Source organism: Streptomyces sp. NPDC001443 (assembly GCF_053597355.1).
Window position 1 is genome coordinate 1 of the sequence record NZ_JBSFIA010000027.1, and the last position, 52,875, is coordinate 52,875.

At 72.6% G+C, this 52,875-nt stretch carries 45 protein-coding genes and 1 pseudogene; 22 read left to right on the forward strand and 24 right to left on the reverse strand.

Going from position 1 to position 52,875, the window contains the following annotated elements; genetic code table 11:
• Positions 1-252: 252 nt before the first annotated feature.
• From ACWC24_RS25710 to ACWC24_RS25730, 5 genes are read right to left on the reverse strand one after another with little or no spacing between them, the layout of a single operon-like run.
• Positions 253-1,050 carry a type III pantothenate kinase gene (locus tag ACWC24_RS25710; protein WP_351622497.1) on the reverse strand — a complete coding sequence of 266 codons (798 nt, stop codon included), beginning with the start codon at positions 1,048-1,050 and terminating at the stop codon, positions 253-255.
• A 15-nt stretch (positions 1,051-1,065) separates the two neighbouring features.
• Entirely contained in the window at positions 1,066-2,043 is a 978-nt protein-coding gene (nadC, locus tag ACWC24_RS25715) for a carboxylating nicotinate-nucleotide diphosphorylase (RefSeq protein WP_450665232.1), read from the reverse strand.
• A gap of 5 nt (positions 2,044-2,048) precedes the next feature.
• Complete coding sequence (locus ACWC24_RS25720; protein WP_450665233.1) at positions 2,049-3,806, reverse strand: L-aspartate oxidase; 1,758 nt, start codon at positions 3,804-3,806, stop codon at positions 2,049-2,051.
• Positions 3,803-4,795, reverse strand: coding sequence for a pantoate--beta-alanine ligase (panC, locus tag ACWC24_RS25725; RefSeq protein WP_450665234.1), 993 nt, complete (start codon positions 4,793-4,795; stop codon positions 3,803-3,805). Before panC ends, ACWC24_RS25720 begins: the two co-directional genes overlap by 4 nt.
• Positions 4,792-5,739 carry a Rossmann-like and DUF2520 domain-containing protein gene (locus ACWC24_RS25730; RefSeq protein WP_450665235.1) on the reverse strand — a complete coding sequence of 316 codons (948 nt, stop codon included), beginning with the start codon at positions 5,737-5,739 and terminating at the stop codon, positions 4,792-4,794. Before ACWC24_RS25730 ends, panC begins: the two co-directional genes overlap by 4 nt.
• A 170-nt stretch (positions 5,740-5,909) precedes the next feature.
• Here ACWC24_RS25730 and ACWC24_RS25735 point away from each other — a divergent pair, with 170 nt between their 5' ends.
• Both ACWC24_RS25735 and ACWC24_RS25740 read left to right on the forward strand, forming a co-directional pair.
• Positions 5,910-7,139, forward strand: coding sequence for a threonine aldolase family protein (locus ACWC24_RS25735; protein ID WP_450665236.1), 1,230 nt, complete (start codon positions 5,910-5,912; stop codon positions 7,137-7,139).
• A 272-nt stretch (positions 7,140-7,411) separates the two neighbouring features.
• Complete coding sequence (locus tag ACWC24_RS25740; RefSeq protein WP_450665237.1) at positions 7,412-8,533, forward strand: DUF5937 family protein; 1,122 nt, start codon at positions 7,412-7,414, stop codon at positions 8,531-8,533.
• Between the two features lie 42 nt (positions 8,534-8,575).
• On the opposite strand, the gene ACWC24_RS25745 is transcribed toward ACWC24_RS25740, so the two are convergent.
• Positions 8,576-9,250, reverse strand: a complete 675-nt coding sequence (locus ACWC24_RS25745; RefSeq protein ID WP_450665238.1) for a response regulator — start codon at positions 9,248-9,250, stop codon at positions 8,576-8,578.
• Between the two features lie 147 nt (positions 9,251-9,397).
• On the reverse strand, positions 9,398-10,600 hold the full coding sequence (locus tag ACWC24_RS25750) for a sensor histidine kinase (protein WP_450665239.1): 1,203 nt from the start codon (positions 10,598-10,600) through the stop codon (positions 9,398-9,400).
• 289 nt (positions 10,601-10,889) lie between these two features.
• Here ACWC24_RS25750 and ACWC24_RS25755 point away from each other — a divergent pair, with 289 nt between their 5' ends.
• Positions 10,890-11,855 (forward strand): SAM-dependent methyltransferase, encoded by a 966-nt coding sequence (locus ACWC24_RS25755; RefSeq protein ID WP_450665322.1) that lies wholly within the window; start codon positions 10,890-10,892, stop codon positions 11,853-11,855.
• Here the strand turns inward: ACWC24_RS25755 and ACWC24_RS25760 are convergent.
• Complete coding sequence (locus tag ACWC24_RS25760; protein ID WP_450665240.1) at positions 11,820-12,971, reverse strand: NADH-quinone oxidoreductase subunit D; 1,152 nt, start codon at positions 12,969-12,971, stop codon at positions 11,820-11,822. The genes ACWC24_RS25755 and ACWC24_RS25760 overlap by 36 nt on opposite strands.
• A 31-nt stretch (positions 12,972-13,002) precedes the next feature.
• Here ACWC24_RS25760 and ACWC24_RS25765 point away from each other — a divergent pair, with 31 nt between their 5' ends.
• Positions 13,003-13,509: a PH domain-containing protein gene (locus ACWC24_RS25765; protein WP_450665241.1), complete on the forward strand. Its 507-nt coding sequence runs from the start codon at positions 13,003-13,005 to the stop codon at positions 13,507-13,509.
• On the forward strand, positions 13,506-14,852 hold the full coding sequence (locus ACWC24_RS25770) for a PH domain-containing protein (RefSeq protein ID WP_450665242.1): 1,347 nt from the start codon (positions 13,506-13,508) through the stop codon (positions 14,850-14,852). Before ACWC24_RS25765 ends, ACWC24_RS25770 begins: the two co-directional genes overlap by 4 nt.
• Before the next feature lie 33 nt (positions 14,853-14,885).
• Here ACWC24_RS25770 and ACWC24_RS25775 read toward each other — a convergent pair whose 3' ends face one another.
• Together ACWC24_RS25775 and ACWC24_RS25780 are read right to left on the reverse strand one after the other, a co-directional pair.
• Positions 14,886-16,517: a hypothetical protein gene (locus ACWC24_RS25775; RefSeq protein ID WP_450665243.1), complete on the reverse strand. Its 1,632-nt coding sequence runs from the start codon at positions 16,515-16,517 to the stop codon at positions 14,886-14,888.
• Between the two features lie 73 nt (positions 16,518-16,590).
• Positions 16,591-17,718 carry an alpha/beta hydrolase gene (locus ACWC24_RS25780; protein WP_450665244.1) on the reverse strand — a complete coding sequence of 376 codons (1,128 nt, stop codon included), beginning with the start codon at positions 17,716-17,718 and terminating at the stop codon, positions 16,591-16,593.
• 234 nt (positions 17,719-17,952) lie between these two features.
• Here ACWC24_RS25780 and ACWC24_RS25785 point away from each other — a divergent pair, with 234 nt between their 5' ends.
• The 6 genes from ACWC24_RS25785 (at position 17,953) to ACWC24_RS25810 (ending at position 23,120) form a co-directional block, all read left to right on the forward strand.
• Positions 17,953-19,764 carry a phosphatidylglycerol lysyltransferase domain-containing protein gene (locus ACWC24_RS25785; RefSeq protein ID WP_450665245.1) on the forward strand — a complete coding sequence of 604 codons (1,812 nt, stop codon included), beginning with the start codon at positions 17,953-17,955 and terminating at the stop codon, positions 19,762-19,764.
• A gap of 153 nt (positions 19,765-19,917) precedes the next feature.
• Positions 19,918-20,823 carry a dihydropteroate synthase gene (gene folP, locus ACWC24_RS25790; RefSeq protein ID WP_450665246.1) on the forward strand — a complete coding sequence of 302 codons (906 nt, stop codon included), beginning with the start codon at positions 19,918-19,920 and terminating at the stop codon, positions 20,821-20,823.
• On the forward strand, positions 20,820-21,332 hold the full coding sequence (locus ACWC24_RS25795) for a nuclear transport factor 2 family protein (RefSeq protein ID WP_450665247.1): 513 nt from the start codon (positions 20,820-20,822) through the stop codon (positions 21,330-21,332). The genes folP and ACWC24_RS25795 overlap by 4 nt, the downstream gene beginning before the upstream one ends.
• A 250-nt stretch (positions 21,333-21,582) precedes the next feature.
• Positions 21,583-21,942, forward strand: coding sequence for a dihydroneopterin aldolase (gene folB, locus ACWC24_RS25800; RefSeq protein WP_450665248.1), 360 nt, complete (start codon positions 21,583-21,585; stop codon positions 21,940-21,942).
• Complete coding sequence (gene folK, locus ACWC24_RS25805) at positions 21,939-22,550, forward strand: 2-amino-4-hydroxy-6-hydroxymethyldihydropteridine diphosphokinase (protein WP_450665249.1); 612 nt, start codon at positions 21,939-21,941, stop codon at positions 22,548-22,550. The genes folB and folK overlap by 4 nt, the downstream gene beginning before the upstream one ends.
• A gap of 84 nt (positions 22,551-22,634) precedes the next feature.
• Positions 22,635-23,120: a DUF3180 domain-containing protein gene (locus ACWC24_RS25810; RefSeq protein ID WP_450665250.1), complete on the forward strand. Its 486-nt coding sequence runs from the start codon at positions 22,635-22,637 to the stop codon at positions 23,118-23,120.
• A gap of 551 nt (positions 23,121-23,671) precedes the next feature.
• On the opposite strand, the gene folE is transcribed toward ACWC24_RS25810, so the two are convergent.
• The 6 genes from folE to dacB form a co-directional block, all read right to left on the reverse strand.
• Positions 23,672-24,277, reverse strand: a complete 606-nt coding sequence (gene folE, locus ACWC24_RS25815) for a GTP cyclohydrolase I FolE (protein WP_152887743.1) — start codon at positions 24,275-24,277, stop codon at positions 23,672-23,674.
• 158 nt (positions 24,278-24,435) lie between these two features.
• The gene (gene ftsH / locus ACWC24_RS25820) at positions 24,436-26,475 is read right to left on the reverse strand and encodes an ATP-dependent zinc metalloprotease FtsH (RefSeq protein WP_450665251.1); all 2,040 of its coding nucleotides are present in this window, start codon (positions 26,473-26,475) and stop codon (positions 24,436-24,438) included.
• Between the two features lie 183 nt (positions 26,476-26,658).
• The gene (gene hpt, locus ACWC24_RS25825) at positions 26,659-27,219 is read right to left on the reverse strand and encodes a hypoxanthine phosphoribosyltransferase (RefSeq protein ID WP_450665323.1); all 561 of its coding nucleotides are present in this window, start codon (positions 27,217-27,219) and stop codon (positions 26,659-26,661) included.
• Positions 27,220-27,297: 78 nt separating this feature from the next.
• Complete coding sequence (gene tilS, locus ACWC24_RS25830) at positions 27,298-28,479, reverse strand: tRNA lysidine(34) synthetase TilS (RefSeq protein ID WP_450665252.1); 1,182 nt, start codon at positions 28,477-28,479, stop codon at positions 27,298-27,300.
• A gap of 264 nt (positions 28,480-28,743) precedes the next feature.
• Entirely contained in the window at positions 28,744-29,877 is a 1,134-nt protein-coding gene (locus ACWC24_RS25835) for a zinc-dependent metalloprotease (RefSeq protein ID WP_450665253.1), read from the reverse strand.
• A 99-nt stretch (positions 29,878-29,976) separates the two neighbouring features.
• On the reverse strand, positions 29,977-31,560 hold the full coding sequence (dacB, locus tag ACWC24_RS25840) for a D-alanyl-D-alanine carboxypeptidase/D-alanyl-D-alanine endopeptidase (protein ID WP_450665324.1): 1,584 nt from the start codon (positions 31,558-31,560) through the stop codon (positions 29,977-29,979).
• Between the two features lie 127 nt (positions 31,561-31,687).
• Here dacB and ACWC24_RS25845 point away from each other — a divergent pair, with 127 nt between their 5' ends.
• On the forward strand, positions 31,688-32,179 hold the full coding sequence (locus tag ACWC24_RS25845; RefSeq protein WP_162468575.1) for an inorganic diphosphatase: 492 nt from the start codon (positions 31,688-31,690) through the stop codon (positions 32,177-32,179).
• Between the two features lie 103 nt (positions 32,180-32,282).
• Complete coding sequence (locus tag ACWC24_RS25850) at positions 32,283-33,959, forward strand: threonine/serine ThrE exporter family protein (RefSeq protein ID WP_450665254.1); 1,677 nt, start codon at positions 32,283-32,285, stop codon at positions 33,957-33,959.
• A gap of 75 nt (positions 33,960-34,034) precedes the next feature.
• Here ACWC24_RS25850 and ACWC24_RS25855 read toward each other — a convergent pair whose 3' ends face one another.
• Complete coding sequence (locus ACWC24_RS25855) at positions 34,035-35,114, reverse strand: DedA family protein (RefSeq protein WP_450665255.1); 1,080 nt, start codon at positions 35,112-35,114, stop codon at positions 34,035-34,037.
• Positions 35,115-35,255: 141 nt separating this feature from the next.
• Here ACWC24_RS25855 and ACWC24_RS25860 point away from each other — a divergent pair, with 141 nt between their 5' ends.
• Positions 35,256-35,621, forward strand: a complete 366-nt coding sequence (locus ACWC24_RS25860) for a YbjQ family protein (protein ID WP_450665256.1) — start codon at positions 35,256-35,258, stop codon at positions 35,619-35,621.
• Between the two features lie 55 nt (positions 35,622-35,676).
• Here ACWC24_RS25860 and ACWC24_RS25865 read toward each other — a convergent pair whose 3' ends face one another.
• Entirely contained in the window at positions 35,677-36,438 is a 762-nt protein-coding gene (locus ACWC24_RS25865) for a MerR family transcriptional regulator (RefSeq protein ID WP_450665257.1), read from the reverse strand.
• Positions 36,439-36,569: 131 nt separating this feature from the next.
• Between ACWC24_RS25865 and ACWC24_RS25870 the strand changes: the two are divergent.
• Positions 36,570-37,856 (forward strand): annotated as a pseudogene (locus ACWC24_RS25870) (ion channel protein).
• A 27-nt stretch (positions 37,857-37,883) separates the two neighbouring features.
• Positions 37,884-39,290 (forward strand): glutamate decarboxylase, encoded by a 1,407-nt coding sequence (locus ACWC24_RS25875; protein ID WP_450665258.1) that lies wholly within the window; start codon positions 37,884-37,886, stop codon positions 39,288-39,290.
• Between the two features lie 55 nt (positions 39,291-39,345).
• Here the strand turns inward: ACWC24_RS25875 and ACWC24_RS25880 are convergent, their stop codons facing one another.
• The 3 genes from ACWC24_RS25880 to ACWC24_RS25890 form a co-directional block, all read right to left on the reverse strand.
• Positions 39,346-39,894 (reverse strand): DinB family protein, encoded by a 549-nt coding sequence (locus ACWC24_RS25880; protein ID WP_450665259.1) that lies wholly within the window; start codon positions 39,892-39,894, stop codon positions 39,346-39,348.
• A gap of 160 nt (positions 39,895-40,054) precedes the next feature.
• A complete protein-coding gene (locus tag ACWC24_RS25885; protein WP_450665260.1) occupies positions 40,055-41,518 on the reverse strand; it encodes an aldehyde dehydrogenase family protein in 1,464 nt (487 codons plus the stop codon).
• Between the two features lie 188 nt (positions 41,519-41,706).
• Complete coding sequence (locus ACWC24_RS25890) at positions 41,707-42,531, reverse strand: helix-turn-helix domain-containing protein (RefSeq protein WP_450665325.1); 825 nt, start codon at positions 42,529-42,531, stop codon at positions 41,707-41,709.
• Positions 42,532-42,874: 343 nt separating this feature from the next.
• On the opposite strand from ACWC24_RS25890, the gene ACWC24_RS25895 reads away from it, so the two are divergent.
• Positions 42,875-43,375 carry an ATP-binding protein gene (locus ACWC24_RS25895; RefSeq protein WP_450665261.1) on the forward strand — a complete coding sequence of 167 codons (501 nt, stop codon included), beginning with the start codon at positions 42,875-42,877 and terminating at the stop codon, positions 43,373-43,375.
• A 132-nt stretch (positions 43,376-43,507) separates the two neighbouring features.
• Here ACWC24_RS25895 and ACWC24_RS25900 read toward each other — a convergent pair whose 3' ends face one another.
• The gene (locus tag ACWC24_RS25900) at positions 43,508-43,768 is read right to left on the reverse strand and encodes a DUF397 domain-containing protein (protein ID WP_351619530.1); all 261 of its coding nucleotides are present in this window, start codon (positions 43,766-43,768) and stop codon (positions 43,508-43,510) included.
• An 898-nt stretch (positions 43,769-44,666) separates the two neighbouring features.
• Here ACWC24_RS25900 and ACWC24_RS25905 point away from each other — a divergent pair.
• A complete protein-coding gene (locus ACWC24_RS25905) occupies positions 44,667-45,158 on the forward strand; it encodes a hypothetical protein (protein ID WP_450665262.1) in 492 nt (163 codons plus the stop codon).
• A gap of 78 nt (positions 45,159-45,236) precedes the next feature.
• The gene (locus tag ACWC24_RS25910; RefSeq protein WP_450665263.1) at positions 45,237-45,779 is read left to right on the forward strand and encodes a DUF4232 domain-containing protein; all 543 of its coding nucleotides are present in this window, start codon (positions 45,237-45,239) and stop codon (positions 45,777-45,779) included.
• Between the two features lie 69 nt (positions 45,780-45,848).
• Here ACWC24_RS25910 and ACWC24_RS25915 read toward each other — a convergent pair whose 3' ends face one another.
• Complete coding sequence (locus ACWC24_RS25915; RefSeq protein WP_450665264.1) at positions 45,849-46,964, reverse strand: DUF2786 domain-containing protein; 1,116 nt, start codon at positions 46,962-46,964, stop codon at positions 45,849-45,851.
• Positions 46,965-47,066: 102 nt separating this feature from the next.
• On the opposite strand from ACWC24_RS25915, the gene ACWC24_RS25920 reads away from it, so the two are divergent.
• From ACWC24_RS25920 to ACWC24_RS25930, 3 genes are all read left to right on the forward strand, one after another.
• The gene (locus ACWC24_RS25920; RefSeq protein WP_450665265.1) at positions 47,067-47,693 is read left to right on the forward strand and encodes a LysE family translocator; all 627 of its coding nucleotides are present in this window, start codon (positions 47,067-47,069) and stop codon (positions 47,691-47,693) included.
• A gap of 129 nt (positions 47,694-47,822) precedes the next feature.
• The gene (locus ACWC24_RS25925) at positions 47,823-48,605 is read left to right on the forward strand and encodes a Clp protease N-terminal domain-containing protein (protein ID WP_450665266.1); all 783 of its coding nucleotides are present in this window, start codon (positions 47,823-47,825) and stop codon (positions 48,603-48,605) included.
• Positions 48,606-48,683: 78 nt separating this feature from the next.
• The gene (locus ACWC24_RS25930) at positions 48,684-50,375 is read left to right on the forward strand and encodes a bifunctional 3'-5' exonuclease/DNA polymerase (RefSeq protein ID WP_450665267.1); all 1,692 of its coding nucleotides are present in this window, start codon (positions 48,684-48,686) and stop codon (positions 50,373-50,375) included.
• Between the two features lie 69 nt (positions 50,376-50,444).
• On the opposite strand, the gene ACWC24_RS25935 is transcribed toward ACWC24_RS25930, so the two are convergent.
• On the reverse strand, positions 50,445-52,875 hold a 2,431-nt coding region (locus ACWC24_RS25935; protein ID WP_450665268.1), incomplete at its 5' end, for a tetratricopeptide repeat protein.

Consider the following 52,875-nt stretch of genomic DNA (forward strand, 5'->3'; position numbering starts at 1 on the left):
CGCCACCTGGGCCGGCCCGGTGATCGGCCGGCCCGCCGGACCCGTCCGGCGCCGCCCCAAGGCACCGGCCGGACCGCCCGCACGACCGCCGGACGCCCGCGAGGCGAGCCGGACCCCTCACGGCCCTCGGCCCGTTCCTCGCCGCACCGGCCCGCCGGGCACACGCGCGTGTCGCCCGGCCCCGGACGCGCAGACGGGCGGGGCGTTCCACAGGTTGGAACGCCCCGCCCGTCGGTCACGTCGTGTGCCGCCTCAGAGGCGGGAGACGTTCCGTTCGTAGACCATGCGCAGACCGATGAGGGTCAGCCACGGCTCGTGCTCGTCGATCACGGACGCCTCGCCCAGCACCATCGGCGCCAGCCCGCCGGTGGCGATCACCGTCACCTCTTCCGGGTCGTCCGCCAGCTCCCGTGCCATCCGGCTGACGACGCCGTCGACCTGTCCGGCGAACCCGTACACGATCCCGGCCTGCATCGCCTCGACCGTGTTCTTGCCGATCACGCTGCGCGGCCGGGCGACCTCGATCTTGCGCAGCTGGGCGCCCTTGACGCCCAGCGCCTCGACCGAGATCTCGATGCCGGGCGCGATGACCCCGCCCACGTACTCCCCGCGCGCGCTCACCGCGTCGAACGTGGTCGCCGTGCCGAAGTCGACGACGATCGCCGGACCGCCGTACAGCTCGACGGCCGCCACCGCGTTGATGATGCGGTCGGCGCCGACCTCCTTGGGGTTGTCGGTGAGGATCGGCACGCCGGTCTTCACCCCGGGCTCCACCAGCACCGCGGGCACGTCGCCGTAGTACCGGCGGGTGACCTCGCGCAGCTCGTGCAGCACGGACGGCACGGTCGCGCAGATGGCGATCCCGTCGATGCCGTCGCCCAGCTCCTCCCCCAGGAGCGGGTGCATGCCCATCAGGCCCTGGAGGAGCACCGCGAGTTCGTCCGCGGTGCGCCGGGCGTCCGTGGAGATCCGCCAGTGCTCGACGATGTCCTCGCCGTCGAACAGGCCGAGCACCGTGTGCGTGTTGCCTACGTCGATCGTCAGCAGCATGGCCGGTCCCGCTCCCTACTCCGCCGCCCGCAGATCCAGACCGATGTCCAGGATCGGCGAGGAGTGGGTCAGCGCCCCGACCGCCAGGAAGTCCACACCGGTGTCGGCGTAGGTCTTGGCGTTCTCCAGGGTCAGCCGGCCCGACGCCTCGAGGAGTGCGCGCTCGCGGACGATCCCGGCCGCCTCCGCGCACTGCTCCGGCGTGAAGTTGTCCAGCAGGATCAGGTCGGCGCCCGCCTCCACCACCTCGCGCAGCTGGTGCAGGGTGTCGACCTCGACCTCGACCGGTACGTCCGGGAAGGCCTCGCGCACGGCCGCGAAGGCCTGGGCGACGCCGCCCGCGGCGACCACGTGGTTGTCCTTGACCAGGGCCGCGTCGGACAGCGACATCCGGTGGTTCACACCGCCGCCGCAGCGCACCGCGAACTTCTCCAGCGAACGCAGGCCCGGAGTCGTCTTGCGAGTGTCGCGGACCTTCGCCTTCGTGCCCTCCAGCGCGTCCGCCCACGCGCGCGTGGCGGTCGCGATGCCGGACAGCCGGCACAGCAGGTTGAGCGCGCTGCGCTCGGCGGTCAGCAGGTCGCGCGTGCGCGTGGTGACCGACAGGAGCTGCTGCCCGGCCTCGACCCGCTCGCCGTCCTCCACGTGCCGCTCGACCTCGAACTCGTCCGTGCAGACGACCGAGATCACCGCCTCGGCGACCCTGAGCCCGGCCACGACACCCGCCTCGCGCGCGGTGAAGTCGGCGGTGGCCACGGCGTCCTCGGGGATGGTCGCGACCGTCGTGACGTCCACGCCGTTGTCCAGGTCCTCCTGGATGGCGACGTTGGCGATGTCCTCGACCTCCAGCGGGTCGAGCCCCGCCTCGGTCAGGAGCTGCGCGAGCGCGGGGTCGAGCCCGCACTCCAGGTATTCCTCGCCGGTGTCCGCGCCGCAGGCACAGCCGTCGCCGCAGCCGTCGGACGAGGCGAGGGGAAGGTCGGAGGTACTCACTGCTGTCACTGCTCCTGGGGACGGTGCGTGGCGGTCCCCGCCGCCCCGGCGGGGCCGGCGGCGAAGGGGAGGGTCGGGGGGAAGTCTGCGGTGTCCGTGGTGTGCACGGCCAGCGAGCGGTCCGGATTCAGCCGTACGACGATGTGGCGCCGCCATGCGCTGTCGTCGCGGTCGGCGTGGTCCTCGCGCCAGTGGCAGCCGCGGGTCTCCTCGCGCTGCCCGGCGGCGGCCACCAGGACGCGGGCCACGCACAGGAGGTTGGTGGCCTCCCAGGTGTCGACGCCGGGCTCGGCGGTCTTGCCGTTCTCGTCGAGGGCGTCGCGGGCCTCGCTGTGCAGCCGCTGGAGCTGTCCGGCGGCCCGGGCGAGGGAGTCGGCGGAGCGCAGCACGCCGGCGCCCTCGGTCATGATCCGCTGGATCGCGAACCGGTCCTCGGGGGCGAGCAGCGGGTGGGCCGGCTTCTCGGGCTGCGCGACCGGTGCGGGCACGCGCGCGTGCAGCCCGTCGCGGGCCCGCCCGCTCGTGATGTCGGCGACGATGCGCTCGGCGTAGACCAGGCCCTCAAGGAGGGAGTTGGAGGCGAGCCGGTTGGCGCCGTGCACGCCGGTGCAGGCGACCTCGCCGCAGGCGTACAGGCCCGGCACCGTCGTACGGCCGTGGGAGTCGGTGCGCACCCCGCCGGAGGCGTAGTGGGCGGCCGGGGCGATCGGGATGGGCTCGTGCACCGGGTCGATGCCGTGGGCGCGGCAGGCGGCCAGGATCGTCGGGAAGCGGTGCTCCCACATCTCGGCGCCGAAGTGCCGGGCGTCGAGGAACATGTGCTCGGCGTCCTGCTCCAGCATCCGCCGCGTGATGCCCTTGGCGACGATGTCGCGCGGCGCCAGTTCGGCCAGCTCGTGCTGACCCACCATGAAGCGCACGCCGTCGGCGTCGACCAGGTGGGCGCCCTCGCCGCGCACGGCCTCGGAGACCAGCGGCTGCTGGCCCTCGGCGTCGGCGCCCAGGAACAGCACGGTCGGGTGGAACTGCACGAACTCCAGGTCGGAGACCTCCGCGCCGGCCCGCAGGGCGAGCGCCACGCCGTCGCCGGTGGACACGGACGGGTTGGTGGTCGCGGAGAACACCTGGCCCATGCCGCCGGTGGCGAGGACCACGGTGGGCGCGTGCACGGCGCCCACGCCGTCGTGCTGGCCCTCGCCCATCACGTGCAGGGTGACGCCCGCCGTGCGGCCGTCGGCGTCCGTCAGCAGGTCCAGCACGAGCGCGTTCTCGATCGCGCGCAGTCCGCGCGCGTGGAGCGCCTCGACCAGCGCCCGGGAGATCTCGGCGCCGGTCGCGTCGCCGCCCGCGTGCGCGATGCGGCGGCGGTGGTGGCCGCCCTCGCGGGTGAGTTCCAGCCTGCCCTCGGCGGACTCGTCGAAGTGGGCGCCGGTCTCGATCAGCCGCCGCACGGCGTCGGGGCCCTCGGTGACGAGGATCCGTACGGCCTCCTCGTCGCACAGGCCCGCGCCCGCGACCAGCGTGTCGTCCAGGTGCTGCTCGGGGGTGTCGCCCTCGCCGAGGGCCGCGGCGATACCGCCCTGCGCCCAGCGGGTGGAGCCGTCGTCGAGCCGCGCCTTGGTGACGACGACCGTCGTCAGGCCCGCGGCCTGGCAGCGCAGCGCGGCGGTCAGCCCGGCCACTCCGGAGCCGACGACCACCACGTCCGCGGAGATGGACCACCCGGGCGCGGGCGCGTGCAGTCGTATGCCTGTGCTGGTCACGAGGCGGCTCCGAAGGTGAGAGGAAGGTTGTCGATCAGCCTGGTGGTGCCGACCCGGGCGGCCACGGCGAGGACGGCCTCGCCGGTGAAGTCGTCGTCGATCTCGGTGAAGTCGGACGGGTCGACGAGCGCGAGGTAGTCCAGTTCGAGCGGCGGGTCCAGCCGGGCGGCGTCGTCGAGCACCAGCCGCGCGGCGGCGCGCACGGCGGCCGCGCAGCCGGGCACGGCCTTGGCGACGGCGTGGGTGTCGGCGGCCGCGCGGGACTCCCCGATGGCACTGAGCGCCTGGGCACGCGCGTGCGTGACGGGTGTCGCGCGGGCCCGGGCGCGCAGCGCCTCCTGGGCCGCGTGCCGGTCATGGCCCGCGAAGAGGGCCTGGGACAGGGCGAGGGCGGTGCGCCGCTGCTCGGGCGAGAGGTAGCGGTTGCGGCTGGACAGGGCCAGCCCGTCCTCCTCGCGCACGGTCGGCACGCCGACGATCTCGATGCCGAAGTTCAGGTCCCGCACCATGCGCCGGACCAGGGCGAGCTGCTGGGCGTCCTTCTGCCCGAACAGCGCCACGTCGGGCCGGGTGAGGTGCAGCAGCTTGCCGACCACGGTGAGCACGCCGTCGAAGTGGCCGGGGCGGGTGGCGCCCTCCAGCCGTTCGCCCATGGGGCCCGCGCCGATCCGGACCTGCGGTTCGCCGCCCGGGTAGACCTCGTCCACGGACGGGGCGAAGACGACGTCGGCGCCCGCCTGCTCGGCGAGCTCGAGGTCGGCCTCCAGGGTGCGCGGGTAGCGGTCGAGGTCCTCGCCCGCGCCGAACTGCAACGGGTTCACGAAGACCGTGACCACGACCTCGCCGTCCGGACCGGCGAGCTCGCGCGCGGTGCGGATCAGGGTGGCGTGCCCCTCGTGCAGGGCGCCCATGGTCATCGCGACGGCTCGGCGGCCCGCGGGCACGCGTGCGTGCAGCTCTTTCGCGGTGTGCAGCAGGGTGGTGGTCATCCGGCGGCTCCTTCGGTGCCGTGGGTCCCGTCGGTGCGGTCCGCCCCGTCGGCGAGTACCCCGAGCAGGTCCTCCGCGAGTTCCGGCTTCAGCAGTCCGTGGGCGAGCGCCCGGTCGGCGGTCGCGCGGGCCATCGCCAGATAGCCGGCGACGGTCCCCGGGGCGTGCTCGCGCAGCTGGCCGATGTGCGCGGCGACCGTGCCCGCGTCCCCGCGCGCGACGGGGCCGGTCAGCGCCGCGTCGCCGGAGCGCAGGGCGTTGTCGAGGGCGGCGCCGAGCAGCGGGCCGAGCATCCGGTCGGGCGCGTCGACGCCGGCCGTGCGCAGCAGTTCCATGGACTGGGCGACGAGGGTGACCAGGTGGTTGGCGCCGAGCGCGAGGGCCGCGTGGTAGAGCGGCCGGTTCTCCTCGGCGATCCACTCCGGCTCGCCGCCCATCTCGATGACGAGGGCCTCGGCGGCCAGCCGCAGCTCGCCGGGGGCGGTGACGCCGAACGAACAGCCGGCCAGCCGCTGCACGTCCACGGGGGTGCCGGTGAAGGTCATCGCGGGGTGCAGGGCCAGCGGCAGGGCGCCCGCGCGCAGGGCGGGGTCCAGCACCTTCGCGCCGTACCGCCCGGAGGTGTGCACGAGCAGCTGTCCGGGGCGCACGGCGCCGGTCTCGGCGAGTCCCGTCACCAGGCCGGGCAGGGTGTCGTCCGGGACGGTCAGCAGCACCAGCTCGGCGCGGCGCAGGACCTCGGCGGGCGGCACGACCGGCACGTCGGGCAGCAGCAGCGCGGCCCGCCTGCGGGAGGCGTCGGAGACCCCGGAGACGGCCACCGGGCGGTGGCCGGCGAGCTCCAGGGACGCGGCCAGCACGGGACCCACCCGGCCGGCGCCGACGACGCCGACGGTGAGCCGCGCGGGGCGGTCCCTGGGGTCTGGCTGTTGGACTGTACTCACGCGACCGTGACCTTCCCGTTCCAGTCCGCTCTGGGTACCGGACGATTTCTCGTCATGTTAACGCGATCGGTCCCACCCGGTCCGGTTGTCCACAGGCTGTGGGTTTCCGGGCCGGCCCGGATCCGCCGTGCGTGTGCCCGCGCGGACCCGCGCACGGCATGATCCAGGGCATGGACGAGACGACGGAACAGGGCACGCGGGACGCGCAGGACACCGGGGACGCGAAGGACGCGGGGGACGCGGGGACGTCGGCCCGGTCCCTGGGCGAGCGGCGCTCGGCCGTCCTGCGGGAGGCCCGGCGCACGCTGTCGCGCGCGGGTGCCCGGAGCACGCTGCGCGAACGGCTGACGTACCTGCACGAGACGGCACCCGAGGTGTACGACCTCGACGAACCGGCGGACATCTACGGCAACGGGGTCGTGGAGCGCCTGGAGGAGCGGGTCGCCGCCCTGCTGGGCACGGAGGCCGCCGCGTTCTTCCCGACCGGCACGATGGCCCAGCAGGTGGCCCTGCGCTGCTGGGCGGGCCGCACCGGGAACAGCGCGGTCGCGCTGCACGCACTGGCGCACCCCGAGGTGCACGAGCGGCACGCGCTCAGCCAGATCAGCGGGCTGCGTCCGGTACGGCTGACGAACGAACCGCGGCTGCCGACCGCCGACGAGGTGCGCGACTTCCCGGAGCCCTTCGGGACACTGATGCTGGAACTGCCGCTCATGGACGCCGGTTTCGTCCTGCCCGCCTGGGAGGAGCTCGGCGCGGTCGTGGAGGCGGCGCGCGAGCGGGACGCCGTGGTGCACTTCGACGGCGCGCGGCTGTGGGAGTCCACCGTCCATTTCGGCCGCCCGCTGGCGGAGATCGCGGGCCTCGCGGACAGCGTCTACGTCTCGTTCTACAAGTCAATCGACGCCTTCGGCGGCGCGGCGATCGCCGGACCCGCCACGCTGGTGGAGGAGGCGAAGGTCTGGCGGCACCGGTACGGCGGCCTGGTGTTCCAGCAGTTCCCCACGGTGCTGTCGGCCCTCGTCGGCCTCGACCGCGAGCTGCCCCGGCTGCCCGACTACGTACGCCACGCGCGCGTGGTGGCCGACGCCCTGCGGACGGGGTTCCTCGAGGCGGGGGTGCCGTGGGCGCGGGTGCACCCGGAGCGGCCGCACACCCACGAGTTCCAGGTGTGGTTGCCGTACGAGGCGGACCTGCTCTCCGAGGCCGCGGTGCGCCAGGGCGAGGAGACGGGGACCCTGCTCTTCGCCTCCGGCTGGCGGCCCGGCGGTCCGGGCCTGGCCTTCACCGAGGTCGGTGTGCGCGCCACCGGTCTGGAGTGGACGCCTCGGGACGTGACGGCGGCCGTCGGCGACTTCGTGTCCCGGCTGCGCCGGACGGACGACCGCACCGCCGGCTGAACGACCCCGCGGACCCGGGTCGGACGGCCGTCCGGCCCGGACGGGCCACCCGGACCGTGGCCGGGGGTCGCGGGCCGCGCTGCCGACGACCGCGGCCGACCCGGCAGGGGCGCGCGGACGGTACGGCCGACGGCCGCGGTCAACCCCGCCGGGGGCCGCGGACAGCACCCCCGACGGCCGCGGTCGACGCGGCCGGGGCCGACGGCGCGGCCGACGGCCCCGGACGGCGTTGTCGGTGGTGGAGTGCACCATGGGGGCATGAGCGTGGGCACATGAGCGTGAGCATCGACATCGCGGGGCTGCGGCCGGAGAGGGTCACCGTCGTGCCCTCCCCGCTGGCCGAGCTCGGCATGGCGCTGCACGCCCTTGCCGAGCCGGGGCACCATCCCGAACTCCAGGGCTGGGTGACGAGCGTCACCAGTCGGCTCGACCCGCACCTGGCCGACCGGATGTGCGAGGCCGACTTCCTGTGGCGTACGACGTTCTCGGACCTTTTCCTGCCGTTCGCGGGCATCCCGGGCCGCGGCACGCTCCCGGGCGCCACGCTCCCCGGCGCCACGCTCGCCGACGACCTCGACCTCCTGGACCGACTGACGGACGAACAGTTCGTGGACGCGGCCATGGAGTTCACGTGGACGCTGAGCTACGACGTCAAGGCCCCGGACCTGCTCGCCGACGCCGACGCCCGCCGCCGCACACTGGAGATCGCCGCATCCCGCGGACCGCAGCAGGTGCGTTTCGCGCAACGGCTGCTCGACGACCCGCCCAGCGTCCGGGCCTGGCTGCGGCGGTTCCTGGAGGACTGCGACGAGGCGTTCTTCGACGAGGCCTGGTCCCGGCTGCGCCACCAGCTCACGGCGGACGCCCGGCACAAGACGGAGCTGCTGCGGCACAGGGGGATGGCCGAGGCGCTGACCGCGGTCTCCCCGGTCGTGACGGTCGACGAGGATGCCGGGCGGATCCTCGTGGACAAGCTCGTCCAGGGCCGCACGACCACGGCGGGCGGCGGCCTCCTGCTGGTGCCGACCAGCTTCGGCCGGCCCCATCTGACGGTGCTGCACCGCTACGGATGGCAGCCGCTGCTCCAGTACCCGGTCGGATCGCCCGGGCCGGCCTCCGCCCCCTCGGTCGAACAGCTCGCCCTGCGGATGTCCGCGCTGTCCCACCCCGTGCGGATGCGCATCTGCCGCCATCTGGCGCGCAGCGAGTACACCACCGGCGAACTGGCCCGGGCGCACGGCGTGACGGCACCCGAGATCTCCCGGCACCTCGGGGTGCTGAAGAAGGCGGGCCTGGTCATCACCCGGCGGCGCGGCCGGTACGTCCTGCACCAGCTGGACGTCCCCGTGGTGGCCCGGCTGGGCAGCGACTTCCTGGAGGGGATCCTCCGCTAGGGCGTGCCGGGAGGCGGGAGGACCGACGACCGGGCGCCGGGGTCAGCCGTGGCCGCCGCCGGCCCGCACCAGGCCCGTCTCGTAGGCCAGGACCACCACCTGCACCCGGTCCCGCAGCCCCAGCTTCGTCAGGATGCGGCCCACGTGCGTCTTGACGGTCGCCTCGGACAGCACCAGCCGGGCCGCGATCTCCCCGTTGGACAGCCCCTGGGCGACCAGCACCATCACCTCGCGCTCCCGGTCGGTGAGCCGCTCCAGCTCGGTCAGCCGCGGCTCCTTGCCGGTGGAGGGCAGCATCGGCGCGAAGCGGTCGAGGAGGCGGCGCGTGGTGGAGGGGGCGACCACGGCGTCACCGCTGTGCACCGAGCGGATCGCGGCCAGCAGTTCGGCGGGCGGCACGTCCTTGAGCATGAACCCGGACGCGCCCGCCTTCAGGCCCGAGAAGGCGTACTCGTCGAGGTCGAACGTGGTCAGGATGAGCACCTTCGGCGGCTCGGGCTCCGAGCAGATCCGGCGGGTGGTCTCGACCCCGTCGAGCTTCGGCATACGGACGTCCATCAGGACGACGTCGACCTCGCAGGAACGCAGCACCTGAAGCGCCTCGACCCCGTCGCCCGCCTCCGCGACGACCTCCATGTCCGGCTGGGCGGCGAGCACCATCCGGAATCCGGTGCGCAGCAGCACCTGGTCGTCGACGAGCATCACGCGGATCGTCATGAGCCTCTTCCGTTTCGTGGTTCGCGGTTGAGCGGTTCGCGGTCGGGCGGTTCTCGGCCGGGCGGTCCCGGTCGGGCGGCCTGCTCGCGGTCGGCGGGTCGGGCGAGCGGGGGCGTGACAGGTGTCAACGGGGGGCGCGCGTCGGCGTCAATGCGCGGGTTTGAGCGGGAGCAGGGCACTGATGCGGAATCCTCCGCCCGGTCGCGGGCCCGCGTCGAGGGTGCCGCCGACCATGCCCACGCGCTCGCGCATGCCTATCAGGCCGTGCCCCCGGCCGTCGGCGCCGCCCTCCTCGTACAGCTCGTGCGGGGCGCCCTTCCCGTCGTCCTCGACGAGCAGGCCGAGTCCGTCGTCGAAGTAGACCAGGCGCACGCTCGCACCGGCGTTCGGCCCGCCGTGCTTGCGGGTGTTGGTGAGCGCCTCCTGCACGATGCGGTACGCCGTGAGCTCGACGCCGCTGGGCAGCGGGCGCGGTGTGCCCTCGATCTTGAAGTCGACGGGCAGCCCCGCGTCCCGGCACTGCTCGACGAGGTCCTCGATCTGCTGGACGTCGGGCTGCGGCACGTACTCCCCGACCTCCTGGTGCTCCCCGGTCCGCAGCACCCCCAGCAGGCGGCGCATCTCGGCGAGTGCCTGGCGGCCGGTGGAGGAGATCGTCTCCAGGGCCTTCCTCGCCTGGTCGGGTGCCGCGTCGAGGACGTAGGCGGCGCCGTCGGCCTGCACCACCATCACCGACACGTTGTGCGCGACCACGTCGTGCAGCTCGCGCGCGATCCGGGCGCGCTCGGCGGCGACCGCGACCTTCGACTGCGCCTCGCGCTCCTTCTCCAGGCGCGCGGCCCGCTCCTCCAGTTGCGCGAAGTAGGCGCGTCGGGTGCGCATGGAGTCGCCGAGCACCCAGGCGAGGGCGAACGGCACGGTCTGGAAGATCACGATCGCCAGGTTGCCCACGGCGCTCGAGTTCTCGTTCGGCCACCGCAGCTGGGCCAGGGTGGCCGCGACCAGGCCCATGCCCAGGGCGAGCCAGGACGCCCAGCGGGCGCCGGTCGCGGCGACCGTGTAGACGATCACCAGCATGGCGAAGTCGGCGGCCGTCGTCTCGACGTCCAGCACGAGCTGCGCCAGTCCGAGCACGACCGTCAGCAGCAGCATCTGCACCGGCAGCCGCCGGCGCAGGGCGACCACCAGGCACAGCAAGAACGTCACCGGGATGATCCGGACCGGGGAGTCGGTGCCCGCGGTCTCCGCGCGGGCGGCTCCACCCGCGACCGAGATCCCGAACAGTACGGCAGCCCAGAAGCTGTCGACCCAGGTCGGGTGTCTGCGGATGAGGTCATAGAGGCGCTGCACGCCACCCAGCGTAGGGAAGCCTGATGTGGGTGGGGGTCAACCGGAGGGCCGATCCGTGCCCGACGCGCGTACTCCGCAAGGTGGAGGCCGTGATCGGCACGACGCCTAGTCTGTCCGGGTGGAGCAGGACACGACGGACCCGGCAGACGCGACGGACCGCACCGCGACGGCCCGCACGGGGGCGGCGAGCCCGGCGGACCCGGCGGACGGAACAGACCCGGCGGACGGGACGGGCGCCGCGGATCCGGACGGCGGGTGGCGCGGCTGGCGGGCGGCGACCGAGGACGCCCTGTACGGGCCGGACGGCTTCTACCGGCGGCCGGAGGGCCCCGCCGGTCACTTCCGTACGTCGGTGCACGCCTCTCCGCTCTTCGCCGAGGCCGTGGCCCGGCTGCTGTGCCGCGTCGACGAGGCCCTGGGCCGGCCCGCCGCGCTCGACTTCGTCGACCTGGCCGCCGGCCGCGGTGAGCTGGTCCGCGGGGTGCTCGCCGCGCTCCCCGCGGACGTCGCCGCCCGCACGCGCGCGTGCGCCGTCGAGATCGCGGACCGTCCGGCCGGTCTCGACCCCCGGATCGGCTGGTTGCCCGAGCCGCCGCGGGAGGTCACCGGGCTGCTGTTCGCCAACGAGTGGCTGGACAACGTGCCCGTGGACGTCGCCGAGGTGGACGCGGCGGGCGTGGCACGACTGGTGCTGGTCCGGGCGGACGGCGCCGAACGGCTCGGCGAACCGGTCCGGGGAGCGGCTGCGGACTGGCTCGCGCGCTGGTGGCCGCTGCCGGACGAGGAGGGGCTGCGCGCGGAGATCGGGCTCCCCCGGGACCGCGCGTGGTCGGCCGCCGTCTCCCGCGTGGCGCGGGGGCTCGCGGTGGCCGTGGACTACGCGCACACCGCGGACGCGCGCCCCCCGTTCGGGACGCTGACCGGCTTCCGGGAGGGGCGCGGGACGGTGCCCGTGCCGGACGGTTCGTGCGACATCACGGCGCATGTCGCGCTGGACGCCTGCGCGCTCACGGGCGCACGCCGTCTCACGCAACGCGCGGCGCTGCACTGCCTGGGCCTCACCGGCGTACGCCCCCCGCTCGCGCTCGCCTCCAGCGACCCGGCGGCGTACGTCCGCGCTCTCGCGCACGCCGGAGAGGCCGCCGAACTGACCGCGCCCGGAGGGCTGGGCGACTTCGGGTGGCTCCTTCAGCCGGTGGGGATCACGGACCCGCGCGCCCTACTTGTCGATGTCCCCGACCACGAAGAACAGTGAGCCGAGGATGGCGACCATGTCCGCCACCAGCGTGCCCGGCAGCAGCTCGGTCAGCGCCTGGATGTTGTTGTACGAGGCGGACCGCAGCTTCAGCCGGTACGGGGTCTTCTCGCCCTTGCTGACCAGGTAGTACCCATTGATGCCGAGCGGGTTCTCGGTCCACGCGTAGGTGTGGCCCTCGGGCGCCTTCAGGACCTTCGGCAGCCGCTGGTTGATCGGTCCGGGCGCCAGCCCGGCGAGCCGGTCGAGGCAGGCGTCGGCGAGGTCCAGCGCGTTGTGCGTCTGGTCCAGGAGGCACTCGAAGCGGGCCAGGCAGTCGCCCTCCTGCCGGGTGACGACCTTCAGGGTGTCCTGGAGCTCTCCGTAGGCGAGGTAGGGCTCGTCGCGGCGCAGGTCGAAGTCGACCCCGGAGGCGCGCGCGATCGGCCCGCTCACGCCGTACGCGTGCACGGTCCGCGCCGTGAGGGCGCCCACGCCCCGCGTACGCCCGCGGAAGATCTCGTTGCCGAGCACCAGGTCGTCGTAGACGTCCATGCGCGAGCGCACGGCGGCCACCGCGGCACGGGCGCGCCCCGCCCAGCCGGCCGGCAGGTCCTCCTTCAGGCCGCCGACACGGTTGAACATGTAGTGCATGCGCCCGCCGGAGACCTCCTCCATGACGTTCTGGAGGACCTCGCGCTCACGGAACGCGTAGAACACCGGGGTGATGCCGCCCAGCTCCAGCGGGTACGACCCGAGGAACATCAGGTGGTTGAGCACCCGGTTCAGCTCCGCGAGGAGCGTGCGGGTCCACACCGCGCGCTCGGGCACCTCCATGCCGAGCATGCGCTCCACCGCGAGGACCACGCCCAGTTCGTTCGAGAACGCCGACAGCCAGTCGTGGCGGTTGGCGAGCATGATGATCTGGCGGTAGTCGCGTGCCTCGAAGAGCTTCTCGGCACCGCGGTGCATGTAGCCGATCACCGGCTCCGCGCTGACGATGCGCTCGCCGTCCAGCACCAGCCGCAGGCGCAGCACCCCGTGCGTGGAGGGGTGCTGCGGCCCGATGTTGAGCACCATGTCGGTGCTCTCCGCGGCGCCGCCGATCCCGACCGTGGTCTCCGTCGTGGGAGTCATGGACACAGTCTCCCCTACGTACGCTGGCCCCATGGAGACGGGGAGCCCGGGTGAGGCCGGGGCGACAGGGGACGAGCCGGTGGTGTGGACGGCGCTGCCGCCCGGACTGCTGCGGATGCGACGGTTGCTGCTGGTGGTGGGGCTGGGGTCGGCCGCCCTCGCCGTCGGACTGCTGCTCGGACTGCTGGCGGGACCCGCCTGGGCGGCCTTCGCGCTGCTGCCGCTGGCGGCGGCCGGGTGGGGCTGGGTGATGCTCGGCCGCAACTGGCGCTCCTGGCGGTACGCCGAGCGCGCCGACGACCTGCTGCTCAGCCGGGGCGTGCTGTGGCGCACGGAGACCGTCGTGCCGTACGGGCGGATGCAGTTGGTCGAGGTGACCTCCGGTCCCGTCATGCGGTGGTTCGGGCTGGCCGGGGTGCAGCTGCACACGGCCGCCGCCGCGACCGACGCGACCGTCCCCGGCCTGGAACCGGCCGAGGCGCAGCGGCTGCGCGACCGGCTCACCGAGCTCGGCGAAGCCCGGTCGGCGGGGCTGTGACGGCGCCGGACACCGGTCACGACCTGCGTGCGCCGCGGCCCGTGACCGAGCGGCGGCTGCATCCCGTCACACCGTTCCGGCGGGCGTGGGCGCCGGTCGCGGTGATCGTGGGATGGGCGGCGCACGACCCCGACCAGGCGCAGGCGCAGCTCACCCGGCTGACCACGACGACCCTGCTGGTCGCCCTCGCCGTGTTCGTCCCGGCCGCCTGCCTCTACGGCTTTCTCACCTGGTGGTGCACCCACTTCTCGGTGACCGACACCGAACTGCGCATAAGGACCGGCCTGTTGTTCCGGCGCACCGCGCACATCCGGCTGGAGCGCATCCAGGCGGTCGACGTCACCCGGCCGCTCCTCGCGCGCGTGGCGGGCGTCGCCAAGCTCAGGCTCGACGTCGTCGGCACGGACAAGAAGGACGAGCTCGCCTTCCTGGGCGAGGGCGAGGCGCGCAGGCTGCGGGCCGAACTGCTCGCGCGGGCGGCAGGTTTCGCGCCCGAGACGGCCCACGAGGTCGGCGAGGCGCCGTCCCGGGAACTGCTGCGCGTGCCCGCGCGCGACCTCGCCGTCTCGCTGCTGCTGACCGGCGCGACCTGGGGCGCGGCGGCCGCCGCGCTCGTCGTGCCGCCGGTGCTGTGGCTGGCCACCCACAGCGTGTGGACGGTCCTCGCGACCGGTGTGCCCCTGCTCGGCGCGGCGGGCGCGCGCAGCGTGGGGCGGTTCGCGGGTGAGTACGACTGGACGCTGGGCGAGTCGCCGGACGGGCTGCGCATCGACCACGGCCTGCTGGACCGCGCGCACGAGACGGTGCCGCCGGGACGCGTGCAGACCGTGCGGATCGTGCAGCCGCTGCTGTGGCGGCGGCGCGACCGGGTGCGGGTGGAGCTGGACGTGGCCGGGTCGTCCGGTTCCGTACTGATACCGGTGGCGCCGCGCGCGCTCGCCGACGCGGTCGTCGCGCGCGTGCTGCCCGGGGTGACCGTGCCGGCCGCCACGGCCATGACCACGGCGGCGGCCCGGCCGCCGCGGCGGGCCGGGCGGTGCGTGCCGGTGTGGTGGCGGGGCTACGGACTGGCGGTCACCGACGCGGTGTTCGCCGCCCGGCACGGGCTGCTGCGGCGCACCGTGGCGCTGGTGCCGCACGCCAAGGTGCAGAGCGTACGGCTGACGCAGGGGCCCTGGCAGCGGTTGTGGCGGGTCGCCGACGTGCACGTGGACACGGGGGCCGGCAAGTCGGTGACCGCCCGGCTGCGGGACGCCCGGGAGGCCGCGGAACTGCTGCGCGGACAGGCGGAGCGTTCGCGTACGGGACGCGAGGACGCCCGGCCGGACAGGTGGATGGCCTGAGCGGACGCCGGGCGTCTGGGGCTTGTCGTTTCGTCAGGACGCCGCGCTGCTGCGCAGTCCCTGGAGGTCGATCTGCTCCGTCTCGTCGTGCTCCGTCAGGTCGATGACCTGGCCGGCGTCACGCGCCTGCGGATCCACCGGCGCGAACTCCCCTTCCGTCGCCTTGTGCACGGCGATGGCCTCCTCGCCGACCACATCGGCGAGGTCCTCGTTCTGCACGGCGTCCAGGGCGGACGGCTCCGCGGCCTTCTGCATGCCGAAGAAGTCGAACCCGCCCTCCGTCGTCGGCCTGCGCACGGGCGCGGCGGCCGGTACGACGGCCACGGCGGTCGGCACGGTGAAGTGCCCGGAGGGCCGGTGCACGGGAGCGGGGGACTTCGCCGGCGCCGGCAACTGCGGGCGGGACCGGTCCGCTTGGGGTGCCTGGGCGGCCTGAGGGGCGGCCTGAGGGACCGTTTCCCTCCGGGCGACGGCCGTGCTCGCGGCGGGAGCCGTCTCCGGCCGCGCCACGGTGTCGGTCCGGTCGGCCGTGCGTGCCTCGGGGACACCCGTCTCCCGGGCGGCGGCCGCTCGCGGGGTGCCGGTGTCCTCGGCGGTGACGTCCGCTTCCGGGCGGGCCGTCGCTTCCGGGGAAACGGTCTCGTCCGGGGTGACCGACTCCTCCCGGGCGGCCACATCGGTGGCGGCGGCCTCTTCGCGGGCGGCGGCCTCTTCGCGGGTGGCGCTCTCCATGTCCGCCGTGGGTTCGGCGGCCGCACGCTGGTGCTCGTCGACCGCCTCGGGCTTCCCCTGTGCCTCGTCCTCCTGCACGGCCTCCGCGCGGAGCGCGACCTCGGCGCCGGAACCGGCGGGCTTGGCGGGCGCGTCCACGGCGGCCTCGGCGTCGAACCGGGTCAGCGCCGCCTTCGCCCGCAGGAACAGCTTCGACCCCTCGGGGGAGAAGGCCCCCGGAGCCACCGACGCCCCCTCGTCGACCGTCGCCTCGTCCGCGACGTCGTCCTCGTCCTCGACGTCGGCATCGACCTCGACGTCGGCATCGACCTCGATATCGGCATCGGCGTCGGCGTCGGCGTCGGCGTCGGCATCGATGTCGCGCTCCGCCTCGGCCTCGACGTCGGTCTCGGCGTCGGTCTCGGCCGGGGCAGCCACAGCCTCGGTCTCCTCCGCCGCGGACGAAGCCGTCCCCGGCGGCAGTGCCCGCGCGGGGGCCGCGCTCTCTATCTCCAGCAGCCGACGGCCCTCCAGGGCGGTCGCCCGCTCGGTCTCCGCCGTCGCGTACCGCCGCAGCAGCGCGGCGTGCTCGTTGCGCAGCCGGGTCAGTTCGGCGCGCTTCGCCCGCAGCCGCTGCTCCAGCTTCACGCGCAGCTCGCGCGACTCCTCGAGGTCGGTCTCCAGTTCGGCGACACGTTCCTCGTGCCGCCAGTCGTCACTCGCACGCGCGCGGGTGAGGTCGGCGACCTGTTTGCCCGCCTGGGCGTCCCAGCGGCGCATGACGACGGCGCCCAGGACGGCCGTCGTCGCGGCGGCCGCGGCCAGACCGCGGAGCACCATCGCCTGCGAGAACACCCAGGGGGCGAAAGCGCAGACGACGGAGACGCCGGCGATCACCGAAGGCGGCAACAGCCTGTGCAGGGGCGGGGAATGGCGGTGACGTCCACGTGGCATGGCCAGAAACTTACCGCGCGTAGGCAAGTGATGGTGACCCGCGGCACAAAAACGCAGCCATACCGAAGCCTTTTCAGCCTTCGCCCAGTCGCCCGCTGATCCACTGCAACGTCGCGGGGATCTCCCGGCGCCAGGTATTGAAGTTGTGTCCGCCGCTTTCGAGGATGATCGACGAGATCCGTGTCAGGTTCGTCGCCTGCACCCGTTCTATGAACTTCAGCGTGGTTTTGTAGTTGGATTCGCCGGCCTTGCTGCTGGTGACGAGCAGCGAAGTGTCCGGCGCCGGCTGGTGCTTGACGAACCACATCAGGTCCGCCCGCCGGCGCAGCAGCTCGTCGCCGTGGAAGAGATCGCCGGTGGTGGGGTCGTGGGGCGCCTTGTAGTACGGCGACAGGCCCGCGCCCGCCGCGTAGACGCCGGGGTGGTGCATGGCGAGCTTCAGCGCGCAGTAACCGCCGGTGGAGTCGCCGATGATGCCCCAGCTGCCCGGTTTCCCGCCCGCCCGGTAATGCGCCCGTACCGCGTCCGGCAGATCCTCGGCGAAGAACGACTCGGTCTGCGGTCCGCCCGGGACGTCCACGCACTCCGTGTCACGCGGCGGCGCCACGGTCGGCCGCAGCATCACCAGGATCATCGGCTGCATACGGCCGTCCTTGGCGAGTTCCCGCGCCGTGCGCGGATAGTTCAATTTGTCCACCAGCGCCTCGGCGGTGCCCGGATATCCGGTGAGGACCACCGCCACGGGAAACGTGCGCGTGCGGTAGGCCGACTGGAAGTACTCCGGCGGCAGATACACGTACGCGGGGGTGGCGATGCGTGTCCTGCGGCCGAAGACGTCGATCTTCTGGATCTGCCCGCCGACCTGCGGCCGGGCACTGCCCTGATCCGTCACCGGGCTGGTGCCGACCACCTCCAGCGGGCCGCCCGAGCCGCGGCCCACCGTGTGGTTGACGACCACGCCCTGGCCTCTCTCGCGCCCGAACAGGTCCGCCCAGTCCGCGTAGAACCCGAAGGCCTGGTTGACCGCCAGCCCCACACAGACGAACACCGACACCTGGGTGACGAGCAGGAGCCCCACCCGGCCGACGACCGCCCACCAGGTGCGCCCGGCCAGCCGCGGCCACCACCACACCGTGCCGACGAACAGCAGCACGGCGAGCACTATCGCCAGTACCAGCACCTTGTTGCTCGTGAGCCCCATAAGGCTTTCCCGCCTGCGCTTCCCGTCCGGGCACCCCCGCGCGACACGATCTTTCGTGAGCGCTTGTCCCGGACTTTCCTCTGCCTTTGACGCGGCTTTGTCGAAAGGAGTGAACCTCTCCCCCCGAGACACCGTCCTAGAGGGCGCAATGTCGCCGGATGCCCTGAAACGGCACCGGATTCAAGGTCTCTCGCAGAACCACGGGATGCGATGTCTGTCAGGGAAGATGGGGAAATGTCGGGCGGGGTTCCGAACCGATCAAGCCGAGTGCGGCGCGTCCTGCGAGGGCCGCGCCCCGAGTCCGTGCCCGCCGTCGTCGGCAGAGCGTGTGCCCTGGTCGGTGCCCTGGACATCGCCGCGGGCGTCTTCCCGCGCTTCCGGCACAGCCGTATGCACTCCATGGCCGAGGTGCTGCCCGGCTCGGTCGGCCCGTTCGCGGCCGCGCTCTCGCTCAGCAGCGGCGTACTGCTGCTCCTGCTCGCCCACGGCCTCAAGCGCGGCAAGCGCCGGGCCTGGCGGGCCGCGGTGGCGCTGCTGCCCGCGGGTGCCGTCGGGCAGTTCACGTACCGGCACTCCCCGGTCGGAGTGCTGATCTCGCTCGCCCTGCTCGCACCGCTGCTGCTGCACCGCGACCAGTTCGCCGCCCTGCCCGATCCGCGCAGTCGGTGGCGTGCTCTTGCCAACTTCGTTCTCATGAGTGCCGGTTCCCTCGCGCTCGGACTCGTCATCGTCAGCGTCCACCCGCATCGCATGATCGGCGACCCGAGCCTGGCCGACCGCCTGACCCACGTGCTGTACGGCCTCTTCGGCTTCGAAGGACCCGTCGACTACCAGGGCAACACCTCCTGGACGGTCGCCTTCTCCCTCGGCGCCCTCGGCCTGCTCACCGCGGTCACCACGATCTACTTCGCCTTCCGCCCCGAGCACCCGGCCGCCCGTCTCACCGAGGAGGACGAGGCCCGGCTGCGCGACCTGCTGGCCAGGCACGGCCGCCGCGACTCCCTCGGCCACTTCGCGCTGCGTCGCGACAAGGCCGTCGTCTTCTCCCCCAGCGGCAAGGCCGCGGTGACCTACCGCGTCGTCTCCGGTGTGATGCTCGCCAGCGGCGACCCCATCGGGGACGTCGAGGCCTGGCCCGGCGCCATCGAGCGCTTCATGGACGAGGCCAGGGCCCACTCCTGGACCCCGGCCGTCATGGGCTGCTCGGAGACGGGCGGGGAGGTGTGGACCCGCGAGACCGGCCTCGACGCCCTCGAACTGGGCGACGAGGCGGTGGTGGACGTCGCGGATTTCTCGCTCGCCGGCCGCGCGATGCGCAACGTGCGCCAGATGGTCAAGCGCATCGAGCGCGCCGGTTACGAGACCCGAGTGCGGCGCGTGGGTGACCTCGGCGAGGCCGAGCTGGAGCGCGTGCGGCAGGCCGCGGCCGCCTGGCGCGGCACCGACACCGAGCGCGGCTTCTCCATGGCCCTCGGCCGGATCGGCGACGCCTCCGACGCCGACTGCCTGATCGCCACCGCCCACAAGGCCGACGCGGAACCGGGACCGTACGGCGACCTGAAGGCCGTGCTGCACTTCGTGCCCTGGGGCACCGACGGCGCCTCGCTCGACCTCATGCGGCGCGACCGCTCGGCCGACCCCGGCATGAACGAGCTCCTCATCGTCGCCGCGCTCCAGGCCGCCCCGAAGTTCGGCATCGCGCGCGTGTCGCTCAACTTCGCGATGTTCCGCTCGGCGCTGGCCCGCGGCGAGAAGATCGGCGCGGGCCCGGTGCTGCGCGCCTGGCGCGGGCTGCTGGTCTTCCTCTCCCGCTGGTTCCAGATCGAGTCCCTGTACAAGTTCAACGCCAAGTTCCAGCCCCGGTGGGAGCCGCGCTTCGTCGTCTACCGCGCCTCCGCCGACCTGCCCCGCATCGGCTTCGCGGCCATGCAGGCCGAGGGCTTCGTGAACCTGGCGCTGCCGCTTCCGGGCTTCCTGCGCCGCCGCTCGGCCAGCCCTCGCCCGTGCGCGCACGGACTGGCGGAGCAAGGTATCCACGCGGCCTGAGCGTCCGGGCCGGTCACTGCCTCGGGCCCGGACGCGGGCCCGCCCGTGGCTCGCGCACGGGCCCGGACGCGGGCCCGCCCGTGGCTCGCTGCGGGCATCCGGCCCACGGGCCGTGCGGGTCTTGCGGCCCTGTCCTGGGCCTACGCTGAACATATGAGCAAGCAGAGCGGACGCGGGCGCGTGGCGGGTCTTCCGGACTGGGACCGCTGCGCGGTCATGGGGGTCGTGAACGTGACCCCCGATTCCTTCTCCGACGGCGGCCGCTGGTTCGACACCACGGCCGCGGTCAAGCACGGCCTCGGGCTGGTCGCCGAGGGCGCGGACCTGGTCGACGTCGGCGGTGAGTCCACCCGTCCCGGCGCCACCCGCGTCGACGAGGCGGAGGAGCTCAAGCGCGTCGTCCCGGTGGTCCGCGGACTCGCCTCCGAAGGTGTCGTCGTCTCCGTCGACACCATGCGCGCCTCCGTCGCCGCCCAGGCGCTCGCGGCCGGCGCCCGCCTGGTCAACGACGTCAGCGGCGGCCTCGCCGACCCCGCGATGATCCCCGTCGTGGCCGAGACGGGCGCCCCCTTCGTCGTCATGCACTGGCGCGGCTTCCTCCACGGTGAAGCCGTCCACGGCACCTACGAGGACGCCGTCACCGAAGTCGTCGACGAGCTGCACGCACGCGTGGAGGCAGTCCTCGCGGGCGGCATCGCCCCCGACCGCGTCGTCGTCGACCCCGGGCTCGGCTTCTCCAAGGAGGCCGAGCACGACCTGGCCCTGCTCGCCCGTCTCGACCGGCTGCGCGCCCTCGGCCACCCCCTGCTCGTCGCCGCCTCCCGCAAGCGGTTCCTCGGGCGGGTCCTGGCGGGCCCGGAGGGCGCCCCGCCCCCGGCCCGCGAGCGCGACGCGGCGACGGCCGCCGTCTCCGCGCTCGCCGCGCAGGCCGGCGCCTGGGCGGTCCGGGTGCACGAGGTACGCGCGACCGCGGACGCCGTACGCGTCGCCCGCGCCGTGGAAGGCGCCCGCACCCCGAGCGGCGTCCCGGGTGCCGACTCCGCCGAGGGAGCCCTGTGAGCGCCCCCCACACCGACGTGGAGCAGGTCGAGGCCGCCAACACCGCCTTCTACGAGACTCTGGAGCGCGGCGACTTCGAGGAGCTGACCTCGCTCTGGCTGACCCCCGCCGACCTCGGCGTCGACGAGGAGTACCACGACCCGGCCGACGCCGGCGTGATCTCCTGCGTGCACCCGGGCTGGCCCGTGCTCACCGGCCGCGGCGAGGTCCTCAGGTCGTACGCGCTGATCATGGCGAACACGGAGTACATCCAGTTCTTCCTCACCGACGTGCATGTCTCCGTCACGGGCGACACGGCCCTGGTGAACTGCACCGAGAACATCCTCAGCGGCGGCCCCGCCCCGAAGGACGGTGAGGAGCTGGGACCCCTCGTCGGCCAGCTCGTGGTCGCCACGAACGTGTTCCGCCGCACGGCCACCGGCTGGAAGCTCTGGTCGCACCACGCCTCGCCGGTGCTGGCCGAGACCGGCGAGGAGGACGACGAGGAGACCCCCCGCACCCCCTCCTGAAGGGGTGCGGGACCGTCTGAACCGAAGAAGTGTGGTTGGGATCACGGCCCGCCGGGTAGAAGCGGCTACCGGCCCGTGAGCCCGCCGGGTTTCCCGGGGGAAACCTCCGAGGAAACTTTCGGGGCCGGCCGGGGCCGGTGCGCCGTCGGCCCGGCACTGTCAGTGCTCGCAGGTAGATTCGTTTGAGGCCGGTGTGCCGCGCGCACACGGTACGGACCGGCCGTCACCGACGATTGCAGGAGTGATTCGCGTGGATCGTGTCGCGCTGCGCGGCCTGAAGGCCCGCGGGCACCACGGTGTGTTCCCCAAGGAGCGCGAGGAGGGCCAGACCTTCATCGTGGACCTCGTCCTCGGCCTGGACACCCGGCCGGCCGCGGCCGACGACGACCTGACGAAGACCGCGCACTACGGCATCGTGGCGGAGGAGGTCGTGGCCATCGTCGAGGGCGAGCCCGTCAACCTCATCGAGACGCTCGCCGAGCGCATCGCCGCGGTCTGCCTGAAGCACGAGGGGGTCGAGGAGGTCGAGGTCTGCGTCCACAAACCGGACGCCCCGATCACCGTCCCGTTCGACGACGTGACCGTCACCATCATCCGGAGCCGAGTATGAGCGCATCCCTCACCGGGGGTCACAGCGACCCGACCGTACAACCGGTACCCGCCTCCGTCGTCGAGAAGGTCGACGCCGCCGACACCACGCTGCACAACCCGCAACGGGCGGTGCTCTCCCTCGGCTCGAACCTCGGCAACCGTCTGGAGACCCTCCAGGCCGCCGTCGACGCGCTGGAGGACACCCCCGGCGTGCGCGTGAAGGCCGTCTCGCCGGTGTACGAGACGGAGCCGTGGGGCGTCGAGCCCGGCAGCCAGCCGTCGTACTTCAACGCGGTCGTGGTCCTGAAGACCACCCTGCCGCCGTCCTCGCTGCTGGAGCGGGCCCACGCGATCGAGGAGGCCTTCCACCGCGTGCGCGACGAGCGCTGGGGCCCGCGCACCCTCGACGTCGACATCGTTGCCTACGCCGACACGGTCAGCGACGACCCGCGGCTCACCCTCCCGCATCCGCGCGCCCACGAGCGCGCCTTCGTCCTCGCCCCCTGGCACGACGTGGACCCCGAGGCCGAGCTGCCCGGCCTCGGCCCGGTCGCCGGCCTCCTGGACATCGTCACCAGGGACGGGGTCACGGCACGCGAGGACCTGGAACTCCGGCTGCCCGAGTAGTCGTTAGGGTCTAGACGACCACAAGGTCGGCCCACCGGGTGCGGGCCGTCCACGACCGCTGTCCGGGGGAGCTGAAGGAACACCGTGAGAGAGCTTCGCATCAGGGTGCTGGCAGGCGTGTTCGTCGTCGCCGGAGTGCTCTCCTGGGCGGGCGCCCGCCTGTGGAGCGCGCTGGGGACCCTCCCCAGCGTCCCGCTGGCCGCCCCCATCGTCCTCGCCGTGATCGCGGTGATCCTCCTCGCCACGGCCCTGTCGATCCGCGCCCGTCTCAAGGCGCAGCGCGAGCGCCGCCCCGACGCCAAGGGCGTGGATCCGCTGATGGCGGCCCGCGCGGTCGTCTTCGGCCAGTCCAGCGCCCTGGTCGCCGCTCTCGTCGCCGGCATGTACGGCGGCACGGGGGTCTTCCTGCTGGAGTCCCTCGACATCCCCGCCCGCCGCGACCAGGCCATCTACGCCGGCTTCTCGGTGCTGGCCGGGTTCGGCGTCATAGCGGCGGCCCTCTTCCTGGAGCGCGTGTGCCGCCTCCCGGAGGACGACGAACACGACAACGGCGCGGCCACGACGGCATAGCGTCCGCGCCGGGCCGGCGACGGCCCGGGGCCGGTCCAGGATCGGAGATCCGCGACGCCCCAGGGCCCGTCCGATCCACGACGGCCGCCTCCGAGGCCCCGGCCGGAAGAGCGGCCCGCGCATCCGACCCGCGCACCCGACCCGAGTCCGGGCCACCGGGCCGCCCGGCCGGTCGACGGGAGCCCGGTCACAGGCCCAGAGCCGGAGTCCGACCGGGACAGCCGTCAGGCCGAGGCCGCCGTCAGGCCGAGGCCGCCGTCAGGCCGAGGCCGCCGTCAGACCGAGGCAGCCGTCAGACCGAGGCAGCCGTCAGACCGAGGCCGCCGTCAAGCCGAGGCCGCCGTCAAGCCGAGGCCGCCGTCAGGCCGGGCTCCGAGCCGCGGAGCCCGCCAGCCGGAGTCGGAGTCCCGGCCGAAGGGGGCGCCGGTCGACGTCCGGCCGCGGCACCCACCGACCTATGTCCGGCCGCGAGGCCGTCGGCCGACGACCGGGCCGTGGCGCCGAGCCGGGCGTCCGGGCCGCGGGGCCCGGCCCGGGTCGCCGCCGCGACGTCAGCGCGCCATGATCAGGCTCATGGCCTCGGTGCGGGTGGCCAGGTCGCGCAGCTGTCCCCGCACGGCCGACGTGATCGTCTTGGCCCCGGGCTTGCGCACGCCCCGCATGGACATGCACATGTGCTCGCACTCGACGACCACGATCACCCCGCGCGGCTCCAGGATCTCCATCAGCGAGTCGGCGATCTGCGTGGTGAGCCGCTCCTGGACCTGCGGCCGGCGGGCGTAGACGTCCACGAGCCGGGCCAGCTTCGAAAGACCGGTGATCTTGCCGTCGACGGACGGGATGTAGCCCACGTGGGCGACCCCGACGAACGGCACCAGGTGATGCTCACAGGAGCTGAGGACCTCGATGTCCTTCACCAGGACCATCTCGTCGTGCCCCAGGTCGAACGTCGTCGTCAGCACGTCCTCGGGCTTCTGCCACAGCCCCGCGAATATCTCCCGGTACGCCCGCGCCACCCGGGCCGGAGTCTCCTTGAGCCCCTCGCGGTCCGGGTCCTCGCCGACCGCGATGAGGAGCTCGCGCACGGCGTTCTCGGCGCGCTTCTCGTCGAACTCGCCGATGGAGCCCTCGCCGTCGAGCGTCACGGGGTCGGTCATCTGAAGCCTCGTTCCTGTACCTGTCATGCGTGCGCGCGGGCGGGCCGCCGGGTCTCACTTGCGGACATACCGAAATGCCGCGCCCCCCAAGGCTAGAACCTTGGGTGGCGCGGCATCCATTCCGGGCCTGGTGAGGCCACCGGGGACGGCCGGGAGGATCAGCTCTCCGGTCGGTCCTCCGTGACCTGCTCCGTCGCCGACGCGGACTCCGCGGCGGTCGACTTCACGGTGCTGATGGCCGGCGTCGCGCCGTTCGCGCCGTTCGTCAGTGCCAGCTCCTTGGGGGAGAGCACCGGCGGACGGGTGGACGGCGTACGGCGGGAGGAGCCGGTCCAGGCGGGCCGCGGCGGCCGCTTGACGATCGTGGCGAAGACCTCCGCGATCTCCTCCTTGCCGAGCGTCTCCTTCTCCAGCAGCTGGAGCACCAGGTTGTCGAGGACGTCGCGGTTCTCGACCAGGATCTCCCAGGCTTCGTTGTGCGCGTTCTCGATGAGCTTCTTGACTTCCTCGTCCACCAGGGCGGCGACCTCTTCCGAGTAGTCGCGCTGGTGAGCCATCTCACGGCCGAGGAAGGGCTCGGTGTTGTCGCCGCCGAACTTGATCGCGCCGAGCCGCTCGGTCATGCCGTACTGCGTGACCATCGCGCGGGCGGTGGCCGTGGCCTTCTCGATGTCGTTCGCGGCGCCCGTGGTCGGGTCGTGGAAGACCAGTTCCTCGGCCGCGCGGCCACCCAGCATGTAGGCGAGCTGGTCGAGCATCTCGTTGCGCGTGGTCGAGTACTTGTCCTCGTCCGGGAGGACCATCGTGTAACCGAGGGCACGGCCGCGGGACAGGATCGTGATCTTGTGGACCGGGTCGGAGTTCGGCGAGGCCGCCGCGACCAGGGCGTGACCGCCCTCGTGGTACGCGGTGATCTTCTTCTCCTTGTCCGACATGATCCGGGTCCGCTTCTGCGGGCCCGCGACCACACGGTCGATCGCCTCGTCCAGCATCAGGTTGTCGATCAGCTTCCGGTCGCTGCGGGCCGTGAGCAGCGCGGCCTCGTTCAGCACGTTGGACAGATCGGCACCCGTGAAGCCGGGGGTGCGGCGGGCGACGGCGGCCAGGTCGACGTCGGGCGCGACCGGCTTGCCCTTCTGGTGGACCTTGAGGATCTCCAGGCGGCCCTGCATGTCGGGGCGGTCGACCGCGATCTGGCGGTCGAAGCGGCCGGGGCGCAGAAGGGCCGGGTCGAGGATGTCCGGGCGGTTCGTGGCGGCGATCAGGATGACGCCGCCCTTGACGTCGAAGCCGTCCATCTCGACGAGCAGCTGGTTCAGCGTCTGCTCGCGCTCGTCGTGACCACCGCCGAGGCCGGCGCCGCGGTGACGGCCGACCGCGTCGATCTCGTCGACGAAGACGATCGCCGGCGCGTTCGCCTTGGCCTGCTCGAACAGGTCACGCACTCGGGAGGCACCGACACCGACGAACATCTCGACGAAGTCGGAACCGGAGATCGAGTAGAACGGCACGCCCGCCTCGCCCGCGACAGCGCGCGCGAGCAGGGTCTTGCCGGTGCCGGGAGGGCCGTACAGCAGTACGCCCTTCGGGATCTTGGCGCCGACCGCCTGGAACTTCGCCGGCTCCTGGAGGAACTCCTTGATCTCCTGGAGCTCCTCGACGGCCTCGTCCGAGCCCGCGACGTCCGCGAATGTCGTCTTCGGGGTGTCCTTGGTGATGAGCTTCGCCTTGGACTTGCCGAAGTTCATGACCCGGGAGCCGCCGCCCTGCATCTGATTCATCAGGAACAGGAACACGACGACGATGAGGACGAAGGGGAGCAGGGAGAGCAGGATGCCGAGGAAAGCGTTCTGCTTCGTCGGGGTGACGGTGTAGCCGTCGGGGATCTGCTTGTCCTGGTACTTGGTCTGCAGCGTGTTGGCGATGGTCACGCCCTGGTCGCCGATGTAGCTCGCCTGGATCTTCGAGCTGTCGTCGACCTTCACGCCGTCCTTGAGCGAGACCTTGATGGTCTGCTCGTCACCGGTGGTGATCTTGGCCGACTCGACCTTGTTGTCGTTGATCGCCTGGACGACCTTGCCGGTGTCCACCGTCTTGTAGCCGCCGGACGAGCCGACGACCTGCATCAACACGACCACGGCAAGGACGGCCAGCACGATCCACATGACCGGCCCACGGAAGTATCGCTTCACGTCCATCCATACGGAGCGGTGTCGCCCCGTCCCTCCTGCCATAGTGAGTTTGATAAGACAGTTCTTCTGACGGTACCCCAGCATTGTGGACCGAAGCCGCACGGGACGGCTGGCGATCCGTCTGCCTGCTCCAACGGCGAGAGGCCCGCTGGGGTTCCCGATCGTCCTGGTGAGCTTGGCCCTACTGGCTCAGCCGCCGTAGACGTGCGGCGCGAGAGTACCCACGAACGGCAGGTTGCGGTACTTCTCGGCGTAGTCGAGGCCGTAGCCGACGACGAACTCGTTGGGGATGTCGAAGCCGACCCACTCCACGTCGATGGCGACCTTGGCGGCGTCCGGCTTGCGCAGCAGCGTGCACACCTTCAGGGAGGCGGGCTCGCGCGAGCCGAGGTTGCTGAGCAGCCACGACAGGGTCAGCCCGGAGTCGATGATGTCCTCGACGATCAGGACGTGCCGGCCCTTGATGTCGGTGTCGAGGTCCTTGAGGATCCGCACCACACCGGAGGACTGGGTGCCCGCCCCGTACGAGGACACCGCCATCCAGTCCATGGTGACGGGGGTGGACAGCGACCGGGCGAGGTCGGCCATGACCATCACCGCGCCCTTGAGGACGCCGACGATCAGCAGGTCCTTGCCCGCGTACTCCTCGTCGATCCTCGCGGCCAGCTCGGCCAGCTTCGCGTCGATCTCTTCCTTGGTGATGAGTACCTCTTTGAGGTCGGCACCCATGTCTTTCGCGTCCACCCGCATCACTTTCGGTCGGTCGTCCCACCGGCTGCCCGGCCCCTGCCCGAAGGGGAGGCCGGCCGTCTCCCCGAGGGGGGAGATTCAGCCTTGCCGGATCACCAGTCTGCCACCCTGTCGCTGGGCGACGACCCGGCCGGGGAGGTTGATGGCTCCCTGGCCCCGCCAACCGGTGATCAGCCGGTCGACCTCCTCGATGTGGCGGGCGAACAGCGAACCGGCCGGAGCACCCGCCTCGATGGCCGCGCGCCGCAGGATCCTGCGGCGCACGGCGGGCGGCAGGGCGTAGAGCTTGGCGCACTCCAGCAGGCCCGTCGCGTCGCGTACGGAGGCCTCGGCCTGACTGGCCCAGGCGTCCAGGGCGTCGGCGTCGTCCCGGGAGAGCTGGGCCGTCCGGGCGAGAGCCTCGACGACTCCCTTGCCGAGGGCCTTCTCCAGGGCGGGCAGGCCTTCGTGGCGCAACCGGGAGCGGGTGTAGGCCGGATCGGCGTTGTGCGGGTCGTCCCAGACGGGCAGCGACTGGACCATGCAGGCCTTGCGCGCGGTCTGCCGGTCGAGCTGGAGGAAGGGCCTGCGGTAGCGGCCGTCGGCCCCCGAGACCGCGGCCATCCCGGACAGGGACCGGATGCCGGAGCCCCGGGCGAGCCCCAGCAGGACGGTCTCGGCCTGGTCGTCGCGGGTGTGGCCGAGCAGGATCGCGGCGGCACCGTGGCGGTCCGCGGCGGCGTCGAGGGCGGCGTAGCGGGCATCGCGGGCGGCGGCCTCGGGCCCGCCCTCGCGGCCGACGGTCACGGTGACGGACTCGACCGGGTCCAGGCCGAGTTCGCGCAGCCGCAGCACGACCTCGTCGGCGCGCAGGTCGGAGCCCGACTGCAGGCCGTGGTCCACGGTGACGCCGCCGGCGCGGATGCCCAGCTTGGGCGCTTCGAAGGCGAGGGCGGAGGCCAGCGCCATGGAGTCGGCGCCGCCGGAGCACGCGACCAGCACGACCGGCGGTGCCGTGCGCTCGCGCGGGGCGCGGGCGGCGCTCTGGGCCGGGACCTGGTCGGAGTACCGGCCGGGGGCCTGTCCGACGGAGCCGGGGACGTCGATGACGGCCGACGTGCCCGCGGCCGAGGGCGTGCCGGTGACGGCGAGGGTGCCCGTGGCGAAAGGCGTGCCGGTGGCTTCGTCGGCGCCGGTGGTTCTGTTGAGTTCGATGAGGATGTCGTGGAGGACGCGGCGGACCGCCAGGCGTATCGCCGCGACCGCAGGATGGGGACCCATGTCCGGTTCCCTTCATGAAGTTTTCGGGAGTGAGCCCGAGGTTCGGTCACTCAGAGTGTGTCGATGGTGACAGAACCCGGCCGTTCCCCGAGCATTGCACGCCTACGCATGGCTCACGGTCCCTCGGACGGGTGATTGGAGGGGCGTTCGCCTGCCGTCGGCCGGATTCGTCCCACGGCTCCCGCGTGTCGTCCGCCACTCCCGCGCGTCGTCCGCGGCTCCCACGTGTCGTCCGCGGCTCGCGGACCGGCCCTCGCCCACGGTTCAGGAATCGCTCTTGCGGTGCACCCGAGCGACCCAGTCCCCCGGCGCGGCGATCTCCGCCTTGGTCGGCAGGGTGTTGGGGGACGTCCACACCCGGTTGAACCCGTCCATGCCGACCTGGTCCACCACGGCCCGCACGAAGCGCTCGCCGTCCCGGTACTGCTTGAGCTTGGCGTCCAGGCCCAGCAGCTTGCGCAGCGTGGTGTCCAGGCGCGAGGCGCCCTTGGCGCGGCGCTGCTGGAACTTCTCACGGATCTCCGCGACGCTCGGGACGACCGAGGGCCCGACCCCGTCCATCACGAAGTCGGCGTGTCCCTCCAGCAGGGACATCACGGCGGTCAGCCGGGTGAGGATCTCCCGCTGGGCGGGGGTCTGCACCAGTTCCACCAGGGAACGGCCGCCGTCGTCCTCCTCGCCCTCGGGCCGGCCGCCGGCCAGCGACTGGGCGGCCTCCCGGATGCGCTCCAGGAAGGTCATGGGGTCGATGTCGGTCTCCCCCAGGAAAGACTGGATCTCACCCTCCAGGTGGTCGCGCAGCCAGGGCACCGCGGAGAACTGGGTGCGGTGCGTCTCCTCGTGCAGACACACCCAGAGGCGGAAGTCGTGGGGCTGTACGTCGAGTTCCCGCTCCACGTGCACGATGTTCGGCGCGACGAGCAGCAGGCGGCCGCCGCCGGCCGGCCCCGCGGGCAGTTCGCGGGTGGCGGGGGCGAAGGTCTCGTACTGGCCGAGGACCCGGGAGGCGAGGAACGACAGCAGCATGCCGAGTTCGACGCCGGTGACCTTGCCGCCGACCACGCCCAGGACCGCGCCGCCGGGGCTGTTGCCGCGCCGGTCCTGCATCTTGTCGAGCAGCGGCTTGAGGATCTCCCGGAACCCGGCGACGTTCGCCCGGACCCAGCCGGGGCGGTCGACGACGAGCACAGGGGTGTCATGGACGGCTTCGGTGCCCATCCGGGTGAAGCCCCGGACGTGTTCCTCCGAGGCCTTGGCGTGGCGGCGCAGCTCCGCGACGACGGCCCGGGCCTCGTCGCGGCTCACCTCGGGGCCCGGCCGTACGAGCCGGGTCGCGGTCGCCACCGCGAGATTCCAGTCGACCATCCCAGTAGATGCAGCACCACCGATGCTCGTCATGGCTCAACGGTACGTGAGCGTTCCCGCCGCGGGCAGGCCCCGAGGCGGTGTCCGCGGGCCGCGGCGCGCCGGGCGGCACCCGGCGCCCGGCGGTCCGGTTCAGCCGCAGCCGCACGCGGCGAGCGCGGTCGCCGTCCGGTCCAGCGCCGCCTGGGCCGCCGTCGGATCGGTCGTGTCCGCGGTGAGGAAGGCGAAGGCCAGCAGCCGGCCGTCCTCGTCGACGACCGTGCCGGCCAGCGTGTTGACGCCGGTCAGGGTGCCGGTCTTGGCCCGTACGACGCCGGCCGCGCCGTCGCTGTAGCGGGCGCTCAGGGTGCCGGTGAAGCCGGCCACCGGAAGACCGGTGAGAACCGGGCGGAGTTCGGGGTGGGCGGGGTCGCCGGCCTTGACCAGAAGGGCCGTCAGCAGGTCCGCGGTCAGCCGGTCGTCACGGTTCAGACCGCTGCCGTCCTTGAACTCGGCGCCCGCCAGGGGAAGCGCGAGCTTCTGGAGCTGGGCGCGGATCGCCTTTCCGCCGCCGGCGAAGTCGGCGTGTCCGCCGGTCGCGACGGCGGTCTGGCGGGCGAGCGCCTCGGCGATGTCGTTGTCACTGTTGGTCAGCATCCGCTCGACGACGGTGGACAGCGGCGGCGAGGAGACGGTGGCGAGGGACTCGGCGCGGCCGGACGCCTTGGACAGGCCGGGCGAGGTCGTTTCGATCCCGGCGGAGTTCAGGAACCCGGCGAACCGGCGCGCCGCGTCCGCGGCCGGGTCGGCCACCCGGGCCACCGGGCCGTGCGTCGAGTCGTCCGTGCGGCCCTCGTCGGCCATCAGGGCGCTGACCTGGGCGATGTTGTCGTTGACGCCGATCGGGTGGGTCGCGGAACCGGCGTAGAGGGTCGTGTCGTACGACAGCGTCACCTGGCGCAGACCGCGCTTCTTCAGGGCGGCGGCGGTGTCGGCGGCGAGGGCGCGCAGGCTCGCCCAGCCCTCCTCGTCGTCCGCGCGGGCCGTCAGGGTCGGGTCGCCGCCGCCGACCAGGACGACCTCCTTCGTGCCGGGCTCGAGGGCGGTGCGGGTGGTGAAGCGGTGGTCGGCGCCCATCGCGGAGAGCGCGGCGACGGCGGTGGCGATCTTCGTCGTGGAGGCGGGGGTCAGCGCGTCGTCGGCCCCGGTGTCGTACAGGCGTCTGCCGGTGCCGAGGTCGACGACGACGGCGCTGTGCCGGCTGCCGAGCGCCTGGTCGTCCAGGAGCGGGTCCAGGACGTCGGCCACGGACTTCGCGCCCGGCTTCGACTGCACGGCCGTCACGCCGACGGTGAGGCCGGTCAGCACGGACGGGGCGCTGGGCGCGGGCCGGGGCCCGCGGGCCTGCGCCGCGGACGTATCGGACTTACGACCGTGATCTGCGCCACCCGTGCCGTCCAGGGCGACTGCCCGGTCCCGCTCGGCCGTACGCTGACCGGTGGCGTCCCAGGGCCCGGCGGCGCTCACCACGACGGCGGCCAACGCAAGACCGGCAGTGGCCGCACCCGCGGTGTACTGCCGGGTCTTCGGCCTGACGGGCCGTTTGACCTGCGGTTTCGCGGCCTGTGCAAGCCGCGCGACCCGCGGCCTCACGGCCGTCGCGACCCGTACGAGAGGCGGCTTCACGGCCGTCGCTGCTCGCACGAGACGCGGTCGGACGGCGCCCGCGATCCGCATCACATGCGGCCTCGCGGCCTGCCAAGGCCTCAGCTCGGGCACGACCACCAGCCCCTTTCGCGATCACACACCTGCGTGAGGGACACTTAATCACCAGAACTATGTGCTGATCATGGAGGAGCCACCGGTGGAGTTCGACGTCACGATCGAGATCCCGAAGGGTTCGCGGAACAAGTACGAGGTGGACCACGAGACCGGTCGGATCCGACTGGACCGTCGGCTCTTCACCTCGACCAGTTACCCGGCCGACTACGGCTTCGTCGAGAACACTCTCGGCGAGGACGGCGACCCGCTGGACGCGCTGGTCATCCTGGAGGAGCCGACCTTCCCCGGCTGCCTCATCAAGTGCCGTGCCATCGGCATGTTCCGGATGACCGACGAGGCCGGCGGCGACGACAAGCTGCTGTGCGTCCCGGCGTCCGACCCGCGTGTGGAGCACCTGCGCGACATCCACCACGTGTCGGAGTTCGACCGCCTGGAGATCCAGCACTTCTTCGAGGTCTACAAGGACCTCGAGCCCGGCAAGTCCGTCGAGGGCGCCGACTGGGTCGGCCGTACCGAGGCCGAGGCCGAGATCGAGCGGTCCTACAAGCGCTTCGAGGACCAGGGCGGCCACTGAGTCCCCTGCCGTCCACGGGCCGCACGCGCACGCGTGCGGCCCGTCGGCATGTCTGTGCGCATACTGGGGCTGGGATGGACGTCGTTCAGGGAGCGTTGCTTCAGTGACGGAAGCGGAGGACCGCAAGCCGCAGTCGGACGAGGCGAGGGGCACGTACGAGTCGGAGATCACCTCCGAGTTCGCGATTCCGGAGGGTCTCGCGGTCCCCAAGGGCACCAAGGGCGGTACGGAGTCGGAGACCACCTCCGAGTTCGCCGTCCCCCACGGGCTGGACGTGGCGCAGTCGGCGGCCGGTGAGTCCGAGGGCTCGGCCTTCAGCACGCCCCGGACCTACAGCGCCCGCAGCGCCCCGCCCGCCTTCACCCCGCCGGTCGGCGTCCCACGGGTCAGCCTGACCAAGGAGGCCCCCTGGCAGGACCGGATGCGCACGATGCTGCGCATGCCGGTGACCGAGCGGCCCGCGCTGGAGACGGCGCAGAAGGCCGAGGAGGTCGCGCCCGCCGTCCCGCGCGTGCTCGACCTGACCCTGCGCATCGGCGAACTGCTGCTGGCCGGCGGCGAGGGCGCCGAGGACGTGGAGGCCGCGATGTTCGCGGTCTGCCGCTCCTACGGCCTGGACCGCTGCGAGCCGACCGTCACCTTCACCCTGCTGTCGATCTCGTACCAGCCGTCGCTGGTGGACGCCCCGCTGACCGCCTCACGGACCGTGCGCCGCCGCGGCAGCGACTACACCCGGCTGGCGGCCGTCTTCCAGCTCGTGCACGACCTGAGCGACGCCGACAACCACCTCTCCCTGGAGGAGGCCTACCGGCGGCTCGCGGAGATCCGCCGCAACCGGCACCCGTACCCCACCTGGGTGCTGACCGCGGCCAGCGGGCTGCTCGCGGGCGCCGCCTCCGTGCTCGTCGGCGGTGATCTGCTGGTCTTCGTCGCGGCCGCGCTCGGCGCGATGCTCGGCGACCGGCTGGCCTGGCTGTGCGCGGGACGCGGACTGCCGGAGTTCTACCAGTTCACGGTGGCCGCGATGCCCCCCGCCGCCATAGGGGTCGCGCTGACGCTGGCGCACGTCGACGTGAAGGCGTCCGCGGTGATCACCGGTGGGCTGTTCGCGCTGCTGCCGGGACGGGCGCTGGTCGCCGGGGTCCAGGACGGTCTGACCGGCTTCTACATCACCGCGGCCGCGCGGCTGCTGGAGGTCATGTACCTGTTCGTCGGCATCGTCGTCGGCGTGCTGGTGGTGCTGTACTTCGGCGTGAAACTGGGCGCCCAGCTCAATCCCGACACGGCGCTGAGCGTCTCCGAACGTCCGGTGGTCCAGATCGGCGCGTCCATGCTGCTGTCGCTGACCTTCGCGGTGCTGCTCCAGCAGGAACGGTCCACCGTGCTGGCGGTGACCCTCAACGGGGGCGTCGCGTGGTGCGTGTACGGCGCGATGCACTACCCGGGCGGTATCTCCCCGGTCGCCTCCACGGCCGTGGCGGCGGGCCTGGTGGGGCTGTTCGGACAGCTGCTGTCCCGGTACCGGTTCGCGTCGGCGCTGCCGTACACGACCGCGGCCGTCGGGCCGCTGCTGCCGGGTTCCGCCACGTACTTCGGGCTGCTGGCGATCGCCCAGAACAACGTCGACAAGGGTGTGGTGTCGCTGACGAAGGCCGCCGCGCTCGCGATGGCCATCGCCATCGGCGTGAACCTGGGGTCGGAGATCTCCCGGCTGTTCCTGCGGGTGCCGGGCGGAGCCACCGGCGGGCGGCTGGCGGCGAAGCGGACCCGCGGCTTCTGACCACCGCGCGCCCGCCGGACCGGCGTGTTCCTGGCCCCACGTGTCCCGGGTCCGCCCCGCGGCCCGCGGCAGGGCTCAGCCCTGGTCGTACGGGTACTGGCCGCCCTGCTGGTAGTCCTGCCGGTAGTCCGGCTGCGAGCCGTAGGGCGGGCGGCCGTAGCCCTGGCCCTGGTCCTGGGGGTGCTGCTGGGCGTAGGGCTGGGGCCGGCCGTAGGGCTGCTGCTGAGGCTGCTGCTGACCCTGACCGTACGGCTGCTGGGGCTGCTGGGGCTGGGCGTACTGCTGTCCGCCGTAGCCCTGGCCCTGCGGGTGCTGCTGGGCGTACGGCTGCCGGGACAGGTCCTGGTACTGGTCGTAGCCCTGGTCCGCGCCCGCGTCGTAGTACCGGTCGGGGCTGTGCTGCTGGTTCTGGTTCTGGTGCGGCCGGTCCGCCGACGGGATGCGGCGCAGCTGGGTCGTCGCGTCGTCCATGGCCGGGGTCTGCTGCTGGAAGGCCTGTTGCGGGAACTCCGGCTCGGCCGGGGCGTCCGCGACCTCACGCTTCTCCTTGCGGGCCTTGAGGACCTCGATGATCACCGGGACCACGGAGACGAGGACGATCAGGACGAGGATGGCCTCGACGTTGTTCTTGATGACGTCGATCTGGCCGAGGAAGTAGCCCGCGACCGTCACGCCGGTGCCCCACATGGCGCCACCGACCACGTTGTACGTGAGGAACGTGCGGTACTGCATGCGGCCGGCGCCCGCGATGATCGGGGCGAAGGTCCGCACGATCGGCACGAAACGGGCCAGCACGATGGCCTTGGGACCGTAGTTCTCGACGAACTCGTTGGCCTTCTCCAGGTTCTCCTGCTTGAAGAGCTTGGAGTCGGGCCGGCTGAAGAGTTTCGGACCGAAGAACTTGCCGATCAGGTAGCCGACCTGGTCGCCGAGGACCGCCGCGGCCACGATCAGCGTGCACACCAGCCACAGCGGCTGATGGATCCACTTGCCGTCCGCGACCAGCAGACCCGCCGTGAACAGCAGCGAGTCGCCGGGAAGGAAGGCGAACAGACCCGACTCGGCGAAGACGATGACCAGGATGCCGATCAGCCCGAAGGTCGAGATCAGGTAGTCCGGGGTAAGCCACTCGGGGCCGAGGGCGAGGGTAGTCACGGGTTCCGGGCTCCTGAGAAGGGGGAGGGCGGTCGGTGCGGCGGCGGGACCGCCCAAAGCTATCAACGCTACGCCATGGGACCAGGTTCCCAGGGCTTCCCACAGGATGCACTGTGCGTCGGCCTGGTCAAAGCTGTGAGCATGGGCATCGACGAATACGGCGGCGGCCAGCAGCCCCAGGCGGCGGTTCTGGTCGTGACCACGAACGACGTACCCGGACACCGTGTCGAGCAGGTCATCGGCGAGGTCTTCGGCCTGACCGTGCGCTCCCGGCATCTGGGCAGCCAGATCGGCGCCGGCCTGAAGTCGATGATCGGCGGTGAGCTCAAGGGGCTCACCAAGACGCTCGTGGCGACCCGCAACCAGGCCATGGAACGGCTGGTGGAGCAGGCACACTCGCGTGGCGCCAACGCGGTGCTGGCGTTCCGCTTCGACGTCACGGACGCGGCGGACGCGGGCACCGAGGTGTGCGCCTACGGAACGGCGGTGATCCTGGCCCGGGAGTGAGACCGGGTCAGGACCCCGGGCCGCTCAGGCGGTGCGCCGGGCCAGGACCCTGCGCTCAGGCGCTGTGCCGGGCCGCGTTCGCGACGATCGCGTCCCGCAGATGCTCGGCGAGACCCGGCCGCATCGCGTCGTAGAAGGCCTTGAAGCGCTCGTCGGCGACGTACATCTCGGCGAGGCCCTGGTGCATGTCGTACGGGCACTCGTAGAACCAGGTGCAGATGTGCAGCCGGTGCTCCTCGGCCATGTCCATGGCGCGCTCGCCGGTCGGCGGCTCGTCGGCGGCCATCAGGGCGGCGTAGCGCTCGCTCCAGTCGGCCACCTCGGCATGCATGCGCTTCCAGTCGTCCTTGGTGTAGCGGGCGGCTCGGCGCTGCGACTCGGCGTACTCGCGCGTGCCGCCCCAGCGCTGCTCCGCCTCCTCGGCGTACTGCTCGGGATCCTTGTCGCCGAAGACCTCGAACCGTTCCTCGGGTGTCAGGCTGATGCCCATCTCGTTCGCCTCCATGGCGTGTTCCACGGCCGCGGCCATCTTCTGCAGCTTCTCGATCCGGGCGGTCAGCAGGTCGTGCTGCCGGCGCAGGTGGGCGCGCGGGTCCGCGGCCGGGTCGTCGAGCAGGGCGGCGACCTCCTCGAGCGGAAAGCCGAGCTCCCGGTAGAACAGGATCCGCTGGAGCCGGTCGAGGTCGCCCTCGCCGTAGCGCCGGTGGCCCGCGCGGCTGCGCTCGCTGGGCACGAGCAGGCCGATGTCGTCGTAGTGGTGCAGCGTGCGCACCGTGACGCCGGCGAACCCCGCGACCTGTCCCACGGAGTAGCTCACTTTCCGCTCCTTTCGTCGGTACGCGCTCCACGGTGCGTCCTGACGTGACGTGAGGTGCAAGTCCGTTCCCCGTGCGCCCCACATGCTCCGTTCGGGATGTTTGAGATGTTTCGTCCGCTTATGGTGAGCGCGTGGCCCAGGACTCCGCGCAGCAGGCGCCCGACACCTCTCCCGCGGCCCCGCCGCGCGCCCTGTTGCCGCTGATCCTGCCCGCCCTCGCCGTGGGTGTGGTGAGCAGCCTGCTGTTCGTCGGTGTGAGCGTCGCGGCCGAACAGCTCCAGGGCGTCCTGTGGGGGAACCTCCCCGACGCCCTGGGGATCGGCCGCTACTCGGTGCTGTAGATCTTCGTCATGCTCTTCGCGACCGGTGTCGCGGTCGGTCTGGTGGTGTGGAAGGTTCCCGGGCACGCGGGGCCCGACCCGGCCACCATGGGGCTGAACGCGCCCGCGCTGCCGCCCGTCGTGCTGCCCGGCCTGCTGCTGGCGGCGGCCCTGATGCTCGCGGGCGGGCCGAGCCTCGGCCCGGAGAACCCCATCATCGCCGTCAACGTCGGGCTCGCGGTGTGGCTCGGCCGCCGGTTCCGGCCCGGGTCGCCCGAGCCGCTGTGGACGGCGCTGGCGGAGGCGGCGACGCTCGGCGCGCTGTTCGGCACGCCGGTGGCCGCCGCCCTGGTCATCTCGGAGGCGCTGGCCGGAACCCGGACCACGGGCCAGCTCTGGGACAACATCTTCGCCCCGCTGGCCGCCGCCGCGGCCGGCGCCCTGACGACCGACCTGGTCCACAAGGCCACCTTCGACCTGCATCTGCCGCCGATCGCCGAGCCGAACGCGGGCGACGTGCTGGCGGCGGCCGTCGTCGCGTCGGTGGCCGCGCTGCTCGGCATGGCCGCGGTCCACGCCTTTCCCCACCTCCACCGCGCGTTCCAGCGGCTGCGGCACCCGATGCTGATGCTTCCGGCGGGCGGACTGGTCCTGGGGGCGCTGGGGGCGCTGGGCGGGCCGCTGACGCTCTTCAAGGGGCTGGACCAGATCGCGGAGCTGGCGCGCGACCCCGAGGGCTGGTCGGCCGGGCAGTTCGCCGTGATGACCGTCGTCAAGCTGGCCGCCCTGGCCGTCGCCGCCAGTTGCGGCTTCCGCGGCGGCCGGATCTTCCCGGCCGTGTTCGTGGGGACCGCCCTCGGACTGTGCGCCCACGCCCTGGTGCCCGCCGTCCCGCCCGCCCTGGGCGTGGCGTCGGGCGTGCTGGGCATGCTCCTGGCCATCACCCGGCAGGGCTGGGTGAGCCTGTTCACCGCCGCCGTCCTGGTGGCCTCCCCCGTCATCCTCGCGCTGCTGTGCATCGCCTCGCTGCCGGCCTGGCTGCTGGTGACAGGACGCCCGCAGATGCAGCTGCGCAAGGACGGCACCCCGATCCGCTGAACCGTTTCCCCGTCTGGAGGCACGTCCATGGCTCTGCACAGAGGTCCCGAGAAACAAGAACAGCGCCCGATGTCGGTCAACCCCTTCTTCGGCGAGGCGAACCCCGTCGGCGGCATGACCGAGGCGCCGCCCACGCACCGGCTCCCGGACACCCCCCTGCCCCCGCAGACGGCGTATCAACTGGTGCACGACGAACTGATGCTGGACGGCAACTCCCGGCTGAACCTCGCCACCTTCGTCACCACCTGGATGGAGCCGCAGGCCGGGGTGCTGATGGGGGAGTGCCGGGACAAGAACATGATCGACAAGGACGAGTACCCGCGCACCGCCGAACTGGAACGGCGCTGCGTGGCGATGCTCGCCGACCTGTGGAACGCGCCCGACCCGTCGGCCGCCGTGGGCTGTTCGACCACGGGCTCCAGCGAGGCGTGCATGCTCGCCGGGATGGCGCTGAAGCGGCGCTGGGCCAAGCGCAACGCCGACCGCTATCCGGGAGCGCGCCCGAACCTCGTCATGGGCGTCAACGTCCAGGTCTGCTGGGACAAGTTCTGCAACTTCTGGGAGGTGGAGGCCCGGCTGGTCCCCATGGAGGGCGACCGCTACCACCTCGATCCGCAGGCGGCGGCCGAGCTGTGCGACGAGAACACCATCGGGGTGGTCGGCATCCTGGGCTCCACCTTCGACGGTTCCTACGAGCCGATCGCCGACCTGTGCGCGGCCCTGGACGCCCTCCAGGAGCGCACCGGCCTGGACATCCCGGTGCACGTCGACGGCGCGTCCGGCGGCATGGTGGCGCCCTTCCTCGACCCGGACCTGGTGTGGGACTTCCGGCTGCCGCGGGTGGCCTCGATCAACACCTCGGGGCACAAGTACGGACTGGTCTACCCGGGTGTCGGCTGGGCCCTGTGGCGCGACCGGGAGTCCCTCCCCGAGGAACTCGTCTTCCGGGTCAACTACCTCGGCGGCGACATGCCGACCTTCGCCCTGAACTTCTCCCGGCCCGGCGCCCAGGTCGTCGCGCAGTACTACACGTTCCTGCGGCTGGGCCGCGAGGGCTACCAGGCCGTGCAGCAGACCACCCGGGACGTGGCCACCGGCCTCTCCGCACGCGTGGCGGAGCTCGGCGACTTCCGGCTGCTGACCCACGGCGACCAGTTGCCCGTCTTCGCCTTCACCACGACCGACGACGTCAAGGCGTACGACGTCTTCGACGTCTCCCGGCGGCTGCGCGAGCACGGCTGGCTGGTGCCCGCCTACACCTTCCCGCCCAACCGCGAGGACCTGTCGGTGATCCGGGTCGTGTGCCGCAACGGCTTCTCGGCGGACCTGGCCGAACTGTTCCTGGAGGACCTGAACCGGCTCCTGCCGGAACTGCGCCGGCAGCCGCACCCGCTGACGCGGGACAAGGAGCGGGCGACCGGGTTCCACCACTGACCCGCGGCCGGGCGGGCGGGGTGGTCCCGCCCGCCCGGCCCGGGGCCCGGCGGGCTCAGCCCCAGGACGTGCCCTGCTCCTGCGCCACGAGTTCGAACGCAGTCTTCCCGTCCAGCGACTCCCGGATGATGTCGGCGTGACCGGCGTGCCGGGCGGTCTCGCGGATCAGGTGCAGGGCCAGCCAGCGCATGGAGACCCGCCCCTCCGGCGGGAACCAGGGGTCGGCGGGGAGCGCGAAGGTGTCGTCGAGGCTCGGCACCGACCGCAGGAACTCCTCCGTCTCCGCGGCGACCTCCTCCCAGTACGCGAGCTGCGCGGCCAGGGTCTCGCCGTCGACCAGCGTGAAGCACTCGTGCCAGTTGGACTCGTCGCGCTTGACCGCGGGCGCCTCGCCCCCGGCCCGGGCGATCCAGCCCTGTTCGACCTCGGCGACGTGCTTGACCAGGCCGGACAGCGACAGCTCGCTCGCGCTGGGGCGGGAGCCCGCCTGCTCCTCGGTCAGCCCGAGCACCGACCGCCGGATGCCGCCGCGCTGCTCCGCCAGGAAGGAGAGCAGTGCTCCGCGCTCGTCGCCCTGCGCCTCGGCTCGCACGTGAGTGACCATGACCGGCTGCCTTTCCTCGGTGCGGCGGGGAACTCCTCCCCGCCCGACACCGACGAAGCTACGAACCGTTGCGGTCAGCTTCTGTCCTCGATACGCCGACCCGGCCGAGAAAAGCCCGGGAACCACCGGGAAGCAGCAGAGCGCCGGGAGGACCGAAGACCTAGAAGGGGAACATGCTGCGCCCGTGCTGCACGGAGATCCACTTCAGGGTGGTGAAGGCGTCCAGCGTGGTCTCGCCGTTCAGCCGGCCGATCCCGGAGTGCTTCTCGCCTCCGAAGGGGACGAGCGGCTCGTCGTGGACGGTGCCGTCGTTCACATGGAACATGCCGGTGTCGACCTCCTTGGCGAAGGCGACGCCCCGCTCCACGTCCGCCGTGTGGACGGCGCCGCTCAGCCCGTAGGGCGTGTCGTTGACGATGCGGACGGCCTCGTCCTCACCGTCGAAGGGGATGAGGAAGACGACGGGGCCGAACACCTCCTGGCGCAGCAGGTCGGAGTCGGCGGGGACGCCGGTGAGCACCGACGGCTCCACGAGGTTGTCGTTGGTTGCGCCGTGCACCAGGGCGGTGGCGCCTTCGGCGATGGCCTGCTCGACGGTGCCGGTGACGGAGTCCGCCTGCGAGGAGTTGATCAGCGGGCCGATGACGGTCTGCGGGTCGCGCGGGTCACCGGTCTTCAGGGTCTTGACCTTGGCGACGAACTTCTCGGTGAACTCGTCGGCGACGGAGCGGTCGACGAGGACGCGGTTCGCGGCCATGCAGACCTGGCCCTGATGGACGTAGCGGCTGAAGACGGCGGCGTCGACGGCGTAGTCGATGTCGGCGTCGTCGAGCACCACGATCGCGCTGTTGCCGCCGAGTTCGAGGACCGAGCGCTTGAAGTGCGAGGCGCAGACGGTGGCGACGTGGCGGCCGACCTTGTCGGAGCCGGTGAAGGAGATGACCTTGGGAACGGGGTGCTCGATGAAGGCGTCACCGATCTCGGCGATGTCCGTGACGACGACGTTGAGCAGACCGCCGGGCAGTCCGGCGTCCTCGAAGATCTTCGCGATGAGGGAGCCGCCGGTGATGGGGGTGTTCTGGTGCGGCTTGAGGACCACGGCGTTGCCGAGCGCGAGCGCGGGGGCCACCGACTTGATCGACAGCAGGAAGGGGAAGTTGAAGGGGCTGATCACGCCGACGACGCCGACCGGCACGCGGTAGAGGCGGTTCTCCTTGCCGTCGGTCGGCGAGGGGAGGATCTTGCCCTCGGGGCGCAGCGCCAGATGGATCGACTCGCGCAGGAACTCCTTGGCGAGGTGCAGCTCGAATCCGGCCTTCAGATGCGTGCCGCCGAGTTCGGCGATGATCGCCTCGGCGATCTCGGCCTCGCGGTCCTCGACGATGCGCAGCGCCTTCTCGAAGACGGCACGGCGGGCGTAGGCGTTGGTGCGGGCCCACTCCTTCTGGGCGCGCGCCGCCGCCTGGTACGCCTCGTCGATCTCACCGACGGTGGCTATCGTGATCGAGGCCAGCTTCTCGCCGTCGTACGGATTGAAGTCGATGATGTCCCAGGAGCCGGTACCCGAGCGCCATTCACCGTCGATGTACTGCTGGGCCAGGTCGGTGAAATAGGACGACGACATGTGATCCCTCAATCCCCTGCTGCCGAGGAGGTCGGCGCAGTCGCAGCAGACACCTGATCAACTTCTCGGTCTGATCACACGTCATCGTACTTGCGTCATACGGGAGTTGAAGGTGCTCATCGGCCAACCCCCTTGATATCCACAGGAAAACCGAGGGATTTCCCTCGGGGGCGGCGCCGCGGTCGCGGTCAGGAGAGCTGGAGCAGCCCGCGCAGCAGGTCGCGGCTCTCCCCGGGGCCGGGGCTGTCCTGCTGGAGTTCCTCGAGCGCGTGCTCGTACTGGGCGACGTCCTCGCGCTTGTCCAGGTACAGCGCGCTGGTCAGCTGCTCCAGATAGACGACGTCCGACAGATCGGACTCGGGGAAGCTGAGGATCGTGAAGGCGCCGGACTCGCCGGAGTGCCCGCCGAAGCCGAACGGCATGATCTGCAGCCGTACGTTGGGCCGCTCGGAGATCTCGATGAGGTGCTGGAGCTGGTCGCGCATGACCTTGCGGTCGCCGTAGGGGCGGCGCAGGGCGGCCTCGTCCAGGACGATGCGGAAGTCGGGGGCGTTCTCGGCGAAGAGGTACTTCTGCCGCTCCAGACGCAGCGTCACGCGCCGTTCGACGTCGGCCTCGCTCGCGCCCTTCATGCCGCGCCGCACGACCGCGCGGGCGTACGCCTCGGTCTGGAGCAGGCCGTGCACGAACTGCACCTCGTAGGCACGGATCGCGGACGCGGCGCCCTCCAGGCCCACATAGGTGGGGAACCAGCTGGGCAGCACGTCCGAGTAGCTGTGCCACCAGCCGGCGACGTTGGCCTCCCGGGCGAGGGCGACGAGCGAGGCGCGCTCCGCCTCGTCCGTGATGCCGTACAGCGTCAGCAGGTCCTCGACGTCCCGCGTCTTGAAGCTCACCCGGCCCAGCTCCATCCGGCTGATCTTGGACTCGGAAGCGCGGATGGAGTAGCCCGCCGCCTCACGGGTGATCCCGCGCGACTCGCGCAGCCGCCTGAGTTGCGAGCCGAGCAGCATGCGCCGCACCACCGATCCTGGCTCTCCCGCGCTCACGTTCGCCAGCCTCCCCAACATCCTTAGGCGCCGAAGTCTGCCACTAAATCACTCCGAGCAGTACTCGCCCGATTACAGAGATGGAAATAAGGCAACTCATGTGCACAGGAAGGAGCGAGCAGAGGACGAGGGGGTGGCGGGTGAGGGCCGAGAAGATGGCGGAAAAAATGGCCAAGAAGCGGTACGGGCGGGTCCAATTCGGTCACGTGCACGTGCATCTGCCCTTGCATCTGCTGTTCGCATCCGAAACCATGGTCCCGCGCCACCGCTGCATCGCAACGACCGCGAATTCCCGGGAGTGCCTCGCATGGGGACGAATGGATCGACCATGCTCGAGCCGTTACGGCAGGGCCTTCCGCCGCTGGACCCCGCGGCCGTGTCCGGCGCCGCCTCCTGCGCTCTGCCCGCCCGTTACGAGGCCGTGCGCGAGGCCAGACGCTTCACGCGCAGGACCCTCGACCAGTGGGCGATAGACGAACGCTTCGACGACATCTGTCTGGTCGTCTCCGAACTGGTCACCAACGCGCTGCGCCACGCCCTGCCGAACGGCACCGGCTGCGACGCGGAACAGCATCCGCCCGTGCGGCTGCATCTGATGCGCTGGACCGAGCGACTGGTGTGCGCGGTGCGCGACCCCAGCCACGAGAGCCCCGCGACCCGTCCGGCGGACGACTTCTCGGCGGAGTCGGGCCGCGGCCTGTTCCTGGTGGACTCCTTCAGCGACGGCTGGGGCTGGCACCCGCTGGCGGGCACGCTCGACGGCAAGGTGGTCTGGGCACTGTTCCATCTGCCGCCCCCGGCGGAATAACGAACCGCGGCGCTTCCTGGCGCCGCGGTTCTACGCGCGTTACGTACGATATGGGCGTTACGGGCTTCACGTACGCCATGAGTGTCGCGAAGGGGCGCGCGGCCCCGTCGGCTCCCGGCCCGACCCGACCCGTCAGCCGGCGATCAGATGGTCGAACTCGCCGTCCTTGATGCCGAGCAGCATCGCCTCGATCTCGGCCCGCGTGTAGACGAGAGCGGGGCCGTCCGGGAACCGTGAGTTCCGCACCGCCACATCACCGCCCGGCAGCCGGGCGAACTCCACGCAGGAGCCCTGCGAGTTGCTGTGTCGGCTCTTCTGCCAGGCCACCCCGTGCAACTGCGTGGCCGCCATGCCGTTGTACACGTCGTACCCCCCGTCAACATCGTGGTCCACAGGTCGCTCCCAGGTGGTGCACTGGCTGGTGTGGCCAATTGATGCAGTAGTCAACTGCCCTGGATCATAACCCTGTTCACGTGCAGATGCATGGGCAGATGCACGTGCACGCGGGGTGTTCCCGCGATTACAGCTTTGACGACCCCTTTACCGAAGCCGTTACGGCATGTGCCCCGAAGCCGGCGGCGCATTCGCACGTGCACTACGAACAGACGCGCGGCGGGACCCCTGTGTTCCACCCTCCACATGATCGTCCGATGGGCAGGATGACGGATCGGCATCGGTCCCGCGGACGGACGGCGTCCGTTCCCTGGCGTAGTCGCGACGTTCCGGTCCTACGACACCGGGACCGCGCGGACTCGACGCCAGGCCCGGGCGCGCGACGGCCAGAACCACTGGTCCCCGCGGACGACCGGGGAGTCCTCCCCCGGTGCGGGACAGGGCATCGGATCCGGCGCGGCGCCGGAGTCCGCTCTTCGCCGGAGCCACGGGCGCCCGAGGCGCGGACACTTCTGGACACAGGCCCCGGTTCCGCTCCGTCTGGCGGGTCCGGCGGCGGTACGGCGACAGGCGGTGCTGTTCCGGGCGGCGCGTCGGCGACATGCCGTGGAACACCGTCCTCCGGGCGCCGGGGTCCCACGGTTTCGGCCACGGAGGCGAGGGTTCCGCGCCACGGCGGAGGCCGAAAAGGCGCGTCCGGAAGCCTCGACCACGGCGCGGCCCCGCCCGCGGCTTCCCCGTACCGCCCGCGGTTCACCCATGCCGCCCCCTCGGGTCGCGGCGGGCCGCCCTGGTAGCTTGCTGCGGTCCTCCCGGTCCGTGGGCCGGCCGGCTTACTGCTTGGGAGTTTCCAGTGACTTCGGCGACCTTCTCGCGGCCTTCGCGCGGTGCGGCACGCGTGGCCTCCCGCCGGCGGGTGCGGCTCACCGCCCTGGGCGCAGGGCTCACGGGGGTGCTCGCGCTGAGCGCGTGCAGCGGCGGTGGCGGTGGCGGTTCCACGGAAGCGTCCTCGACGAGCCCGACGGCCACGGCGACCGCGGACACCGGGGGTACCGGCAAGGCGACCGCGGCCGCCGGCTCCCTGGAGGGGAGCTGGCTCGCCACGACCGACGGCCAGGCCGTGGCCCTGGTCGTCACCGGCAAGCAGGCGGGCCTCTTCGCCACCGGCGGCAATGTGTGCAGCGGCACCGCCGGCGAGGAGGCCGGGATGCAGATGATCCACCTCAAGTGCACGGACGGCAGCGGGAAGCGGGCCACGGGGATGGTCGACTCCGTCAACAGGACGACGCTGAAGGTCACCTGGCAGGGAGATCTCGGCAAGGAGACCTACACCAGGTCGGAGGGCGGGCAACTGCCCTCGGGCCTGCCCACGGCGAACCTCGGGTCCTGAGAAAAACGGGGTCGCGCGACGGGGCACCCGGTCCATGCGTGATGATCCAGGGGCACCGACACGACCTCAGGGGAACTCATGCGCGCCTTGCCCATCACCGTCACCGCCCTCGCCGCGGCACTCCTGCTCACCGCGTGCGACAGCGGCGGCGACAAGAGTGACGAGAAGACCGCCGGTGGCGGCGGCGCCTCCGGCGGCGTGTGCGCGTTCGGCGACGTCGACATGGAGATCGGCCCCGTCAACGCCGCTCCGGCCACCGGGGACACCGGCAACGTCTCCGTCAACGTGACCAACACCGGCTCCGAGTGCACCCTGAACGGCTTCCCGACCGTCACTCTCGGGTACGACAGCACCACCGCCACCGTCCCGCACGACGAGGCCGCTCAGGCGCAGAAGCTGACCCTCGCCAAGGGCGCGACGGTCTCCTTCACCCTCACCTACGTGCGGGGCGAGGCGGGCGACGCCAAGAGCTTCCCGGCCGAGGTCATGAAGTCCCGCCTGCCCGGTGACGACGCCGCCGCCACCCACAGCATCGACTGGACGTACGGCGATGTCGCGCTGAAGGACGGCACGGACAAGCCGGACGTCTCGGTGAGCGCCTTCCAGCAGTCCGGCGACTGACGACGACTGCGGCGGGCCGACGGCAGGACGACAGCCTGACACGGCGGCGGGCCGGGGGCCGCCGCCGTGTCAGGGCAGCCGGGGCCGGGAGCCCATCCGGGCCCGGTCGGCCGCCTCCACGCCCTCGGTCCAGCCCGCCTCGTCGCTCACCCCGCGCAGCCGGGTCGTCACCGTCTGCGGGAACATGCGGTCCGTGGCCGAGGAGACCGCGACCTCGCGGGAGGCGAGGACGGGCAGCAGGTCGTCCGTCACCTGCGTCTTCGCCGCAGCCGTCAGACGGCTGCCGATGCGATGGGCGTACGCGGCGAGGAACGACTGCCGGAAGGTCTTGGTCCGCTTGCGGCCGCCCGCGCGCTGGGCCGCCTCCGCCCGGGTCATCGCCGTCGTGGCCTGCACGAGCAGCGAGGTGTACAGCAGTTCGACCGCCGTCAGGTCGGCCTCGAAGCCGACGACCGTGGAGAACCCGAGGGGTTCGTTCCACACCGCCCGGCAGTGGTTCGCGCCGGCGACCGCGTCCAGCAGCACCGCCTTGGCCTGCTCGTACGGCGGCTCGACCCCGATCCGGCAGGCGCCCGGGGCGTCGGGGGCCGGCGCGCGGGCGGCCAGCAGCGCCTCGTCCACACTGTGCCGGGCCATGAGCTCCTGCGCCTTGGCGCTCAGTGCCTCCGCCTCCTCCGGGAACCCGGTCGCCTCCGCCTTGGCCAGCAGCGCGCGGATCCGGCCGAGCATCCGGGTGTCGGACCCGGTCCCGGGCTGCCGTCGCACGGGCTGCGCCAGCGGTTCCAGCGTGGGCAGCCGCAGCAGCAGTCGGTACAGCTCCAGGACCGCGCCGGCCCGCGAGAAACGGTCGGCCCCGGACGGCGCGCCGATCGCGGCCAGCTCGTCGAGCTGCGCCGCCCAGCGGGGACCGCGCGGACCGTCCGCGGGCACCTGCGCCCGGATCAGCGCCACGCACAGGCGCAGGTGTACGTCGTCCAGCTCGCGCCGCACCTGACGGACGAGGTCGGCGGGCTGCCAGCCGCGCCGCCAGGCCGTGGCCACGAACTCCCTGCCGCGGGCGTCGAGTTCGGCGTCGGCCGCCGGGTCGGACGCGAGCAGCGAGGCGCCGGCGTCGAGGGCGGTGTCGGTGGCGTCGTAGAGGGCGGCCTCGAAGGCGCGCTCGACGGTGCTGGTCGTACGGCTCACCCGTCGATCGTGCCACGAGGTCCCGGAACGTCGAAGCCGCCGGTGTCCCAGCCCCCGAAACCCCCTCGTCCGGGGCTCCGCGCGGATTCCAGCATGGCCGTCATGGTGGACACATCCCTGTACGCGACGTTCCTCGTCACCGCTTTCGCGCTCCGCGTCTCCCCCGGTCCCGGCATGATGTCCATCGTCGCGATGGGCGGGCGGGGCGGGCCCACGGCCGGGGTGATGGCGGCCTGCGGGGTCGCCTGCGCCACGCTCGTGCACCCGGTGGCCGCGGCGCTCGGCCCGTCGGCGCTGTTCGCGGCGCTGCCGGCGCTGTACCACGTGCCGCGCCGGGCGGGCGCGGGCTATCTGTCGCATCTGGCCGTGAAGGCGTTCCGGGACCGGTCGGCGCCGGGCGCGGAGGGTGCGCCGGGCGGGCCAGTACTGCGGCGCGCCTTCCGGCAGGGCGCCGTCACCAATCTGCTCAATCCCAAGGTGATCCTGTTCGACATCGCCCTCCTCCCCCAGTTCGTCGATCCGGAGCTGGGACACGTGCCGGAGCAGCTCCTGCTGCTCGGACCGACCATCGTGACGATGGGCTTCGTGGTGGACGGCCCGGTCGGGCCGCTGTCCGGGAAGCTGTCCGCGCTGCTGCGCCGCAGCCGCCGGGTGGCACGCGGGCTCGACGTGTTCAGCGGGACGGTCTTCACGGCGCCGGCGGTGCGACCGGCCGCCTCTCCCCGGTAGCCCCTTTCCGAAGGCCCCTTTCCGGAGACCCCTTTCCGGAGACCCCTTTCGGAGGCCCCTCCCGGACAACCCGCCCTCAACTGTCAACCACAAGTTGACGACTCTACCGTGTCAACCTAAGGTTGACACATGTCGAAGCAACCGACCACCACGTCATCCGTACGTCTCGACGACCTCATCTCCGCGATCAAGAAGGTCCACGCGGAGCCCCTCGAACAGCTCCAGGACGCGGTGCTCGCCGGCGAGTACCTGGGCGAGGTGGCCGACCATCTGATCGGCCACTTCGTGGACCAGGCGCGCCGCTCGGGGGCCTCCTGGACGGACATCGGCAAGAGCATGGGCGTCACCCGGCAGGCGGCACAGAAGCGGTTCGTGCCGAAGGAGTCGATCGACCTCGACCCCAGCCAGGGCTTCAACCGGTACACCCCGCGCGCCCGCAACGTGGTCATGGCCTCCCACAACGAGGCCAAGGCCGCGGGCGGCGCCGAGGGGCTGCCCGAACACCTCGTCCTCGGTCTGCTCGCCGAGCCCGAGGGGCTCGGCGCGCGGGCGATCATCGCGCAGGACGTCTCCCTGGACGCGGTCCGCGAGGCCGCGACGGCCGCGCTCCCGCCGGCCGCCGAAGAGGTGCCGGAGCTGATCCCGTACGGCCCCGCCGCCAAGAAGGCACTGGAGCTCACCTTCCGCGAGGCACTCCGCCTCGGCCACAACTACGTCGGCACCGAGCACATCCTGCTCGCCCTGCTGGAGTTCGAGAACGGCGAGGGCGTGCTGAGCGGGCTCGGCATCGACAAGGCCCGGTCCGAGGCGTTCGTCGTGGACCTGCTGGAGACGATGCGGCTGGACCATGAACAGGCGCAGGAGCAGGAGCAGGCGGAGGACCGGGACGGGGAGCGGGAGGAGAAGGGGTAGCCCTGCGGACCGAGACACCTGGGGACCGGGAAATCGCAGTTCAGGGCCATTGTCAGAGGCTGCTGCGAGACTCGGTGCATGGCCGACCGGTGGGCGCTCGCCCCGACCGAGGACGGTGGCGTGGAGATCGCCCCCCTCGGTCCGGACGGGCTGCCCGCCGCGCCGGTGGCGTGGGAGCCGGACCTCGCCGAGGCCGTACGCCGCAGACCGGAGGTCTTCCGCTGGGTGTGGCGCGCCACCGCCGAGGTCCACCCGCGACTGCTCGCCACGGGGGTGCGGGTCGAACGGTGCTACGACATCGAGGACGCCGAGACCCTCCTCCTCGGCCACGAGGGCCGTTACGGCGAACCCCGGTCGGCGGCCGCCGCCCTCGCCCGGCTGCGCGGCGGTCCGGTGCCGCCCGATCCGCGTCAGCGGTCCGCGGAGCCCGGCGCGCAGCCCCCGCTGTTCGAACCGCAGGGCACCCGGCTGCCGCTGACGGACCTCGTCGAGGTCTACGCCGAGCAGCAGCGGCGGCACGACCGGTCCGCCCACCCCGACCGGCTGCGGCTGCTGACGTCCGCGGAGTCGGCGGGGATGCTGGTGGCGGCCGAGATGAACCGCGCGGGACTGCCGTGGAGCGCGGACGTGCACCGCGAGGTCCTGCGCGAACTGCTCGGCGAGCGGTACACCGGCGGCGGTGAGCCCCGGCGCCTGGCCGAGCTCGCCGAGGAGGTGTCGGTGGCGTTCGGCCGCCGGGTGCGGCCCGATCTGCCCGCCGACGTCGTCAAGGCCTTCGCCCAGGCCGGCATCAAGGTCGGATCGACCCGGCGATGGGAGATCGAGTCCCTCGACCACCCGGCGGTGAAGCCGCTGATCGAGTACAAGAAGCTGTACCGCATCTGGGTCGCGCACGGCTGGTCCTGGCTCCAGGACTGGGTGCGTGACGGGCGGTTCCGGCCGGAGTTCCTCGCGGGCGGGACGGTCACCGGGCGCTGGGTGACCAACGGCGGTGGCGCCCTGCAGATCCCCAAGGTCATCCGGCGTGCCGTCGTCGCCGATCCCGGCTGGCGGTTCGTCGTCGCGGACGCCGACCAGATGGAACCGCGTGTGCTCGCCGCGATCTCCCGTGACCCCGGTCTGATGGAGGTGGCCGCCCGGGAGGACGACCTGTACCAGTCCGTCTCCGACCGTGCCTTCTCCGGCGACCGGGCCCAGGCCAAACTCGCCGTGCTCGGCGCGGTCTACGGCCAGACCTCCGGTGACGGCCTGAAGAACCTCGCCGCCCTCAGACGCCGCTTCCCCAGAGCGGTGGCGTACGTCGACGACGCGGCGCAGGCCGGCCAGGAGGGCCGGCTGGTGCGGACCTGGCTGGGGCGCACCTGTCCGCCCGCGGCCGGGGCGGGCGACGAGGGAGCGGAGGAAGCGGGGATGCCGCAGGAGGAGCCGGCCGGACAGCCCGCCGAGCAGGGCTGGATGCCCGGATACGCCTCCACCGACGCCCGCGCCCGCGGCCGCTTCGCCCGCAACTTCGTCGTCCAGGGCAGCGCGGCCGACTGGGCCCTGCTGCTGCTCGCCGCGCTGCGGCGGACCTGTGCCGGCATGGCGGCCGAACTGGTCTTCTTCCAGCACGACGAGGTGATCGTGCACTGCCCGGCGCACGAGGCCGACGCGGTCGTGGCCGCGATCCGGGAGGCGTCGGACCTCGCGGGACGGCTGACCTTCGGGGAGACCCCGGTGCGGTTCCCGTTCACGACGGCGGTGGTGCGGTGCTATGCCGACGCGAAGTGAACGGCCGCGGGCCGCGGACCGGCGGACGGCCGGGCAGGGCGTTCTTCGGCCGCGAGGAGGACGGCTGATTCAGCGGGGTCCGGCGAGCAGCGCCACGAGTTCCGCCACGACCGCCTTCTCGTCCGTCCCGTCCAGTGCCGCGAGGGCGGCGCGCCACTCCTCGTACGCCTCCTCGACACGTCCCCGCTCCCGGAGCAGCAGGCCGAGCTGGTGCCGGGCGAGCCCGCCTGTGTAGCGGTCGGCGCGGGCGTCCGCGCGGCGCAACAGCTCGGCGCACTCGCGGGCGGCGGGTCCGCCGCGCCCCAGCAGCCGCAGGGTGCGCACCAGCCCGAGCCGGGTCTGGGACTCGCCGTGCCAGTCGCCGTGGCCGCCGCGGATGCGTCGGCTCTCCTCGAAGTGCGGCAGGGCGGCGGCCGGTTCGCCCAGGGTCAGATGGGCGTAGCCGATGTTGCAGTGCGCCGAGTGCTGCACGATGACGGCGCCGAGCTCGTCGCCGAGGGCGAGGGAGCGCCGGTGCTGCTCGATCGCGGCCCGGGGGTCGGTGTGCTCGTACAGGTTGCCCAGGTGGCTGTGGGTGACGGCCTCGCCGTACGGGTCGTTCAGCTGCCGCGAGTACTCCAGGCTCTGCCGCAGGGCCGCACCGGACTCCTCGTACCGGCCGAGCCCTTCGAGCAGCAGACCCCGGTTGTTGAGGCAGCGCCGGATCCGGGAGAGCCGCTCCAGCCGACGCCAGAGGGCCAGCGCGCGGTCGTTGAGGGCCAGCGCGTCCTTCTGGCGGCCGGTCAGGAAGTGCAGGGCGGCGAGATCGCCCAGCGCGTGGGCCTCGGCCGCCTCGTCCCCGAGCCGGCGCGCGGCGGCGAGCGCGGCCCGCCCCAGCACCTCCATCTCGGCGCATCGCCCGCTGCGCTGGACGTAGGGGAACAGGAGCCGCAGGAGGGTGGAGACATGGGCGGCGGTGACGGCCTCCGCCGTGTCCGCCGGGTGGCGCCGGACGAGCGTGACGATGTTCTCCAGCTCCAGGTCGCCCCAGGCGAAGGCCTCCTCGGGGCCCTCGAAGGGCGGTACGTCGTGGGCCGGGTGACCGGGCGGCTGGGAGGCGGTCGGGCACCGGCGGTCGTCCTGCTCGTAGCCGGGCTCCACGATCGCGGTGAGGACCCGGTCGGCGACGGCGGCGTACCAGCGCAGGGCGAGGACGGCGGGGGCGGGTTCGTCCTCGGCGCGCGGGCCGGGCTCCGTGTCGGCCAGTTCGCGGGCGAAGTCGCGCACCAGGTCGTGGGGGGCGTAGCGGCCGTACGCCGTCTCCTCCAGGAGTGCCACGTCGACGAGGCGGTCGAGGGCGGCCTCGGCCCGGCGTTCGTCGGTGCCGAGGAGCCGGGCGAGCAGGGGCGCGCCGTACACGGGCAGATCGAGCGCGCCGATGCGGCGCAGTGCGCGGGCCGCGTCCCGGTCGGTCTCGCGCTCGGAGGCGGCCAGCGCGTCGTGCGCGACGGCCAGGGAGCGGCGGACGCTCAGATCGTCGTACTCCAGATGGTGCAACCGTCCCGTGGCGGCCAGTTGACCGGCGAGCACGTCCGGGGTGAGGGCACGGCGGGCGGCCAGCCGGGCGGCCACGACGCGCAGGGCCAGCGGGAGCCGGCCGGTGAGCTCGACGAGCGGATGGCCCGCGTCGAGGCCGTCGCGGCCGGAGACCGTGCGCAGCAGCGCTGCGCTGTCCTGGTCGGAGAGCGGGCCGAGCGGGAAGCGGCGGGCGCCGTCGAGCGCGGCCAGCGGGGAACGGCTGGTGACGATCACCGCGCAGCCGGGGCCGGCCGGCAGCAGCGGACGTATCTGCGCGGCGTGCGCGGCGTCGTCCAGCACCATCAGCGTGCGCGTCGGCGCGAGCAGGGAGCGCAGCAACGCGGTGGCCGCGTCCTGGTGTTCGGGGATGTGGCGGAGGTCGGCACCGAGGTCGCGCAGCAGTGCGGCCAGCGCCTGGGCGGGGGTGAGCGGGGTCATGCCCGGGGTGGCGCCGTGCAGGTTGATGTACAGCTGGCCGTCGGGGAAGCGGTCCCGCAGGCCGTGCGCGACATGCAGGGCGAGGGCGCTCTTGCCGACCCCGGCCATCCCGCTGACGACGGCCAGCGGGAGCGGGAGGGAGGGGAAGGCGGAAGCGCCGTGCGCGCCGTCCGCGTCGGGAGGGTCGGCTGTCAGCGTCCGGCGCAGGGCGTCCAGGACGTCGTGACGCCCGGTGAAGTGCGCGGGCCTGGGCGGCAGTTGGGCGGGCCGAGGCGCGTACGGGATGCCTCCGGCCGGGACGTGCGGGGGCGGGGTGTCCGCCTCCCCGGGGACGGCCGGACCGCTGCACGCCGGACCGCTCCGCACGGCCGGTACGACCGACACGCCACCTGCGCCGGGTGCGCTGGACGGGGCGGATCCGCCGGGCACCAGGGATGCAGCGGGCACGGCAGGCGCCAGGGGTGCCGCAGGCACGGCAGGCGCCACGGGTGCGGCAGCCCCCACA

Bases quoted from the DNA above. Each gene is read 5' to 3' on its own strand.
- ACWC24_RS25710 (WP_351622497.1), bottom strand. From the start codon at position 1,050: ATGCTGCTGACGATCGACGTAGGCAACACGCACACGGTGCTCGGCCTG.
- panC (WP_450665234.1), bottom strand. From the start codon at position 4,795: ATGACCACCACCCTGCTGCACACCGCGAAAGAGCTGCACGCACGCGTG.
- ACWC24_RS25735 (WP_450665236.1), top strand. From the start codon at position 5,910: ATGGACGAGACGACGGAACAGGGCACGCGGGACGCGCAGGACACCGGG.
- ACWC24_RS25740 (WP_450665237.1), top strand. From the start codon at position 7,412: ATGAGCGTGAGCATCGACATCGCGGGGCTGCGGCCGGAGAGGGTCACC.
- ACWC24_RS25745 (WP_450665238.1), bottom strand. From the start codon at position 9,250: ATGACGATCCGCGTGATGCTCGTCGACGACCAGGTGCTGCTGCGCACC.
- ACWC24_RS25760 (WP_450665240.1), bottom strand. From the start codon at position 12,971: ATGACTCCCACGACGGAGACCACGGTCGGGATCGGCGGCGCCGCGGAG.
- ACWC24_RS25765 (WP_450665241.1), top strand. From the start codon at position 13,003: ATGGAGACGGGGAGCCCGGGTGAGGCCGGGGCGACAGGGGACGAGCCG.
- ACWC24_RS25775 (WP_450665243.1), bottom strand. From the start codon at position 16,517: ATGCCACGTGGACGTCACCGCCATTCCCCGCCCCTGCACAGGCTGTTG.
- ACWC24_RS25780 (WP_450665244.1), bottom strand. From the start codon at position 17,718: ATGGGGCTCACGAGCAACAAGGTGCTGGTACTGGCGATAGTGCTCGCC.
- ACWC24_RS25785 (WP_450665245.1), top strand. From the start codon at position 17,953: ATGTCGGGCGGGGTTCCGAACCGATCAAGCCGAGTGCGGCGCGTCCTG.
- folP (WP_450665246.1), top strand. From the start codon at position 19,918: ATGAGCAAGCAGAGCGGACGCGGGCGCGTGGCGGGTCTTCCGGACTGG.
- folK (WP_450665249.1), top strand. From the start codon at position 21,939: ATGAGCGCATCCCTCACCGGGGGTCACAGCGACCCGACCGTACAACCG.
- folE (WP_152887743.1), bottom strand. From the start codon at position 24,277: ATGACCGACCCCGTGACGCTCGACGGCGAGGGCTCCATCGGCGAGTTC.
- ftsH (WP_450665251.1), bottom strand. From the start codon at position 26,475: ATGGACGTGAAGCGATACTTCCGTGGGCCGGTCATGTGGATCGTGCTG.
- hpt (WP_450665323.1), bottom strand. From the start codon at position 27,219: ATGCGGGTGGACGCGAAAGACATGGGTGCCGACCTCAAAGAGGTACTC.
- tilS (WP_450665252.1), bottom strand. From the start codon at position 28,479: ATGGGTCCCCATCCTGCGGTCGCGGCGATACGCCTGGCGGTCCGCCGC.
- ACWC24_RS25835 (WP_450665253.1), bottom strand. From the start codon at position 29,877: ATGACGAGCATCGGTGGTGCTGCATCTACTGGGATGGTCGACTGGAAT.
- dacB (WP_450665324.1), bottom strand. From the start codon at position 31,560: ATGCGGATCGCGGGCGCCGTCCGACCGCGTCTCGTGCGAGCAGCGACG.
- ACWC24_RS25860 (WP_450665256.1), top strand. From the start codon at position 35,256: ATGGGCATCGACGAATACGGCGGCGGCCAGCAGCCCCAGGCGGCGGTT.
- ACWC24_RS25875 (WP_450665258.1), top strand. From the start codon at position 37,884: ATGGCTCTGCACAGAGGTCCCGAGAAACAAGAACAGCGCCCGATGTCG.
- ACWC24_RS25880 (WP_450665259.1), bottom strand. From the start codon at position 39,894: ATGGTCACTCACGTGCGAGCCGAGGCGCAGGGCGACGAGCGCGGAGCA.
- ACWC24_RS25885 (WP_450665260.1), bottom strand. From the start codon at position 41,518: ATGTCGTCGTCCTATTTCACCGACCTGGCCCAGCAGTACATCGACGGT.
- ACWC24_RS25890 (WP_450665325.1), bottom strand. From the start codon at position 42,531: ATGCTGCTCGGCTCGCAACTCAGGCGGCTGCGCGAGTCGCGCGGGATC.
- ACWC24_RS25895 (WP_450665261.1), top strand. From the start codon at position 42,875: ATGGGGACGAATGGATCGACCATGCTCGAGCCGTTACGGCAGGGCCTT.
- ACWC24_RS25910 (WP_450665263.1), top strand. From the start codon at position 45,237: ATGCGCGCCTTGCCCATCACCGTCACCGCCCTCGCCGCGGCACTCCTG.
- ACWC24_RS25920 (WP_450665265.1), top strand. From the start codon at position 47,067: ATGGTGGACACATCCCTGTACGCGACGTTCCTCGTCACCGCTTTCGCG.
- ACWC24_RS25925 (WP_450665266.1), top strand. From the start codon at position 47,823: ATGTCGAAGCAACCGACCACCACGTCATCCGTACGTCTCGACGACCTC.
- ACWC24_RS25930 (WP_450665267.1), top strand. From the start codon at position 48,684: ATGGCCGACCGGTGGGCGCTCGCCCCGACCGAGGACGGTGGCGTGGAG.